Source organism: Fusibacter ferrireducens (assembly GCF_015352425.1).
In the GTDB taxonomy this organism is placed as follows: domain Bacteria; phylum Bacillota; class Clostridia; order Peptostreptococcales; family Acidaminobacteraceae; genus Fusibacter_A; species Fusibacter_A ferrireducens.
In genome coordinates, this window is sequence record NZ_JADKNH010000020.1 from 1 (window position 1) to 57671 (window position 57671).

At 37.6% G+C, this 57671-nt stretch carries 47 protein-coding genes (1 of these 47 running past the window's edge); 32 read left to right on the forward strand and 15 right to left on the reverse strand.

Annotated elements, in window-relative coordinates; all coding sequences use genetic code 11:
- Positions 1-114: 114 nt before the first annotated feature.
- From ISU02_RS21835 to pcp, 9 genes are all read left to right on the forward strand, one after another.
- A complete protein-coding gene (locus ISU02_RS21835) occupies positions 115-657 on the forward strand; it encodes an NADPH-dependent FMN reductase (protein ID WP_194703983.1) in 543 nt (180 codons plus the stop codon).
- A gap of 369 nt (positions 658-1026) precedes the next feature.
- Positions 1027-2361 (forward strand): TldD/PmbA family protein, encoded by a 1335-nt coding sequence (locus ISU02_RS21840; protein WP_194703984.1) that lies wholly within the window; start codon positions 1027-1029, stop codon positions 2359-2361.
- A gap of 53 nt (positions 2362-2414) precedes the next feature.
- Positions 2415-3638, forward strand: coding sequence for a metallopeptidase TldD-related protein (locus ISU02_RS21845; RefSeq protein ID WP_194703985.1), 1224 nt, complete (start codon positions 2415-2417; stop codon positions 3636-3638).
- 111 nt (positions 3639-3749) lie between these two features.
- Entirely contained in the window at positions 3750-4235 is a 486-nt protein-coding gene (locus ISU02_RS21850; RefSeq protein WP_194703986.1) for a glutathione peroxidase, read from the forward strand.
- A gap of 336 nt (positions 4236-4571) precedes the next feature.
- A complete protein-coding gene (locus ISU02_RS21855; protein ID WP_194703987.1) occupies positions 4572-5756 on the forward strand; it encodes a flavodoxin domain-containing protein in 1185 nt (394 codons plus the stop codon).
- A 530-nt stretch (positions 5757-6286) separates the two neighbouring features.
- A complete protein-coding gene (locus ISU02_RS21860; protein ID WP_194703988.1) occupies positions 6287-7156 on the forward strand; it encodes a class I SAM-dependent methyltransferase in 870 nt (289 codons plus the stop codon).
- Positions 7157-7311: 155 nt separating this feature from the next.
- Complete coding sequence (locus tag ISU02_RS21865; RefSeq protein ID WP_194703989.1) at positions 7312-8004, forward strand: DUF969 domain-containing protein; 693 nt, start codon at positions 7312-7314, stop codon at positions 8002-8004.
- A gap of 5 nt (positions 8005-8009) precedes the next feature.
- Positions 8010-8927, forward strand: coding sequence for a DUF979 domain-containing protein (locus ISU02_RS21870; protein ID WP_194703990.1), 918 nt, complete (start codon positions 8010-8012; stop codon positions 8925-8927).
- Positions 8928-8983: 56 nt separating this feature from the next.
- The gene (gene pcp, locus ISU02_RS21875) at positions 8984-9625 is read left to right on the forward strand and encodes a pyroglutamyl-peptidase I (protein WP_194703991.1); all 642 of its coding nucleotides are present in this window, start codon (positions 8984-8986) and stop codon (positions 9623-9625) included.
- Between the two features lie 154 nt (positions 9626-9779).
- Here the strand turns inward: pcp and ISU02_RS21880 are convergent, their stop codons facing one another.
- From ISU02_RS21880 to ISU02_RS21905, 6 genes are all read right to left on the reverse strand, one after another.
- Positions 9780-11351, reverse strand: coding sequence for a WG repeat-containing protein (locus ISU02_RS21880; protein WP_194703992.1), 1572 nt, complete (start codon positions 11349-11351; stop codon positions 9780-9782).
- Positions 11352-11456: 105 nt separating this feature from the next.
- On the reverse strand, positions 11457-12812 hold the full coding sequence (locus tag ISU02_RS21885) for a hypothetical protein (protein WP_194703993.1): 1356 nt from the start codon (positions 12810-12812) through the stop codon (positions 11457-11459).
- A 14-nt stretch (positions 12813-12826) separates the two neighbouring features.
- The gene (locus ISU02_RS21890; RefSeq protein ID WP_194703994.1) at positions 12827-13558 is read right to left on the reverse strand and encodes an ATP-binding cassette domain-containing protein; all 732 of its coding nucleotides are present in this window, start codon (positions 13556-13558) and stop codon (positions 12827-12829) included.
- A 10-nt stretch (positions 13559-13568) separates the two neighbouring features.
- The gene (locus ISU02_RS21895) at positions 13569-14066 is read right to left on the reverse strand and encodes a hypothetical protein (RefSeq protein WP_194703995.1); all 498 of its coding nucleotides are present in this window, start codon (positions 14064-14066) and stop codon (positions 13569-13571) included.
- Complete coding sequence (locus tag ISU02_RS21900) at positions 14056-14775, reverse strand: hypothetical protein (protein WP_194703996.1); 720 nt, start codon at positions 14773-14775, stop codon at positions 14056-14058. The genes ISU02_RS21895 and ISU02_RS21900 overlap by 11 nt, the downstream gene beginning before the upstream one ends.
- Before the next feature lie 16 nt (positions 14776-14791).
- Positions 14792-15163, reverse strand: coding sequence for a GntR family transcriptional regulator (locus ISU02_RS21905; RefSeq protein WP_194703997.1), 372 nt, complete (start codon positions 15161-15163; stop codon positions 14792-14794).
- 308 nt (positions 15164-15471) lie between these two features.
- Here ISU02_RS21905 and ISU02_RS21910 point away from each other — a divergent pair, with 308 nt between their 5' ends.
- A complete protein-coding gene (locus tag ISU02_RS21910; RefSeq protein ID WP_194703998.1) occupies positions 15472-16152 on the forward strand; it encodes a Crp/Fnr family transcriptional regulator in 681 nt (226 codons plus the stop codon).
- Between the two features lie 14 nt (positions 16153-16166).
- Here the strand turns inward: ISU02_RS21910 and ISU02_RS21915 are convergent, their stop codons facing one another.
- From ISU02_RS21915 to ISU02_RS21925, 3 genes are read right to left on the reverse strand one after another with little or no spacing between them, the layout of a single operon-like run.
- Positions 16167-16670: a hypothetical protein gene (locus tag ISU02_RS21915; RefSeq protein ID WP_194703999.1), complete on the reverse strand. Its 504-nt coding sequence runs from the start codon at positions 16668-16670 to the stop codon at positions 16167-16169.
- Between the two features lie 35 nt (positions 16671-16705).
- Complete coding sequence (locus ISU02_RS21920; RefSeq protein ID WP_194704000.1) at positions 16706-16921, reverse strand: helix-turn-helix domain-containing protein; 216 nt, start codon at positions 16919-16921, stop codon at positions 16706-16708.
- Between the two features lie 10 nt (positions 16922-16931).
- The gene (locus ISU02_RS21925) at positions 16932-17411 is read right to left on the reverse strand and encodes a DUF2975 domain-containing protein (protein WP_194704001.1); all 480 of its coding nucleotides are present in this window, start codon (positions 17409-17411) and stop codon (positions 16932-16934) included.
- Positions 17412-17800: 389 nt separating this feature from the next.
- Here ISU02_RS21925 and ISU02_RS21930 point away from each other — a divergent pair, with 389 nt between their 5' ends.
- The 5 genes from ISU02_RS21930 (at position 17801) to ISU02_RS21950 (ending at position 21530) form a co-directional block, all read left to right on the forward strand.
- Positions 17801-18175, forward strand: a complete 375-nt coding sequence (locus ISU02_RS21930) for a MerR family transcriptional regulator (RefSeq protein WP_194704002.1) — start codon at positions 17801-17803, stop codon at positions 18173-18175.
- Positions 18159-18953, forward strand: coding sequence for a carboxymuconolactone decarboxylase family protein (locus tag ISU02_RS21935; protein WP_194704003.1), 795 nt, complete (start codon positions 18159-18161; stop codon positions 18951-18953). Before ISU02_RS21930 ends, ISU02_RS21935 begins: the two co-directional genes overlap by 17 nt.
- 264 nt (positions 18954-19217) lie before the next feature.
- A complete protein-coding gene (locus tag ISU02_RS21940) occupies positions 19218-19973 on the forward strand; it encodes an ABC transporter ATP-binding protein (protein WP_228727918.1) in 756 nt (251 codons plus the stop codon).
- Positions 19948-20700 carry an ABC transporter permease gene (locus ISU02_RS21945; protein ID WP_194704004.1) on the forward strand — a complete coding sequence of 251 codons (753 nt, stop codon included), beginning with the start codon at positions 19948-19950 and terminating at the stop codon, positions 20698-20700. Before ISU02_RS21940 ends, ISU02_RS21945 begins: the two co-directional genes overlap by 26 nt.
- A 20-nt stretch (positions 20701-20720) precedes the next feature.
- Positions 20721-21530 (forward strand): MerR family transcriptional regulator, encoded by an 810-nt coding sequence (locus ISU02_RS21950; protein ID WP_194704005.1) that lies wholly within the window; start codon positions 20721-20723, stop codon positions 21528-21530.
- Positions 21531-21722: 192 nt separating this feature from the next.
- Here ISU02_RS21950 and ISU02_RS21955 read toward each other — a convergent pair whose 3' ends face one another.
- The 4 genes from ISU02_RS21955 to ISU02_RS21970 all read right to left on the reverse strand — a co-directional run bounded on the left by ISU02_RS21955 (position 21723) and on the right by ISU02_RS21970 (position 35183).
- Positions 21723-23930 (reverse strand): hypothetical protein, encoded by a 2208-nt coding sequence (locus tag ISU02_RS21955; RefSeq protein WP_194704006.1) that lies wholly within the window; start codon positions 23928-23930, stop codon positions 21723-21725.
- Positions 23931-24168: 238 nt separating this feature from the next.
- The gene (locus ISU02_RS21960) at positions 24169-26442 is read right to left on the reverse strand and encodes a hypothetical protein (protein WP_194704007.1); all 2274 of its coding nucleotides are present in this window, start codon (positions 26440-26442) and stop codon (positions 24169-24171) included.
- A 241-nt stretch (positions 26443-26683) separates the two neighbouring features.
- Positions 26684-33775 (reverse strand): S-layer homology domain-containing protein, encoded by a 7092-nt coding sequence (locus ISU02_RS21965; RefSeq protein WP_194704008.1) that lies wholly within the window; start codon positions 33773-33775, stop codon positions 26684-26686.
- A gap of 259 nt (positions 33776-34034) precedes the next feature.
- On the reverse strand, positions 34035-35183 hold the full coding sequence (locus ISU02_RS21970) for a YibE/F family protein (protein WP_228727920.1): 1149 nt from the start codon (positions 35181-35183) through the stop codon (positions 34035-34037).
- 356 nt (positions 35184-35539) lie between these two features.
- On the opposite strand from ISU02_RS21970, the gene ISU02_RS21975 reads away from it, so the two are divergent.
- Together ISU02_RS21975 and ISU02_RS24415 are read left to right on the forward strand one after the other, a co-directional pair.
- Positions 35540-36442, forward strand: coding sequence for an EFR1 family ferrodoxin (locus ISU02_RS21975; protein WP_194704009.1), 903 nt, complete (start codon positions 35540-35542; stop codon positions 36440-36442).
- 100 nt (positions 36443-36542) lie between these two features.
- Positions 36543-36740, forward strand: a complete 198-nt coding sequence (locus ISU02_RS24415) for a CDIF630_02480 family spore surface protein (protein ID WP_323985066.1) — start codon at positions 36543-36545, stop codon at positions 36738-36740.
- Positions 36741-36898: 158 nt separating this feature from the next.
- Here the strand turns inward: ISU02_RS24415 and ISU02_RS21985 are convergent, their stop codons facing one another.
- Positions 36899-38785, reverse strand: a complete 1887-nt coding sequence (locus tag ISU02_RS21985) for a hypothetical protein (RefSeq protein ID WP_194704010.1) — start codon at positions 38783-38785, stop codon at positions 36899-36901.
- A gap of 489 nt (positions 38786-39274) precedes the next feature.
- On the opposite strand from ISU02_RS21985, the gene ISU02_RS21990 reads away from it, so the two are divergent.
- From ISU02_RS21990 to ISU02_RS22040, 11 genes are all read left to right on the forward strand, one after another.
- The gene (locus tag ISU02_RS21990) at positions 39275-40207 is read left to right on the forward strand and encodes a phosphotriesterase family protein (protein WP_194704011.1); all 933 of its coding nucleotides are present in this window, start codon (positions 39275-39277) and stop codon (positions 40205-40207) included.
- A 16-nt stretch (positions 40208-40223) separates the two neighbouring features.
- The gene (locus tag ISU02_RS21995) at positions 40224-43109 is read left to right on the forward strand and encodes a sigma 54-interacting transcriptional regulator (protein ID WP_194704012.1); all 2886 of its coding nucleotides are present in this window, start codon (positions 40224-40226) and stop codon (positions 43107-43109) included.
- Between the two features lie 112 nt (positions 43110-43221).
- Positions 43222-43848, forward strand: coding sequence for a bifunctional 4-hydroxy-2-oxoglutarate aldolase/2-dehydro-3-deoxy-phosphogluconate aldolase (locus tag ISU02_RS22000; RefSeq protein WP_194704013.1), 627 nt, complete (start codon positions 43222-43224; stop codon positions 43846-43848).
- Positions 43849-43866: 18 nt separating this feature from the next.
- Entirely contained in the window at positions 43867-44334 is a 468-nt protein-coding gene (locus tag ISU02_RS22005; RefSeq protein ID WP_228727921.1) for a PTS sugar transporter subunit IIA, read from the forward strand.
- On the forward strand, positions 44331-44621 hold the full coding sequence (locus tag ISU02_RS22010; RefSeq protein ID WP_194704015.1) for a PTS sugar transporter subunit IIB: 291 nt from the start codon (positions 44331-44333) through the stop codon (positions 44619-44621). Before ISU02_RS22005 ends, ISU02_RS22010 begins: the two co-directional genes overlap by 4 nt.
- A 57-nt stretch (positions 44622-44678) precedes the next feature.
- Positions 44679-45947, forward strand: coding sequence for a PTS galactitol transporter subunit IIC (locus ISU02_RS22015; protein WP_194704016.1), 1269 nt, complete (start codon positions 44679-44681; stop codon positions 45945-45947).
- Between the two features lie 69 nt (positions 45948-46016).
- The gene (dgoD, locus tag ISU02_RS22020; RefSeq protein ID WP_194704017.1) at positions 46017-47162 is read left to right on the forward strand and encodes a galactonate dehydratase; all 1146 of its coding nucleotides are present in this window, start codon (positions 46017-46019) and stop codon (positions 47160-47162) included.
- A 206-nt stretch (positions 47163-47368) separates the two neighbouring features.
- Positions 47369-48712: a permease prefix domain 1-containing protein gene (locus tag ISU02_RS22025; protein WP_194704018.1), complete on the forward strand. Its 1344-nt coding sequence runs from the start codon at positions 47369-47371 to the stop codon at positions 48710-48712.
- A gap of 160 nt (positions 48713-48872) precedes the next feature.
- A complete protein-coding gene (locus ISU02_RS22030) occupies positions 48873-49220 on the forward strand; it encodes a PadR family transcriptional regulator (protein WP_194704019.1) in 348 nt (115 codons plus the stop codon).
- Positions 49207-49422, forward strand: a complete 216-nt coding sequence (locus ISU02_RS22035; protein ID WP_194704020.1) for a permease prefix domain 1-containing protein — start codon at positions 49207-49209, stop codon at positions 49420-49422. The genes ISU02_RS22030 and ISU02_RS22035 overlap by 14 nt, the downstream gene beginning before the upstream one ends.
- A gap of 35 nt (positions 49423-49457) precedes the next feature.
- A complete protein-coding gene (locus ISU02_RS22040) occupies positions 49458-49724 on the forward strand; it encodes a hypothetical protein (RefSeq protein WP_207736497.1) in 267 nt (88 codons plus the stop codon).
- A gap of 120 nt (positions 49725-49844) precedes the next feature.
- Here the strand turns inward: ISU02_RS22040 and serA are convergent, their stop codons facing one another.
- Positions 49845-51425, reverse strand: a complete 1581-nt coding sequence (gene serA / locus ISU02_RS22045) for a phosphoglycerate dehydrogenase (RefSeq protein WP_194704022.1) — start codon at positions 51423-51425, stop codon at positions 49845-49847.
- Between the two features lie 487 nt (positions 51426-51912).
- Between serA and ISU02_RS22050 the strand changes: the two genes are divergently transcribed.
- The 4 genes from ISU02_RS22050 to ISU02_RS22065 all read left to right on the forward strand — a co-directional run.
- Positions 51913-53187 carry a cation:proton antiporter gene (locus ISU02_RS22050; RefSeq protein WP_194704023.1) on the forward strand — a complete coding sequence of 425 codons (1275 nt, stop codon included), beginning with the start codon at positions 51913-51915 and terminating at the stop codon, positions 53185-53187.
- Positions 53188-53858: 671 nt separating this feature from the next.
- Entirely contained in the window at positions 53859-55268 is a 1410-nt protein-coding gene (locus tag ISU02_RS22055) for an aldehyde dehydrogenase family protein (RefSeq protein WP_194704024.1), read from the forward strand.
- 106 nt (positions 55269-55374) lie between these two features.
- Positions 55375-57177, forward strand: coding sequence for a thiamine pyrophosphate-binding protein (locus ISU02_RS22060; protein WP_194704025.1), 1803 nt, complete (start codon positions 55375-55377; stop codon positions 57175-57177).
- Positions 57178-57348: 171 nt separating this feature from the next.
- Positions 57349-57671: the 5' portion of a TRAP transporter small permease gene (locus ISU02_RS22065; protein WP_194704026.1), read on the forward strand. 181 nt of this gene lie beyond the right edge of the window; only the first 323 of its 504 coding nucleotides appear in the window; the start codon lies at positions 57349-57351; its stop codon lies off the right edge, out of view.

The window sequence follows — 57671 nt, forward strand, 5'->3', positions numbered from 1 at the left end:
TGCTTTGTAGTGTAATCTTCTCCTTAGTCTAATAATATCAGAATGGTGAAAACCGCACACCATTTTTTCATTACTATTTGTGCCGCCAGCGGTAGCGGCGGAATGGAGGTTATTATGAAAACAATTGGTATTGTAGTAGGTAGCTTAAGAAAAGGTGCATTTAGTCAATCTATCGCAGATTACATTGCTTCTAAACCAGTAGAGGGATTTGAATTCAAGTTTATTGAAATTGGAAATTTACCGCTCTACAATCAGGATTTCGACGAAAATTCACCAAAGGAATACGTTTCATTTAGAAATGAAGTAAAAGCATTGGATGCTGTATTGTTTATTACACCAGAGCACAACCGCTCATTCCCAGCTGCACTTAAAAATGCACTGGACATCGCTTCAAGACCATACGGTGAAAACGTTTGGAATGGCAAGCCAGCTGCTGTCTTGAGTGAGTCTCCTGGCTCTGTTGGAGGATTTGGCGCATACCATCATTTGAAACAAGTTTTGGGATTTTTGAATCTCTATATATTATCACAACCAGAAGCCTATATTGGCAACATTATGAACTCGCTAGATGAAAATGGAAAAGTCAATGCGGATAGTTTAAAAGGATTCCTAGACGATTTCAAATCTGCATTTATTGAGTGGATTAACAAATTTTAGTAAATAACTTGTATACTCTTAAAATCATAAAACAATAAAGCATATAGATATAATTATAGAGCCAACGGATGTGTTATAGAATAAACCGTTGGTTCTTTTTTTATTAAAACAACAAGATTTGAGCAGAAAGCTGTGAAGAGGGATGTTCAACCTCAAGCAGCGTCAGCGAAAATCGTTTTGAGACATAGGGAGATGGCTCAAATGTTGTTAAACGCTAGAGCACATCATTGCTCTCAATTCACATTGGCGGTTAAATTTTAAACATTTTAATAAGGCTACTCACTAAATTTTAACTATTATTTTGAAATTTGGTAAGATAAACTATAGAGAGGATGATATAAAAAAATAATCTATAAAGGAGCGTTTAAAATGTACATATTCCCAAAAGACTTATATGTGGACGTCAGAATTGAAGAAAGTTTTGATACAAAGATCAGTTTTAAGAAAAAATGCCTCATTGAACAAAAAATCAGAAAAAACACGGGGGCATTTATTAGGGTATTTGATGGTAAACGATGGTATTATAGTTCTATTTCCGAGGTTGATCTCGTCCAAGAGCAAATTGATAAGCTCGCTCAAATGGCAACACCAAATCCTCATATTTTAGAACATCCAGTGGTACAAAAATTTGAAGTAAATCAAACTTCAAAGCTCAATTATGCAAATGAGCCCATTACAAATTTATCTGTTCTTAGAAAACGGAATCTTTTAGAAAGTAGGCTTGAGTTACTCGATGATCCCATTATTGTCAATCACACTTCTTTTTATGTGGATAATAGAACGGTTAAGCAAATATACACCTCAAAGGGAACCGAAGTGATCTTTGATAAACAAACCTGTGGGATTAGGATGAGTTTTGATATAGCTTATGGCGAATCAAAAGATCAAGTGAGCGTATCGAAAGGCTTTGACACTTTTGAAGCTCTAGAAATGACTGAAGAGTATTTCCGTAACGAAATCCAAAAGACCATTGAATTCGTAAAAAATGCAGTCCCTGTTGTAGGAGGCGAATATACTGTCCTATTGAGTCCTATGGCCACAGGTGTCTTCACACATGAGAGTTTTGGACATAAAAGTGAGTCTGATTTTATGGTGGGTGACGAAACGATGCAAGCGGAATGGACCATCGGTAAATCGGTTGCAAATGAGATTGTCACAATTGTTGATGATGGCAATATTCTTGGAAATGGTTTTGTGCCATTTGATGATGAAGGCACAGAGGGCAAAAAAACGATGATCATCACAGATGGTATTCTTACAGGCAGACTTCACAGTACTCAGACGGCTGCCCTTCTTCAAGAAGATCTTACTGGAAATGCAAGAGCGATGAATTTTGAATTTGAACCTATTGTGAGAATGACGACCACCTATTTGGAAAAAGGAGATCGACCTCTCAAAGAGATCATAAGTGAAATAGATAAGGGCATTTTTGTGGATACGATTATACACGGCTCTGGCTTATCTACTTTTACATTGGCACCTTCAAGGGCTTATATGATTGAAAATGGCAAAATTTCGCAACCTGTGAGAATATCAGTTGTGACGGGCAACGTATTTGAGACATTATCTGAAGTCGATGCCGTAAGTTCTGAATTTGAGTTTCTCGGATTTGTAGGAGGCGGATGTGGCAAAATGGAGCAATGGCCGTTGCCAGTAGGTTTCGGTGGTCCTTATACGAAAGTGAGAAAACTCAATGTCCAATGATATAAAGGCATAGAACGGATTTGAATTCATATAAAATGAGGAGAGGTAGAGTAATGAAAAAAGAATTTGTTACGGTTAGACAAAATGAAACTGTCATAAAGGTTTTGAATACAAAGATAGATGCTGTGAGAGTGAAAGACCTCACTAAGAGAGGTGTACGCGTCTATGAGAATGGCTTAATTGGGATTTCAGGAGCCATAGGGAATCTTTCAGATGATGCTCTTGTGGCAATGGCAAAGGAAAATTTGAGCGTAGGCATAAAGTACCCTTATGAACTGACAAAGCAGGATGAGGATCATAGGGACTATCGCGTTAAAGCAATTGATTCTGAGCAACTCGTGTCGATTACGGAACAAATGCTTACTTTTTTTAGAATGGAATTTCCAGAATTTGATTTTAGTGAAAAGATTGGATTCAACGAGACTCAGATAGAGTTTAATAACTCTGAAGGACTTGAACTCAGTTATCAAGACGCCATTTTTGAAATCGAGTTGATTCTCAAAGAAAAGAGCAGTTCCAACTTGTTTGATGGCTTTATCAGCTATCAAGGCAGAACACTAGATATGGACAAATTTGTCAGTTTTAATAAGATGCTGTTAAGAGCGCAAGGAAATGCGGTTCTCTTGCCTAGAGGTGAAAAATTACCTATCTTTATGACGGACACAAGTAAGATGAAAATCTTTTTAAATAAAGCCCTAAACGGAGAAAATTATGCAAATAATAGTTCTATTTTTAGTCAGAAGATGGGACAGAAAATTTTTAACTCCAAACTCACAATAGAACAAAATTTTGATCCTACAGAAATGGCGAGACCTTTTTTTGACCATGAAGGGGTTAAACTAAATGGCGATAAATTGGCTTTGATTGAAAATGGTGTATTGAAAGATGTTTTTTCGGATAAGAAGACCGCTGCAATCTATGGTATAAGACATACGGGTGGTGCCACTGGTGAATACGATAGTATGCCAATGCTGTCGGCGACATCTTTAAGGTGCCGAAATGATTCTGAAAACATTAAAAAAGTGCTCAACGGCAAGCCTGCAATAATTGTCGCTATGGCAGAGGGGGGAGATTTTACAGCCGATGGACACTATGCATCTCCCGTTCAACTGGGCTATTTATTTGATGGAGAAAAAATTATCGGGAAATTGCCGGAATTTACAGTGACCTCAAAACTATCCGATATGCTCGGAGATGATTATATTGGGACTTTTGAAAATCCTTTTTATATGAGTGAAAGTGGGCAATTGCAAGGTTATTACTTGACCGTAAAATAATGCGCTGCAGGCGAAATAAAACTTATATTATTTTAAATAAATGCAATATGTGCTTGAAGCGCTCTTGAATGGATATATATTAAAGTAACATTAGCGAAAAGAGGTGACAGCATGAAGTTTTATGATTTTGAAGCAATGACGATTGATGGCGAAAAGGTGAGCATGGAGACTTATGAAGGAAAGGTTGTAGTGGTTGTCAACACGGCAAGTAAGTGCGGCTTTACACCTCAATATCAGGGCCTTGAAAAAATATATAAGCAGTATGGTCCAGAAAAATTTGTGATTTTGGGATTTCCATGTGATCAATTTGCACATCAAGAACCCGGCAATAATGAAGATATCAAAAATTTTTGTGAAATTAACTATGGGGTTACGTTTCCGTTGTTTGACAAGATTGATGTGAAAGGTGAGCATGCACATCCGCTGTTTAAGTATCTTTCAAAGGAAAAAGGTTCTCTTTTAGGTTCTGAAATTAAGTGGAATTTCACTAAATTTTTAATTGATGCAGAGGGTAATGTTGTTAAGCGATATGCGCCTTCAACACCTCCAGAAAAGATGATTTTAGCTATTGAAAAATTATTGCAGCCTAAGGTATAAATAGCAATCTGATTTATATATTCAAATTAAACTGGCCCTTATCTAATGGATAAGGGCCAGTTTAATTTAGCCTATATGCCTCTCAACATTTATTTTAGAGCCAATAGTCAAAAGAAAATGACTGGAATAGATGAGAAATATCATAGAAAAATCATATGAAAGGAACGCATTTTTGGGAAATGTGTAGCAACAAATGGTTTCCAAATTATGAAATGATTAAAGGTTGTCACATTGAGGTATCAATATACTGAGACCTTGAAACGACTAAACTATAGGTAGATAAATTGGTTAGTGGTAGAAACGAATACAATAAGGGAAGTTTAAAGGAGTGTAAGTATGTTTAAAATTAATAATAGGATAACTTGGGTAGGTAAAAGTGACCAGGAATATATAGAACATTGCGGCAGTGAACACTTAGCGTATAGTGGGACATCCCATAATTCATATTTAATTCAAGATGAAAAAGTGGCTCTGATCGACACCGTTTGGATGCCCTACTCAAAAGCGTATATCAGTTGTCTAGAATTCGAAATTGATCTCGATAAAATCGATTATATTATAATCAATAATGCTGAAGCCAATCATAATGGTGCTTTGCCGGAGCTCATGAAGCACATGCCTAATACACTGATTTATTGTACCAAGATGGGGATACAATTTTTAAAAGAACATTATCAACAAGATTGGAATTTTATTGAAGTTAAAACCGGTGACACACTGGAGCTAGGCTCTGGAAAAATTATTTTTATTGAATCGTTTATGTTGAACTGGCCCGGGAGTATGCTCTCATATTACACAGCAGATGCCATCCTATTTAGCAGTGGTGTTTTTAGTCAGCATTACACTTCTAAGTTTATGTATAATGACTTAGTAGATCAGGAGGTGCTCTACCGGGAGGCGTTAAAATATTATGCTAATATTTTAACGCCTTTTAACGCTCTTACGATTGAAAAAATGCATGAATATCTTGGGCTCAATATACCTTTGAATATGATTTGCACCTCTCATGGCATTATTTGGCGAGATAATCCGATGCAGATTGTAGAGCAGTATTTAAAATGGGCTGGACATTATCAGGAACATCAAGGCGTAATACTTTATGATACCATGTGGAATGACACAAAGGTTATGGCTGAATGCATAGCCACCGGTATTAAATCTGTCGATCCCACTCTAGAGGTTAAACTATTCAATGTGAGCAAGACAGATGAAAAAGATGTGATCGCAGAAGTCTTTAAATCGAAACTCGTTGTGGTAGGCTCACCTACCATTAACAGAGGTATATTATCGCCTATGGCTTCAATACTTGAGAGTATCAAATCGCATGAATTTAAAAATAAGAAGGCAGCGGGTTTTGGAAGTTATGGATGGAGTGGTGAATCGCTTAAAATCATCACAGAGGAACTTAGACAATGTGGTTTTGAAATATTAGAAGAGAGTCTTAGTGTATTGTGGAACCCTGATAAAAATGCGATTAAACGCTGTGAAGACTTTGGAAAAGTATTGGCTGAAAAATTATAATTGTTTTTTCTCTTGAGATTATAAAGTTGCTGAATTATGATGAAATTGTACATAAGGTTAAAATGTCAAAAATCAAATGTTGAGCAACGCTCTATTAGACGATGTCGTATACGTGAGGTATGCGATACAGCATGGTTAAAGGACCTGCGCGAAACGGATTTTCGACACTCTAATCCAATAGGAAAAACTGAAAGGTGGTATGCCATCCGGCTTTACTTGATGCTTGTTATCAAATAGTGTAAGAAAAGCATGGAGATGAACAAAAAATCTTTAACTCAATAAAAATGAAACAGCCTCAGTCTATAAAAAATAGACTGGGTTGGTTTGTGGTTTCATTTTTATTTGGAAAGATTTTGAGTTTAGATCTCCAGCTTTAAGCATAGAATAAGTTGCTAAGGCGTTATAGATCTAATCTATAGCGCTTTTTTTTATACGCAGCCAAAGTTTTTCCTTATGTACAAAAGAGATAAATGTCGTCTATAAATGATTAGATTAAACTACTATTAAAGAGGTTGAGAAAGGAATCTAAAATGTTAAAAGAGAAAAGAAATAAAAAGGCAGAGATCACATTTAAAACATTAGCTTCAAAACTTGTAAAACCAGCACTTTATGAAGATGGTGATCTTCACATTTGGAAAGACGAGCATATTTCTAAAGGCATGCTTGAGGCGCACTTATCGGAAGCCACAGAGGCAGCGAGCAGAAATGCTGAATTTATAGACTCTTCTGTGGAATGGATCAGTCAGATCGCACCTGTGGCGGCATTTCCTAAGTTACTTGATCTAGGTTGTGGTCCAGGTCTATATTCAGAACGATTTAGAAGAAAGGGCTATGAGGTAACTGGTGTGGATTTTTCAAATCGATCCATTGAGTATGCTCGTAAACATGCCTGTTTAACTGGACTTGCAATTGATTATATTTGCTCGGATTACTTGCAGGTGGCGTTAGAACAAACCTATGATGTAATCACACTTATTTATTGCGACTTTGGCGCTTTAAAAGTGGACGAACAGCTTAAATTGCTCATGAATGTCAATCGATGGCTTAAGCCAGGTGGCAAGTTTATCTTTGATGTCTTGACAAAACATCAGTTTGAAGATCAAGAGCATACTGCTGTTTGGAATCTAGAGGAGATCTCTGGTTACTGGAAACCCCATCCTTATATTTGTATGACACAGCAGTTTGATTATGACGACGATATTAAGCTCTTTCAGTATCTTATAATTGATGCGTGTGAAAATATGAGTTCTGCAAGAGTTTGGACGCATTATTTTTCGAAGGAGAGTATCGGAGAAAGATTATCAGTTTTTCCATATAGACAGCTGGATTATTACTCTGATATTTCAGGAAAGTCGTATGAAGAGCCTTCCAAAACGCTTTGCATGGTCATTGAAAAGTGATCTCAAATTTTGAGTATAAAAGTATTTCAGCTCTGTCATCTGGATGACATTTTTTTTGTAATCCAGATGACAAAAAAATGCCTAGATGATAACAGCTTTTTTAGAAAAATTACAATAAAGTAATAATAACCGCAGGAGAAAAGGAGGAAAGTCATATGTTAAAGCTCATAGGCATTTTAATTATTGTTATTGGTTTTATTAGGAAATACGATACTTTGGCTGTTGTGATTACAGCGGGTATTGCAACAGGTCTTGTTGGGGGGATGAATTTGATGCAAATCTTTGATGTGATTGGCACCTCATTTGTCAAAACGAGATATATGTCGCTTTTCTTATTGACATTACCTGTTATTGGTATACTTGAGCGCTATGGATTGAGGGAACAGGCAGCAAACCTAATTTCTTCGATGAAAAAGGTCACGGCAGGTCGTGTGCTTTCGATCTACACTTTGGTGCGCCTAGTGGCAAGTGCATTATCCGTAAGATTAGGGGGGCATGTACAATTTATTAGGCCACTTATTAATCCAATGGCATTTGGTGCTGCGAAAAATAGCAATCCAATGATAGGGGAAGTAGAAGAAGAAGTGATCAAAGGACATGCAGCTGCATCAGAAAATTATGGAAACTTCTTTGGACAAAATGTATTTGTTGCATCAGCTGGTGTGCTACTCATTGTAGGGACTCTAGAGGAACTTGGAACTGTGGTAAGTCCACTTGATGTCGCTAAAGCATCTGTTCCAGTGGCCATTATAACATTTATTTATTCGGGTGTATCCTATTGGAGATTGGATCAAAAATTATCCGCTGTTAAAGCTAAGTCAAAAACTGTTTCAGAGAAGGGAGCGTGATGACCATGAAAGACATGTTACTTGAAATCATGTATGTCCTCTGTGGACTTGTTGCAATTATAACTGCTGTTTATGCCATTAAGGATCACGAACATCCTTCTGCAAAAATTACAGCATTATTTTGGACACTTTTGGGGATTGTCTTTATCTTTGGCAAGTACATTCCAGGATCAGCTTCTGGTATAATATTAGTGGCTATGGCTCTACTTGCAGCGACCAAGAAGGTGACTTTTGGTTCGCTTAAGAACTCCGATGAGAAATTTAGACAAGAAAAAGCAAAAGCGATTCAAAATAGATTGTTTATTCCTGCACTTGCAATTGGCGTTGTAGCATTTTTAGTTGCACAATTTGTGCCATCGCTTGGTGCGCTTGTGGGTCTTGGATTTGCAGCTGTTATTGCCACTGTTTTGGGCGTTATATTTACAAAGGCAACTGCATCAGAGCTAGCTTATGATGGCAGCAGACTATTACAACAAGTAGGGCCATCAAGTATTTTACCACAGCTTCTAGCAGCGCTGGGTGCACTCTTCACAGCGGCAGGAGTTGGGGAAGTCATTTCTGGCGGTATCGGAAGTGTTATCACAGATAACAGTAAGTTGCTTGCGGTGATTGCTTATTGTGCAGGCATGACGATCTTTACAATGATCATGGGCAATGCTTTTGCAGCTTTTGCAGTCATTACAGCAGGTATTGGCGTACCTTTTGTCATGTCCCAAGGCGCAGATCCTGCAATTGCAGGGGCACTTGCGCTTACAGCGGGTTACTGTGGTACATTACTGACACCAATGGCGGCAAACTTTAATATCGTTCCAGCGGCAGTGCTTGAAACAAGAAATCCTTACAGAGTTATTATTGCGCAAGCACCTATAGCACTATCTCTTTGGGTGACACATGTGGCACTCATGTATTTTCTAGCATTTTAGAGGCTAGGGCGCCGTTTAGTGTAAGCGTTAAACATCATTTTAGAAAGGACTTAACAATGAAAGTATTGATCACAGGGTTTGACCCTTTTGGTGATGAAAGTAAAAATCCAGCTTATGAAGCTGTGAAAATGCTCCCGGATACATTTGAGGACATTGAGCTCGTTAAAGTTGAAATTCCAACAAAATTTTACAAGTCGATTGAGGTTTTAAAAAATCATATAGAAAAGGAAAAACCTGAAGTCGTGATTTGTGTTGGACAGGCAGGTGGTAGGTTCACAGTAAGTGTTGAACGTGTTGCGATCAATGTTGATGACGCAAGAATCCCAGACAATGGGGGGAATCAGCCTGTAGATCAAGCAATTGTTGAGGGTGGTCCTGCTGCATATTTTAGCACATTGCCAATCAAGGCAATCGCAAATGCCATCCGGGAAGGGGGCATACCTGCCTCTGTATCCAATTCAGCAGGCACTTATGTTTGCAATCACATTATGTATGGCCTCATGCACATGATCAATACTCAGTTTTCTGAGATAAGAGGTGGTTTTATACATGTGCCGTTCCTAGAGGAGCAGGTACTGGATAAACCGAATATGCCGTCCATGAATCTTGACAGTATTTCAAAAGCCCTTGGCATTGCAGTCAAAACAGCATGCGCAGTAGAGTTGGATTCAAAACAAACAGAAGGTACGATTTGTTAGTTGATGAGGAAAAATATAAGTAAAGCATCATAAGTAAAGAAAATTTAAAAAGAGGCTCCCATAAAACTTGTTTTGCTTGACAAGCGTTTATGGGAGCCATATTTCTCTATAAGTCCATTTTCACATTTTCAGCATTTGATTTAGATTTCGTCGCTTATTTTATAATCAGATGGCCTTCTGTGTCTATTGCATTGACATTATCATATTGATTATCCAATCTAACAGTTGCGTAGCCATTTATAAAATCTTCGACAGATCTATAGATGCATTCTATGACCAATTCACCAGAGTCCGTGTTGATAAAACCCCATTTGCCGTCACTTTTTACGGCCAGTCTATGGTTGCTTATATGAGGCGATACTTCATCGAATTGAGTGAATTCAAATTTTGTTTGGCCCTCCAAATCATAGTAATAATTTCTATGATCGCGGCTAAAGACGATTGTTTTTTCATCTTTTAAGATTTGTAAAGCATCTATTGCCTCAATTTCGTAAAGCACTTTGTTATCTTTTATACAGACGAGGTCTATCTTTTTATCGTCCTGAACGATAAAGAAGGCTCTATCGCTCAAAGTAAATGGTTCTCTAATGTCAACATCTGAATAAGTGATTTTTCGAATAAAACTTTTCTTTGAGAATAGGGCGTTACCGCCTGTATCAATGATAGAGCTTATCCCTTCGGTGTCTTGTATAACGGCCAAGCCCAGTTCAAAAGGTTCTATAGCAGCAGCGTATTGTGGTTCTATTAGCCATGCCCCTTCATTATCAATAAAACCCCATAGATGATTGGTTTTAGAAACCGCTGGATAACGATTTTCAGATTCAAATCCGATGTACTCAAAGGTATCTCCTATTTTTTGCCCGTCTCTATCAATTAAGAAAAAATCGTTATTGACAGATACAACGGCTCTATCCTCATTAAAGAATCGAGCTTCATTAAATTTTGATGGTATTTTTAAGATGCCCGCCTTGGTAACGTATCCAAAGAGATGATTTTGATCTAAAAAGGAAGATACGCCATTTACAAATTCAAACGGTGAATCAGAAAATGGGTCAGATATAATTTCACCATGATCTCCAAGAATGCCCCAAAGGGCGTCTTTTCTGTAGCTGTTAGATGCGATTTCATCATATTCTACGGGACATATTTCTTTGCCGTTCATATCCACTAGGCCATACTTCTCATTTACTTTTACGACGAATAAATTCTGTCCAAATGGAGATATACGATCGAATGCGGGCGCATTGATTTTTCCTGCGTTGATATCGACAATTTGATATTGCCCATTTTTAACAGCAGCATAGTAATTATCATTATTAAAAATTTCGCCTATAAAGGGTTTATCTAATATCTCGTTACCATATGTATCTATAATTTGAGTACCATCTTGTGTGTGAACAATGGCGTAGCCATTTGTGAAACCTGTAACTTTAGTGTATTGCGGCAGTATTTCAAGTGTGCCACCTGTGCCTATAAAGCCCCATAAGCCATCTTTTTCTACAGCAGCCATCCCGTCAGATGAAAAGGGTTCAATTCTTGAATAGGATGTTAAAGGGACCTCAGTTTCTTCAAGCTCAGGATTAGAAGTAGCCTCTTTAGAAATGGCCTCTTTTGAAATCGAGTTTTCTGAAACAGGCTCTTGGTGGGCAAAAACATAAAGAACCAGCAAGGCTAAACTGCAAAAAACGACGATAGCAAAAGAGATTCTTATTTTTCGATGATTCATATTGTAGTCCTCCATTAAGTTATTTACATAGATGTGATTTATCATGTACCATATACCATTAGGGTTTATATGGATAATGAAAGTAGTTACTTCATTATAACATTATTAAAATGAAGATTCAAATAGGATGCTCAGTGGGGATTGATCCATAGGTCTAACGTTTTGATGAATACTGCTCTTCACGGATCGGTCTGTACTTTGAGCATATTGGCCCACGTAGGCAAGTCCGGTTTGATCATAAACGATTAAACAGAGGCTGCTTTCATAATATTGCGGATAAAAAGTCATAACAAGCCGATTGCCGTTGTAGGCCATCTGCGTTCGATCAAAGAAAACATGGCCTATTTGCTCCAGATCAGGCAAGGCATCTGCCATCATGAGATCATATTGTCGTCCTGTTGTCTTAGAGAATAAGTAAAAACGCTGATCTGAAAAGGATATGACAAAAGCATTATCCAATTGCTTGATTTCCGAAAAGGATACATTAGAGTCCGTCTTTGTAATTTCTGTTTTTTGGATTAAAGTCATAGAGTGCCTATCGATGACAGAGAGCATTACAGCATTGTCTTCTCTTGTGATTAAGAGTAGCGTTTCATCGGTTTCATCATATGTGAGACTGAGTGCCTTGGTTGATTTATCTTCAAAGGGGTAGACACATTTCATCTTCGTTAGATTTGCCTCTGGAAACCCGTCTTTAATTTCAAAGGGTAGAAAATGGATGCCAGATACCTGGATTGGAATTTCCAAAGAGTTTTCAATAGGTGCATCCGAAAAACAGATAATGTAGTAACAACCGGATTTTAAGATGACTGCTTCAGATTGGAGGGACTTGTTGTCAGAGATGGTATTGCTTTCTACGTCGACGATCTCTCCTGAAGTATTTTTAGTCACAGAAACTTCAAGCTTATGCTGCTTTGATATTGGAATCTTAAAGTAATTTGTGACGACGTGTGGAGCATAGGAGATAAAGTTTGAGTCATAGGGCAATTCCACATCCATGGTCACAGGATAAAAGGGGTAGTAATCACTCAGTGAAACGATTTCAGTTCTCTTTTCACCATTTGGAGTTCGAGTGGCAACATCAATGGCCGGTTTTGTTGCAAGTTCATGCTCTTGTTCGAGATCTAGACCATTTCCCCCCATACTAAAATCAATGCTCGAAGATATCATTAACTGTGGGACTCTAACTCGAGGTTCTTCTTTTGCTGCTTGAGAAAAAATAAACGTCGTTTTAGGATCAAGGGGGTCTTCTACTATAAACTGTGTCTCCCAGAATAAATGACGAATACTGTTTGTACGACTTTTTACAGTAATGCCCTTTGCAGCAGACTTGTCACCCAATAAGGTTATTTCTTCAATTTCAATAGCATCTTTTAACGTGTTCAGCCAATGATTTGTGCCATAAATCGTTCCAATGGACACGATTAATAATAGTGATGTCAAAAATAAGCTTTTTCGCATAGTAAATCCTCTCTTTATCGCTCATCCGTTAAGTTGGAAAGTGCTTGAATCACGCGGTCTGATTTATAGTGATAGGTTTCTTTCACAAAGTCTATGAGTGTCTTTCCAGAATCGGCAAGTTTTTCAACGGTAGTGTCCCCTACAATTTCACCTTTCCGGATGAGGACAGCACGCCCAATAAATTTTTCAACTTCTTCTAAAAGATGTGTGGAGAGGAGAACGGTTTCTGTTGGCTCCAAAATGCCTAACAAAACCTTATAAAAATCTTCTCTGTTAAAGATATCATTGCCAGCAAAGGGTTCATCCATGAGTATGTAGTCTGCGCCTTGAGATAATGCCAAAATAACTTCAAATTGATTTTTTTGTCCCACTGAAAAGTGTTTGATAGATTTATGTGTGGGCAATTCGAAAAATGTCATTAAGCCATTGAAACGCTTCTCGCGAAAAGTGGGAAAGTGAAGTTCGTAAAAGGCTTTATGTGCAGATGCTGTTAAATTTGGAAAAAAAGAATGCTCACTCGTTGCAAAGGAAATATGTGCAATATTTTTGTGGGTTATGGGATGCCCATCCAGAGTGATTTGTCCTGTGTAATTTAAATAGCCGAGAATACATTTCATCAATGTCGTTTTACCGGCACCGTTTTCCCCGAATAGACCGATGATTTCACCCCTTGGAAGCGTTAAACTCGCTTCTTTAAGTGCTCGGTAGCCATTAAAGTTTTTACTTACATGATTGAGTTCCAACATAATTATACTCCTAGTAGAAATGCCATATTTTTTGCCACTGATCTGGTGCCAAACAAGTCTCAGGGGTAACCGACAAATAAATTCCGAAATAGACAAGCATTAAAAGCAGCGCTATAAGCATAGATGCAGCTGATGAAAAAAGGGGTAGAGCGACACATCGCTTTAGAAGCTCCCAACGCTTGGGTAGTCTTCGCATGAGATAAATACTCTTGCTATTCTGATAGTGATAGGTGTAATGGTGTACAAACAATGCAATCATACAGAGTACGACGATTAAAAATCCAATCCAATAGTGTCCGAACAGTTCTACGAAATCGGGCATAATAGCGTCTTTTCTGAGTACAGGATTAAAGGCGTTGCCTGTAAAGAGCGCACTGTATTCTCTTGAAAGCGAAAAAAGAAAACCAAAGCTGTAGAGTGTACTCATAATAAGGCCAATACAGATCCATTTAATTTCTTGCTCATAATCAATACCCACGGGCACATAGTTTTCTATCTTAACAATCATAATTTATACCTCGCCAAATCTTGTGAAAAGCATGACCTGCAAAAGATAAAGCAACAAGTGTAAGAAATATGTCAGAACTAAAGTTGCCGAGGTCTTGAGAGAAGCTCACAAAGACCAGAAAAGACATCACGACGATTGAAATACTTCTTTTACCGCGCCTTTGACTGAGAGAAAAAAAGGCAGAGGTAGTGCCGAGAGCAAGTATAAAGGCGCCATTTCGAATCCATCTACTGCTTTCTTCAAGAGGCAATAAACTATGTAAAAAGGGATTATGATAGAAAGCTAGGAAAACGGTTTGGTTATGCCAGTACATAGGGTCCATGATGACGGTATATTGATGACATAAAAATAAAACAACAAGTAATTGCATTGCCAAAAAAATAATGAAACATCCCATGTTGTAAATTGACCATAAAGTGGTAATGGTTTCTTCACGAACCGTGAGTCTTTTTATGCTATACCGAATCTTACTGCCGGAAGTTTCATAACCAACGATACTTAAAATGTAACAAAGCATTAAAAAAGCAACCCCGCTTATAATGGGGATGTGGCTTTTGGTAATGAGAGTGTCCAATGTATAGAGTTCATCGGTCTGCAATGTCAGATAGAAAAGAGCAATTTCAGCGCCAGCCATTAGAAACAAGAGTCCTACTATCTTATAAAGCGTACTTCTCGATGCAATCATCCATACAGATAGGTATTTTTTCATTGTGCTTCTCCTTATTCTAATCCCAAACTCTTGAAATCAATTGGATGGCTTCTTCTTTGGAAATGCCCATTTGTTTTAAAGCCAAAACAAATGACTTGGCATCGCCTTCAAGTTGTTGGGACTTGATTTGTTTTATTTGAACATCTGTAAGGGTCACATAACTTTTGGCCCCCGAATGTGATGTTATGATATTTTCTGCTTCCAGTAGGCGGTAGGCTTTTTGAATCGTGTTTGGGTTGACGCCAAGTAGGACAGATAACATACGTCTAGAGGGCATTTCATCTTGATCTTGAATGATCCCCGCTATGATTTCACGCTTGATATGTTTTATGATTTGAGCGTATATAGGACCTTCATCTTCAATTGTAAAATGGTCAAATGAAATCATAGAATAACCTTTCAAACTGTATTATGGTGTTAATACGGTATAACCGTATCATACAATTAATACAGTTGTGTGTCAAGTCATTAAAATTAAAGCATGAATTTGCATATACCCATAAAATCCTTAATTCAAAGTTCATGTAATAGCGTTAGAGTGTCAAAAGTCAGTTTTGCGTACCCCCTCTATCCCATGTTGTATCGCGTACTTTCGGTAAACGACATCATAGGGTAGAGGGGGGCTCAACTTTTAACTTTTGACACTCTAATCCAATATGATATGATGATTAAAATTGGACTAAATGAGGTGAAGCAATGTATAGAGAACTATTTGACCCCGTTAATCAGGACATGATGACCAATTATTTTGCAGAGATACTTGCACCAAGGGGCTTGATTAAAAGCTTTAAGAAGAATACATTGATCGATCCTCTGGATGCAGAACATGTTTACATTGTGCTTTCAGGGGAATGTCGTCAAGGACTTGTTAGTATGGATGGCTGTGAGAGAACGTTTTTTAGACTCACAAGAGGCACTATATTTGGAGAGATGGATTATTTTGATGGTGATCGGACTTGTGAGATCACATATGTTACTCAAAAATCAGAAATTAGTATTGTACCGAAGGCCGTTTTAGAAGCGGCACTTGAAGAAAATCCTAAAATTTATCGCTATTTCATACATTCTATCACGCGCAAATACAGATTGTTAATGCTTCAAATTGCAGACGCGAGATTTAATGATTCCATAGGGATCATTGCAAGTGCACTCTTGAGAATTGGTTCTATGCAAGAAGGGTACGATCTCTTAGGGAGAACGGTGATTGAACACCAGTATACGCATGAAGAGCTCGCCAATAATTTTGGTCTCAGTCGACCAACAGTGACCAGCAGCCTTTGCTATATGAGGGATAAAGGGCTTATCTCCATTGAAGATCGACATATTGTCATTGAAAAAGTTGAAGAAATACGTGTGCTTATGAATCCTTATTGGTAGAAGTGATATGACTATTATGTATCGAACTCATAATAGTATAAGACATTATTATCAGTGTCAAATAGAGCTAATGTAAAATTAAATGAGCCTCTATCAAAAAGGTTTTGAGAATCATGAATGATATTTATGTCATTAAATCGATCTATAAATAGCCAATAGCCATTTTCTATAGTTGGTATGCCAGCGCTTTCCGCTAATTTATAACTGTATGTTATCCCATTTCGCTCGCCGCCATACATGATTAGTTCTAAATCAGGTGCAAGAGGCAGTTTCTTCCAGGACTTGTTGCTTTTAATATCCTCCAGTAAGTTTTTCCTGCTCTCTTCATCGAATTTCACGGTAACCAATAATTCGCCATCGCCATGAAACCCACCATGTGTATCAACAAGATTATATTCAATATTATCAGGTAAGTTAATTCTTAAATCTTTAGAAACGTAATCTATATTTGATTTATGTGAGCAACTACACAAGGCACAAATACAACCTATGATGAATATTATTTTTAATCGTTTCAATATCAATTCTCCTTACTTTAAATACATTTATCTGATCATCCCTTTGCTCTATATTCCAAAAGGTCTCCAGGTTGACAGTCAAGTGCAGCACATAATTTTGCCAACGTAGAAATTTTGAGTGCTTTTGCCTTGCCATTTTTTAAAATAGAAATATTGGCAATGGTAATTCCTACGCGTTCAGCTAGTTCGGTAACGCTCATTTTGCGCTTAGCAAGCATAACATCAATGTTGAAAATAATCTCTTCGTTCATATCGGCCTCCTCATATGGTTAAATCACTTTGTTCTTGAAGATCTGCAGCTTTTTTTACAAGATGGGATAGCGTAGCTGAAACTGCAGATATGGCAATTCCAATGATTAATATGATCAGAGATATTAGCACAAATCCCGGGTGGTTCATGTTAAGGAACAAAAACACGATGTTCATCACAAAGAAGAATCCTGTGTCTGCAGCAGCGAGTACTGCGACCCATCTTAATAATTTTGCGTTTTCAGATGAAAAGGAACGGTCAAGCCTTATGTTTTTAGAGATTTTCCATCCAAAAGCTAAAACGATATAGCATGGAACAGCTGTGATCAGAATTAGGATTAACCAAGGCCAATAACTAAATGCAAATTCTGGATAGTTTGCCACCATACCCTGTCCAAGTGATGGTATGATCCAAGCGTAGACGAGTAAACCGCATAGGCCGACAATAATGATAATTAAATTAAGCCATTTTGATAGTGCTAATTGATTCATAAAATCCTCCTTTATAGAATATCGCATAGGGTAAAAGATTAATGCGATATTGACTTTTGACATTTTGACTTTAATATTCACTAATTATCTAGATTATATCGATTTGTATGAAAAACGTCAACAAAAATTTATTGAATTACGATAAAAATTTATTGTTTAATATCATTCGACTTTTATTTTTCAATTTAGGTTCAATTTAGGTTTTAATTTAGACTTCGACGTAAGAAGCTGAATCTAAGTCAATTGAAAACAAAGTTCTCGTTTGCAATAAAGCGTTTTTATTTTGTATGTGGTACAAAAATTCTATTTAAAGGCCATATTAGATCATAAAAGGCTTGACTTAAAGTGCACTTTAAGTGATATGATGCCTGTATAAAGGAGGACATGAAATGGAAATTGGTCAAGTATCTGAACGGTTTAAGATAAAATCGCATACTTTGAGATATTATGAAAGTATTGGATTGATTCAAAATATAGAGCGAGATGCATCTGGAAAAAGGACTTATTCAGAAAAGGATTTAGTCTGGCTTGATATGATCATGAGATTAAGAGCGACGGGTATGCCAATAGAAAAGATGAAGACCTATTCAAAGTTGAGATATATGGGTGACGCAACGGCCACAGAACGGAAAATTATTTTGAAAGAGCATCTTGAAAATATTGAATCTGAAATTCAGAAATTGACCGAGATGCAGACTTATGTCACTTATAAAATTAAAGTATATGAAGAGATGGAGACAAAAGTTCATGACAAAGGTAAGTAGATATGAAAGCGGTTTAAGATTGTTATCTGAAATAGATGGAAAAGCAGGCGAAGAGGTCAAAGAGAGTTTGATGGAAGTTGCACCAGATTTGGCGAAGTATATTGTGGAATATGCATTTGGTGATATTTATGCAAGACCAGTACTGGATTTAAAATCAAAAGAAATTGCAGTAGTGGCAGCTTTAACCGCAATCGGTACTGCTGAAGCTCAGTTAAAGGTACATATAAATGGCGCTTTAAATGTGGGCAGTAGCATCAATGAAGTTAAAGAAGTGATTCTTCAAATGTCTGGTTATTCAGGGTTTCCAAGCACAATCAATGCAATGAATGCTTTAAAGGAAGTTATAGCGGCTCGTAAAGCACAAGGCATTCAGGATATAGAGGGAAAACGCGCAAGCAAAACGTGCTCAGAGACGGATCGATATGAGCACGGCAGTAAAATGCTTGCCATTTTAGATGAAACACAACAGGTTACACTGGAAAGTACTTATAATGACTTTGCCCCCGATCTCGTCAAATGGGTGGTAAACAGTTATGCAGATGTGATATCAAGGGACAATTTGGACCTTAGATACAGACAGATCGCAACCATATCAGCACTTGTAGCCATGGGTAATGCGAAACCACAATTAAAATTTCACATAAAAGCAGGACTCAACATAGGTCTTACAAAAGAAGAAATCACAGAGATCATGTACTTGATGACTGTTTACACAGGATTTCCCTCTGCAATAAACGGTGTCAATGTACTCAAAGAAGTGTTAGCAGACAATGTTTAAAGGACTCATATTGAGATAGAATCGCATGAAGTGTATGAACTCAAACTAAAATACTTTCACACCAGTTGTGGGAGTGTTTTTTTATTAAAACAACAAGATTTGAGCCGAAAGTTGTGAAGAGGGATGTTCAACTTCAAACAGCGTCAGTGAGAATTGTTTTGAGGCATCGAGAGATGGCTCAAATGTTGTTATATAGAACTTGTCTAAAATTTGCTCTTGACCTTAACCTTAGGGGAACCCTTAGACTTAAGTTGAGAGGTGATGATGATGAGTAAAAAGGCACTTGAGGTAAAGGGACTTGTGAAGCAGTATAAAGATTTGACCGCTGTAGATCATTTGAGTTTGGAGGTAGAAAAGGGTAAAATTTATGGCCTTTTAGGCCCAAATGGTGCAGGGAAATCGACGACAATTGACTGTATTCTAGGGATGAAAAATTATGAAGAAGGTGAAATCACGGTTTTGGGATTATCGGCAAATAAAGATAGAAAGAAACTCTATCAACGAGTAGGGGTTCAATTTCAATCTAGTTTTTATCCAGAGCGCATAAAGGTCTATGAAATCTGTGAAATGATTTCAGCACTTTATAAGAAACCAGATGATTGGCGCGGATTACTCAGGGCATTTGATTTGGAAAAGTGTGCAAAGCATTATGTTGCTTCACTTTCAGGTGGGGAAAGGCAGAAATTATCGGTTTTGTTGGCATTAATTCAAAATCCTGAAATGGTATTTTTAGATGAACTCACCACAGGACTTGATCCCAAAGCCAGACGAGAAGTGTGGGCAATGTTAAAGCAATTAAATCAGAAGGGGTTGACAATCTTTTTGACGTCTCATTATATGGATGAAGTCACGGCGCTTTGCGATAAGGTGAACATTATCCATCACGGCATATCGGTAGCGTCAGGGACACCAGAAGAGATTATTTTAAGGTCGGGTATGCAAAATTTAGAAGAGGCATACCTCTATTTTATTGATGAGAAGGAGATGATTGATCGTGAAGTCGCTTTTAGTACTTTATAAAACAGAATTCAAACTGGCACTTAGAGAATTTTCAGGCGTACTTTTTGGGATTTTATTGCCTATAGGGATTATGCTTTTGCTCGGTATACTTTATGGGGATAAGCTCGCTTATGAAAACGCACCTTATACGCTTTTGCAACAGTCTGTGGCAGCGGTGCTCACTGTAGGTATCTGTGCAACGGGACTTATGGGCGTCCCAATAACGCTTTCTGGGTATAGAGAAAAGAAAATTTTAAAAAGATTTAAAGCATCCCCAGCATCGCCTCTGCTTTTGATCTTAGCGCAATTTCTCAATAATATGACTTATGCACTTATTTCAAGTGTAGCAGTGGTAGGCATTGCAGTTCTATGTTTTGGCTATAGGATGATTGGAAATCCTGTCCTGTTCATTTTGTCATATTTTTTATTAATGGCAGCAATTTACGCTATGGGTGCCATGATTGCCAGTGTGGCTAAGTCTGAGAAAATAGCGAATATGTTATGTACACTTTTCTATTTTCCCATGTTCTTTTTATCAGGAGCGACCATTCCCTATGAACTTATGCCCAAAGGGCTTAAACTTTTCGCAGATGTGATGCCCTTAACTCAAGGCATAAAGTTGCTGAAGGCGACTTCTTTGGGAGCTTGGCAAAATGATTCTATGAATGCGGTTTGGATTTTGATTTTTACGGCAATTTTGGGTATGATTATAGCAGTTAAAACTTTTAAATACGAATATGAATCTTAAGCGGACAAGGATGTGTTCACATGTTTCAAATTGGACTGTTTTCAAAGATGAATCGAGTTACCACAAAGACATTGAGGCATTATGACGAGATTGGACTTCTAAAACCTGCTTTCGTGGATCAGCAGACTGGTTATCGGTATTATGGCAGTACGGAACTCGTGCGTCTCAATAAAATTATTGCACTTAAACAATTAGGACTCAGCCTCCAAGAAATTCAAGAATTGATAGATCAGCAAAAGGGGATCGAGATATTTTTGACGCTTAAAGAAAAAGAAATTGAGCTCAGGATTAAAGAAGAAACTTCAAAACTCAGCCGACTTCAAAATTATTCGAGATATTTAAAAGGAGAACAGAATATGAATTACTCACCTGTAATAAAAGCATTGCCAGAAGTTATCGTGGCTTCTATGCGCTTAATTGCCCCTAATTATGAGTCTTATTTTGATTTTATTCCCAAAATGGGAGATGAGATGAGAGCGAAGGGCGCGGTATGTGCTGTTCCAGAATATTGTTTTAACATTTACCATGATGGAGAATACAGAGAAAGTGATATTGATTTAGAAGTGTGTGAAGCCGTTGTGGACTACTGCGAAGATTCTGAAAAGGTTAAGTATAAAAAGATAGATGCTGTGGAAAATGCACTGTGTGTGATGCATAAAGGGCCTTACACAACACTACCGGATGCCTATGCATTTGCATTTTCATGGATAGAAGCAAATGCCTATGTGATCGATGGCTTACCACGTGAGTCTTATATTGATGGCATTTGGAACAAAGAAGATGAAAACGAGTGGCTTACTGAACTTCAAATTCCAGTAAAAAAGATATAATAAAAGTGTACCAATTACTTAAAAGTCACAAATTGGATTGTAAAACCATTGTTTTTAAATGAAAATCCAGAACTTAAACTCAGGCTTGTTGAGACTCATACGACAAATGGGATGGTTGAACTGAGTTATGTTAGAAAATAGTATGCTGAAGATTAAAAAGGGATGACGCTTTAAATGGTCATCCCTTTAGCTTTATTCAGATATTGTAAAGTGCCATTTGTGATGGAGTTCTTTGCCATCTTCGGTTCTTACAATAGTGGCGTTAACAGTATAATTACCAGCGGATAGCGTGCCTAAAATAGAAGAAAACGAATCATAAAGTGGAGTATATGTTTCGGTAGAAATTATTTGGTTGTCCTTGGTAAGTGTATAACTAACTTTAGGCTTATTTCCAGCATTTTTGAATGTGATAACCAGAGTAGGGTTTTTATTGCTTGAGATACTGTCTGCAGTCGGTGATAAACCTAAAATTTCGATGTCAAGATTCTCATCATCCATTGAACTCGTTGTTGTTGTTGCTGATCTACTTAAACCGTTTACATCGGTTGCAGTAATTGTATAAGAAAAACTTAAACTACTTGCTAAAATATCGTCTGTTGGGATTGAATAATTGTAATAGCTGTCATTGCTTTCTTGATACATTAGTTTATCAGAGATGGTTTTATCTCCAAGAGTATAAGAAATGGTAACATCTTGAATGCCATCATTGTCGATGGCAAATGCTTTAATGAAATATCTTTGATGTGGTTTAGGTATTTCTGGGCTCGTCGGTATAATAAATAGAGTTGGTTTGCCATCTATTGTTTCATAGATGTTATAGTCATTCGCTTCGGGTGTCCCAGTGCGTAACTGTACAGTGGAACCTGTGCAAGTTACAATGGCATATAAATTAACTGTATCACCAGATTTTATGACTTCAGGATAAGTTGATTTATAGAGTGATATACTCCCAGTTTCATCTGTGATTTCTGTCAAACCTTCTGGATGATTTGTACCCAGTTTGACGTTTTTGACTTTAACGGTTTGTCCAAGCATATCTAAACCATGAGTTTTTAAATAGGCTATGGTAACCTCTTTTGGATCTGCAGGCTTATTAAAGCCAATCATTTCTTTAGAAGTAATATTTTTAAGCACGGGTAATCCATTTTCAATATAATAATCTCCAGTCAGTATGAATTGATGCCCTAATTTAATGTTATATCCTAGTGAACCCTCAACATAAAGTGAATAGATGTTGCCGCCAGTTGTAGTTTGAATAACAGGATGTTCAGAATCTGTTACAAAATAGGAAACTTGTCCTGCAACAGTGACATTTTTTTTATTTTTATTGAGGGACAAGATTTCTTTAACGGAAGAAACCCCTTTAGGTAAATGAAGTAAAGTATTGTATTTTGGAGCCTCCTTTTTATCCGAGTGTCCAAAAAGAGACATTTTATAATTGTTTGCTGTTTTGGTATATGACTCTGGATTAATGGCAACGGTTAATTCATCTGTCGTTGTTTTTAAACCATCTAAATTTGTTACAGTAACGGTATAAGTGATAGTTGAATCCTTATCTGAAATTTGGCTTTCGGGAATATAAAAGTCATATCTTCCGTTTCCATTACGAGATTTGTTCATTTTTAGACCATGAAAGCTTTTATCGCCAATGTGATAATCGATGGTGACTTCTCGAATGCCTTTATTGTCTTGAGCTGTGGCTGAAATAAGATAGAAATACTCGGACCGAGCGGGATCGCCATAAGTTGGTAAGGCAATAACAGGGTACTCTGTAGGATTGATAATATGAATATCCTCGCCGTAAATTTTATCTTCCGAAATCTCCGGATCAGAAAAGATATCAGAACCAGGTGTACGACCAAAAACGCGTTGGAATTCCACATCTTCTGGTAATGTTGTTAAATATTGTTGAGCTTCCGTATAGATCAGAGGTGTGTAGGCAGTTGCTTTTAAACCCACTGGGTCAGTTGCAATAAAAAAGAACTTTATAAAAGTCGTGTTTTTTGGAATTTGGTCCCCGGAAAGTGTGTATTCATATTTTCCAGTTAAGGTATTTAAAGTCATTTTCTGTTCAGGGAGTTTTTGGGTTCCGTAGGTACCTACATAGCCAAAAATGGAAACATCTTGAATGCCTTTATTGTCTTTAACAGTGATTGAAATGGTATAATCCTGTCCTGGTTTAACAGATGCATAGGAATCTGGCATAGTAATTATAGGGGCCTCGACATCGTTGATTTCATAGAGGTCGAATACTTTATCTACAGAGTTGGTAGCAGTTATACTATCGGCACTAACTGGCATACTTGTTGCGCCAATACTGATGATAAAACTTAACAATAGAATGCCCCATTTTTTCGTTATGTAATGCCTTGTCTTAAATCTCTTAAATGTACGGTTCATGTTGTCCTCCTTTAAAATATTATAAGAATATAAATTATCCTGATAGCGTCAATATATCAAAATAGAAAATAGTATACAATAGCAAATCCGATCTTTAATGAAATTTTAATTTAAGATGGTGATGCTATATGCAAAAGAAAATCACCCGAGGGAAGTTACTTATAAATTCGCATGAGGTGATCTTTTGTATGTTTATGACATTATATTTCAGAGTGTTTAGAGCTTTGTGTCTGTCGTTTTATTCAGATATTGTAAAGTGCCATTCGTGATGGAGTTCTTTGCCATCTTCTGTTCTTACAATAGTGGCGTTAACAGTATAATTGCCAGCAGAGACGGTGCCTAAACGATAGAAGGAAACGCCTGCCCCAGTTATGTTCTCTCCTTCGGTAAGAAGTATCTTGTTATCCTTCTCAACTATATAGGTAACTTTAGGTGTTGCGCCACCATTTGTAAATTGGATAATGATATCGAGGGATTTTCCACTTGATATCGTATTTTGAATCGGTAAAGCTTCCAAAATTTTTATTTCGTCATCGATGGATATTGTTGTTGTTTTTGATGTGGTTAATCCGTTTGTATCTGTTGCAGTAATTGTGAATGTAAAATTAGGAATATTTCCTAAAAATCTATTGCGTGGGATTGTATAATCATAATTTTGGTTATAGTTATTTTGAGTCATTTGTTGATTAGAGATAGTTTCATTTCCAATGGTATAAGAAATAGTAACCTTTTGAATGCCGTCAATGTCTTTAGCCGAGGCTTGAATGTGATAATCTTCATTCCTTTGTGGACTTAATGGATTACTGGGTACAATAGACAGAGTTGGTTTGCCATCTAGTTTGTCGTAGAGATTATAACCATTTGCTTTTATTGTCCCAGTGCGTAATTGCACAGTTGAATCTGTACAAGTTACAATGGCATATAAGTCAACTGTATCGCCGGCTTTTATTTGTTCTGGATAAGTTGATTTATAGAGTGATATACTACCTGTTTCATCTGTGATCTCTGTCAAACCATTTGGATGATTAGTACCAAGTTTGACATTTTTGATTTTGACGAATCGCCCTAGTCTGTTTGAACTATGTGTCTTTAGATACTCTATGTTGACTAATTCAGGTTTTTTCGGTGTAGCATAACCGATTATTTCGTTAGAAGCGATGTTTTTAAGCATGGGTAATCCATTTTCGATATGGTAATCACCAGTTAATATGACTTGATGTCCTAGCTTGATGTTGTCTCCCAGTGAGCCATTGATATAAAGTGAATGGAGGGAACCATCAATGATAGCTTGAATAATAGGATGCTCAGAGTCTGTCGCAAAATAATCTATTTGCCCTGCGACAGTCACATTTTGTGTATCTTCATCAAGTGATAAGACCTTTTTAATGGTAGAAACATCACTGGGTAAATGAAGTAAAGCGTTATAATTTTGAGAGGTATCTTTATCTGAGTGTCCGAAAAGAGACATTTTGAAATCGTTTACTGTCGCGAGAGGTTTTCCAAAGTTAATAGGGATTCCTGCTTCATCAACTTTAACGAGACGTTCTCCAGGGATAATAGGGATTGTTAATTCATCAGTAGCTGTTTTTAAACCGTCCAAATTCGTTGCAGTAATAGTGTAGTAGATGGTTGAATTCGTATCGGGAATTTGCTCTTTTGGAATATTAAACTCATAGCTCCCATCTGCACTCCAAGTATTGGACATTTTTAGGTTGTGGAAGTTTTTATCATCAATTCTATAATCTATGGTGACTTCTTGAATGCCCTTGTTATCTTCTGCAATGACGGAGAGAGGATAATCAGCAATGTAATTGGATCTAGCAGGGGAGGCATAAGTTGATAGAGCCACAACAGGGTAATCTGTGGGATTTATGATATGAATGTCTTCGCCTCGAAAGTCTTCTAAATTAGCATCATTAAAGCAAGTGAAGCAATTATTAGGTTTACGACCAAAAATATGGTCCATAGTATGCGGTGCATATGATGATTCTATTGTTGTTGTGATTGGCTTTGCATTTGGATCGCTACTCATATCAATATCTGGTGTATATCCAGTTGTTTTTAAGCCGACAAGATCTGTTGCAGTAAAAAAGAACATCATACTGACAGTATTTTTTGAAATTTGATCAGCAGGAAGGGTGTACTCATATTTTCCAGTTAAAGTATTTAGAGTCATTTTATGTTCTTGATGACTAGTACCGCCGTGAGTACGCGTGTAGCAAATAACAGTAACATCTTGAATGCCTTTGTTGTCTTTAATAGTGATTGAAATGGGATAGTCCTGTCCGAGTCGGATAACTGGATAGGATACTGGCAAGATTATTATAGGGTGCTCAATATCGTTGATATCATTGATGTCAAATGGTTTATCTACAGGGTTGGTAACAGCTAAACTATCGGCACTAACTGGCATACTTGTTGCGCCAATAGTGATGATAAAACTTAACAATAGAATGCCCCATTTTTTCGTTATGTATTGTCTCGTTTTAAATCTTTTAAATGTACGGTTCATGTTGTCCTCCCTTATAATGTTATATGGTTATAAATTATCCTGATAGCGTCAATATATCAAAATAAAAAATAGTATACAATAGCAAATCAAATCTCTAACGGAACTTTAATCTGTGCCAAGGATGATATAAGAATAAAGAATCACCCAAGACAAGATGATTATAAATCCTGCTTGGGTGATTTTCTTGTTTATAACATTAAACTTTGCATCGCGTAGAGCCAATTATACGTCAACAATTTGCCTACTGAATTTTGAGCAAGTTATAAAGCAATTCAGCCATTTCTGCTCTTGTCGCTAATGTTTTTGGCTCAATTAAGCCATTGCGTCCGGAAGCTAAGCCTCTTTCTACAAATGTCTTTGTAGGTACGAGTGCGTAGGAGGCAATTTGGGCAGTGTCACTAAATTGGTTCATATTGATTGTCGGTGTCACTTCTGGTAATTCGTTTAAGGTGCCCAGTGCATTGTAAAGCAATGTGAACATATCTTGTCTGCTTATAGAGGCGTCAGGCGCATATTTGTTGTTACCAATGCCACTTGCGATGCCTAAGCGCTTAGCAGTTGCCAGGTAATTTGTATAGTAAGTGTTACCTGCATCTGCAAAATTGTTTATGCTATTTTCGTCTGGTGAGATGCCGTAAGCATTCATCATTAAGACGATAAATTGACCTCTTGTGAGAGAAGCGCTTGGACTATAAGTGGTCTCAGATGTACCTGCAGTGATGCCACGTGCCGCAAGGCTTGAAATAGCATCATAATACTTACTGGAGATAGCGACATCTGTAAATGTTTTCTTGTTGTAGCCAATCATATAGGTAGAAAAATGTTTTGTCATAAAATCTACAGTGCCTGTGGCGGTGTTGTAATTGCCTCTTACAGTTTGAAGTGCACCAGAGTCATCTACGTAATATACGACGATGGCATTGTGATCTTCTCCGGGTTGAAGTGTATAAGGCAAACTGATTTCAGCATTACCATTACCAAATGAATCTACTTTTTTCTCACCGATATTGACTGAGAAATCATAGACGGGTCTATCGCCGACAGCATTGCGTATTTCGGTTGAAAGCGTTGTATGGTCAACCTTAGAAATATGAATGCTGACGTCGCCTTCGGCAGCAGAACTATTTATATGATTTACTGCATCTTCACTGAACTTAAGAATCCCTACACTTGTGTTTACTTTGACATCAGCCTTTGTTTCGGTTGCAATTTTGCTGAAAGCATCTTTTGGAATGACCACTTCCAGAGCACTTTCTTTTTGTTCAGGGTCAATTTTGATTTCAATGACTGTTCTTTTGCCTGTTGTTTCGGCATCTTTAGCTTTTTTTATGAGCGCATCAGCAATATCATCAGTCATAGAAGCTTTTAAATGATTTGGTGAATCACTTTGGCCCTGTACAGTAGCTGAAGTTGTTGTCGTTTCCTTGTCGGAAACATTTTCAGTTTTAGAGTCTGTTGGTGTGTTTGTAGGCGCATCTGTAGGGGGTTGGTTATCATTTTTATTGCCGCTGTCATCTTTATCATCTTTATCGTCCTCAGATGAACCGTTATAAACAACGACATCAGCTCGGTCTCGTATACGAATACGGGTCCCCTCGGTATCGATAGAGGATAATCCTGTTGCAGTGACGATTTTTCCAACAGCCAAATCCGCTATGGTTTTAGTACTTGTAATATAGCCATCGATGAAAATACGACATAGGACATTTGAACGATCTTTAATGTAAATGCTTTCGACGACATCATTAGGTGCTGTAATGGATTCAACGACGCCGCTTACAGTGACTAAGCTGCCCAAATGACTGCCGTTTGCAGCTTTTGAAGTTGTCAAATAGATCGGTGTTGGCAATGGCTTTATCGTTTCATCAATCACTTTAATTTTTTCAACGGCAATTTGTCGTTCACCGTTATATGAACTTGTCTTACCTGTAATTTCTACGGTTTGTCCCGCTCTAATATCACCAGAGACAGGAAAAGCATTGATGCCAGCAGAGCTGTCTTGGACATAGATACAATCGAAGAAAGCAGTATTTTTATCATATGCAGAAGCGTTAGAAGTGGCAATACCACGGATTGTGAAAGATTCATCTTCATTGGCTGATTGAACCTCTGCAATACTTGTGACGATTACTGGATTGACTGCCATTACGATATTTTCTAAAATAGTATAGTTACTGTATTGCGGTGTTGCATAACTGTCCATGTTAGCTTGAATCTCGAAATTACTCATGAATGCAGATCCGGCAACAATAACCGTTGACTTAGCATTACCATCGTGAGTAATGGTCTCTGAAGCTGCAACCATATATTTGCTATCGTATTTTGGTACTGAGATATCTTTAATGCCAGTGGTGCCATCTTTATCATCATCTGAAGAATAACTGGTTTCAAATGCAAAAACCATTGGACTCACACTGGAAGGTAATGTTTCGCTTGGCTTGCTGTCTGTCCCGATACTGTATATCGTGGAACCACCGTAATTTGAGTAAACTTGTTCCTGTGGTTTAACACCATTTAAAAAGGTGTTAGAGAGATTGTAGTTGGTAAGGTACAACCTCTGTGGTTGCCCGCCATTATTTGCATCATCTTTGATCTCATCGTCTGATACACGAAGCGTTGAACCCATCGCAGCCAATAATTTATTTTGTTGAGCAGACATATGCTCATCAGCTGGTAAGGTGTATGCGGTACCATCGGCGTATTTATCATAGCCCTCATAGTAATCGCCCCAACCAGTTACAATTACAGTTTTACCGGATTTTGAAAATGCTGAAATGGCAGCGATTTCATCATCAGAATAGCTTTTGTAGTCTTTCAAGAAGGCAGTGCCATTTCGACGAGTAGGTGGTGTCAAAACAAGCATTTTATATTTAGAATCTTTTGTAGCAGCAATTAACGCTTCACTTGTATGGAGTTCTACGACTCGAACACCATATTCAGCTGCTAAGTTAGCGAAGTTCCCCATGCTGTCTTTGTAATTGCCGTCTACATATTCGTTGTAATGACTTGCATCAACGCCAGCATAAACAAGTGTTTCACTTGCACGGATATTGAGATCTATGCTAGAAGTAAATGTTTGATCTTGTCCGTTGATTGAGAAAACTGCTGTTGCCACAAGGGTCATTTTACCAGCAAGGGTTGGTGTATAATTGAATTCGTGAGTTGCTGTACCCGTTGAAACGATTTCTTTGTTAAGCGTTTCTGTATGAATAATCGTATCGTCTAGAGTATACTCGACAGATTTAAGGGTTACATTTTTGCTTTCGTTGTTAAAGAATGTCGTCTTGAGTTTGAGTGCTTCTCCGGTAACTGGCATCTGAGTTTCCGTAGTTAAGGAATTGATGCCAACCAGTGGTGCTTGCCCTACCCAAATAGGCGCTGTTACAGCCATATTTTTATCCGCTTCTGTAACGCGAACATAGTAATAGCCCTGAACAGCTGGCATTTCAAAATTCCAATTGGCAATATTGCTTGTGAAAGTTTGGCTTTTCGCTACACGACCGCTATTGGTGATAATTTCTACTTTAGAAATCGTATCTGTTGGGTCTTTGTCATCAATGTGGATGGCAAATTTTAAAGGCGTATCGGGAATTACGTCGATAATGCTACCCATCATCAAATCATTAACGGTATAGTTGATATTGAGATTATTGTCTTCTGTAGCATAAACAGATCTGTTTTTAAGTCCCGTTAACAGACCTTCATCGTTGAAGTTGTCTGTGATGATAACGGTACGACAAGTATTGGCATTTCCCCAGTTGCCCTTATGGTTATCTTGATTATTCGTAGGAGCCACGTGCCAGCCTTTGTCGAGTGCTTTGGTGTATTCGCTGTAGCTTGGGAAATAGCCGCCAGAGTGGATAGACCCTTCACCATTACCCACTTCCACTGCCACCATTTTATTATCATATGCAGGTGACCAGTAGGCAAAATCAGAGAAAGTACCAAATGTCTTTCCAGGGTGATTAAATTGAGATAAATTTGCAAGTGGATCTGTATTTTGAATCAATGTTTCATAGTAAGCTTTCATGCCGGCATCGTCAGTCTTGCTGTTGAGCGAGGTATTGTTACGACTCACAAGTCCGTTTGAATTGAATGTATTGATGTGTCCAGGACCACCAGACCATGTCATTTCAAATCCAGAAAAAGCCAGTAATGAACCTGCATTTTCTTGATTAAAGGTATCCATTGTAGAAACGTAGTTTTCCCACTTGGAAAGACTTTCAGCAGTCATTTTGCTTTTATCGTTAAGCGCTTCAGCTGGATTTGGTGCATTTTTTGTGTCGAAGTAATTGGAGTGATCTGTAAATGAGACGAAATCAACATTATCGTCCTCTGTGATGTTTGATAAATAGTTTAAACCATCTTGAAGTGTACCTGAACCATCAGAGTACTCAGCCGTATGAGAGTGAAGTTGTCCAAAATAGGCTTTATATTTGGATTCACCCACTGTGAAAAACCATGAATCCACTTTAGTTTTGTCGTCTTCTGATCGTATGATTTTTACAGTTGCGGTGTAGCTGCCATCTACAAGTGTACTTGGTGTGTAACTATAAGTGTTAGTAGATGTACTAGAGATAGTCATAACTTGATTGGTTAAAATCGTTTCGTTATCCTTTTTTAAGGTTAAAGTAACTGCTGGAGATGTGCCTGCGTTTTCAAGTGTTACAGAGATAACGGGCGTTTTGTCATCACCAGTACTGCTATTGCGAACAGGTGTCACTGCGGTTACTTGAGGTTTATCATCGATTGTGACAGTTATTGGCGTTGAAACTGTCTTCAAACCGGTTACATCAACTGCAGTAATCGTAAAAGTAAAGTTCGGAATCGTTGCTAAAATCTGATCACTTGGAATGGTATACTCATATTTCCCATCAGCGGTATTTTTTTTCATCTTTTGATCGGATATATTTTTATCGCCTATTTTATAAGTAATAAAAACATCTTGGACATCTTTATTATCTTCTACCGTTGCGGAAATACTGTAATCTTGATTTGCTTTGGCATCTAAGAAGCGATCCTGCAAGGTAATTAGAGGGCCCTTTGTGTCATTGACCACATCGTAGACGTTGTAGCCGTTCGCATCCTTTGTGCCAACGTATAATTGTACTGTTGATTTGTAACATGCAACCATCGCGTATAGATCAACGACTTCGCCCTGCTCCACAAGTGCTGGATAGGCAGTGGCTTTGTAGATATTAATGGCTCCAGTTGCATCAGTAACTTGGGTTGAACCAGATGATGAGTAGGCTCCAAGGGTGACATTTTTTATGATAACAAATCTGCCAAGCATGTCCATGCCATTAGCGTTTAGATCTGCTATAGTAACTAATTCTGGTCCCATGGGCTTATCAGAACTCAATATTTTGGAATGTGTAATGCTTTTAAGTTCAGGCAAACCATTGTAAATACTATAAGTGCCTGTGTATTGAACTTGATCGCCTACTTTTGCCCCCTCAGGTGCGGCACCAAAGATGTAGAGCGAATAGGTTTTGCCATCAATAACAGATTGAATTACAGGATTGGAAAAGCCTGTTGCAAAATATGCAATTTGACCTGTAACATTAAATCCGGATGAATTATCGGGAAGGTCTAAAACCTCTTTAATCGTCAAAGTCGAATTCGGATCTTTGATCGTGTATTCTGCACTAAACTGGTCACTGTTTTCTTTACCCTTTGCAATGGCAATGGCTTTCAAGAGTACTTTATCACCAATTTGGCCTGTGATTGTGAGGGGCTCTTTATAAAGAGTGCTGCTTGAAGTTGCATCTGTCCCATCTAATGTATAATAGATTTCAGCAGAAGCATCATTACAATAGAGACTCACCTGAGTATTGCTGACAACAGACCCAGACTCCGGAGAAGCAGAGATAAACAGTTGATTTTCAGCGCCATGCCTGATCATGCTGATGATGTCGGCTTTTACAGTGCCATATGCATCATACACTCGAAGAGTTACGTCGACAGAATCACCTGTGGAAATGCCAGGAAATTTAGATACGTCAATAGATGGAGCAATTGGTAATTCTGAATTATTTTGTGTTAGAAGTGATGTATTTGTCAATGTTGCTTCACTTACTTGGATGACTTCACCCATATGATTGTATCCAGGTGTTTTATCAGTAGGTGTAGCAATGATATCTGCAATGGTTGTGGTCCCTCTGTCTGGAATCGCATTGTCATGAGATTTAACATAGATTGCAGGCTCAATAACTCCCGATAATTCAATCAAATTTTTGTAGAGGGCACGTTTACCAATGGCAATGACTTCATCGCCCACCTTTAATAATGAAGAATTTGAAGTCAAATATAAGCAAATTGCACCTGTGGTATCTTGGATATAGACATTTTTACCACTGATATAAGTGACAACGCCTTCTACTTTTAAATTTTCAGTGTCCACAGCAGTTGCTTTTGCCGCTTCAAGTGTTATAGGACTTGTGTCATTCACCTCATAAGAGAATGTAGCGACATCACTGTCATCTAGCCCGGATTTAGTGGCGCGGACATAATATGCGGCACTTGTTGTCACTTTAACGCTGCTGCCAGTGGTCCAATTTGGAGCGGGCGCATTAATAGAAGTGGTATTGTATTCAATAACGGCATCAGCTGTAGTTGTTTTAAATGTAATGGCTTGACCAGAAGTTACAGCGCATGAGGGTATACTTGCTGTCGGTGTTGCACATTTGGTTTCAGCAGGTGTACTCCCGTTATGTGGAGAGGGTGCTTTAACTTCAAAGTCAGCGGCATTGTCATTTGTGTCCACACCGATAATTTTTCGAACAGCAGCAGTGGTGTTGCTGAGACTTGGTGTTGGATGAGCGCCTTCGGATTCATTTGCAGAGCCATAACCGACGAAATCAACGACATTGGCATCCGTCATTTTTTCAATAGCCTGTGAATTGGATACCAATGCAATTTTGCCCTTAGAGCCACTCATTGCAATACTACCTGTCGCGTCTGGCGTCGGAAGTAGTGGTGCATCGTTGGCACCTTTTGCCTCTTGAATCAGATAGTATTCGCCAGCCCCAATAGAACCCGATAGAGTGGTGATATTACTGCCATAGGTGTACTTTGTAGAACTGCTGTACTGAACAGACCATCCATTGAGATCAATTGCTGAATTGGTAGGATTGTAGAGCTCAATAAAGTCATTTGAGTAAAGTGCACCTGAATTGCCACCACCGCCATAGATTTGGCTGATGATCACATGATTTGCAATGGATGCATTGTCTGCACTGACGGGAATACTTACAGTACCCATACTGAGTATAAAAGCCAGTACCAAACTCAGAATCCTTTTTGCATGCCATTTTTTAAATTGGGTGTTCATGTTTCCTCCTTTTTCAATTTAGTGTTTTATGTTTATGTCTGGGTGGTAAAGTGGAACATTGATGATTGTAGATCGTATTTATACGCAATATAAAGCTTTAACAAGACAGACATATTCAACTGAGAAAAAATCTTAAGCGAGGATGGTATAAAGTGATATTGTCATAGTAACGTCTTTTACAAGTTTAAAATCCGGAGTTTATTTATGTAAGTCGGGTGATTTGTAGTCAGCCCAACGCAGCATCTAAATGTAGATTCGCCTATTTATTTTTTTCAAAAGCCACTGAACTCAAGGCAGCCACAAAAGGCACTGTGAGTATAATGCCAATGGAACCGGCAAGCCCTTGTATGATTTCCACAGTAATCATGTCACTGTTAAAAATCTGCAAGTAAGGATAATCAAAAATTCTAAAGAGTATAAGCGTATTTAAAGAAGCACCAGCAAAAGCGAGAATTAGTGTATTCGCCATGGTGCCCATGGCATCACGGCCAATATTTAAACTGGCTTTAAAGAGCTCAGTTTGAGTTGCTTTTGGGTTCATATCGTGCAGTTCTGAAACGGCAGAAGTGATGGTTAAAGCAATATCCATAACTGCACCTAAAGAGGAGATTAAGATGCCACTGACAAGGAGGCCACTGATTTTAAGACCGCTGTCGGAAGCTCTGAGAATTAATTCTTCTGCTTCGGTCATGTTAAAACCGCTTATGGGCGTCATAATACCAGCAATGTAGGCGACAATACCTGCTATTGTTACGCCACCGATACAGCCTAGAGTTGCGCAAAGCGTTTTAAGCGAAAAACCATTGAGTAGGAATAATGAAACAATGGTTGTAAGGGCGACTATTAGAATAGAAGCTAGAATAGAAGGAACACCTCGCTGCACAAGTGGTATGAGTAAAAACCAGATGCTCAGAACTGTGAAAATCAGCCCAGTCAGTGCCGAAATGCCTTTTTTACCCCCTAAAAAGATGAGTAGCATCGCAAAAATTAATGCAAGTGCAATTAGAACAAAACTTCGATCATAATTGGCAATATAGACGACATAGGGATGCTTTTGAGTGTCAAGATCAAGGCGAACAATAATAGGTGTACCTTGCTGAAGGTCCACATTTGCATAAGCATTCATATAATTTGTGACGTGCAACTCTTCACCCTTATATTCGCCGCTATCTATGGTGACAATGACTTCTTGTGTGCCCAATCTAAGGCCTTCAGTCCAATAGTCTGGTGATGCATTTTCAGTTAAAAGTTCTGATACATGTGCTTTTTCAAAAACAAGTTGACTTGCCGCAGTGGGAACCGCACCTTTTTGAGGCATATTAAGTATGTAAATGGCGGCAATTAGGATAAAAGATATGACAAGCAAGAAAATGATTTTATATTGGTATTCGTATTTTAATTTTTTCAAATGGATAACCTACCTTTTGAGCTAAATGAATCGTTTTAGATTCATACTTTGATTTTTATGAGTCCATATTTAAAGCTTATAAAGACCTGTATCTGAAAGTATATAAAAAAGTTTATATGGTTACTCCCTTATGATATAAAAATAATATAGTATTTACAATATTCAGACAGCTATTTTGTTAAGATTTTACAAGGCTTGATCAAAACTTAACAGAAGTTTACCTAGATTTCAAATAACTTTGTCGGTAAAGGAAATAGATGATAAAATAAGATATAAATGGCTAGAGGGTTTGTGAAAAACTGAATTTTGTGACTCTAACGATAATTAAAGAAATCAATACAGATGAGGAGAATAATATGATTAGAGGTATTTATTTCAGCGCCACAGGGACTACAAAAACAGTTGTCGAAATGTTATGCAGTACCTTTTCAAGATATAGAGATAACGAAGAAACTCAAATTTATGATTTTACGTTACCAGAAGCACGATTGAAATTAACGTCTTTTTTTGAAAGCATAGGGCATACTGCTCAAGAATCAGACGTGCTATTCATAGGCGTTCCTGTCTATGCTGGCAGAGTGCCAAACGTCTTGCTAAAATCACTCAATGCACTTCAAGTGATTCCGGAATATAAGCGTGCTTATGCAGTCCCAGTTGTAGTATATGGCAATAGGCATTATGATTCTGCGCTCAATGAGCTTGGACTAATATTACAAGAAAAGGGTTTTTCGCTTCTTGGCGCTGCGGCTTTCGTTGGAGAACACGCCTTTTCAAATAAGCTCGCCAAGGGAAGACCGGATGAGCGGGACTTTAGAGTAATTGAACAATTCGCTGAGGCATTACAGAAAACGCAATACATTCAAATGGAGATAGAAGATGAAAAACAGGATCACGTATTTTTTAATCAGAAATTGTTAGATCAATTGGGAGGCGCTCACACTAGAGATGCCCTAAAACCTTATTATAGACCTCAAAATGCAAATGGAGATCTATTTGATTTTCGCCCCATTAAGCCTATGACCACTGATGCTTGCACGGATTGCGGTATATGTAGCGACGTTTGTCCAATGGGTTCCATAGACAAAGACAATCCTAAAGTAATTACAGGTATTTGTATTAAATGTTGTGCTTGTATCAAACGGTGTCCAGTGCATGCAAAAGCATTTACAGATATGCAATTCATATTTCATAAAACAGATTTGGAGAATACATGGGTTGTGCCAAAGGTGCCAAGTTTATTCTTTAACGAAGAACGTTAAAAAAATAAAAATAAATGAGAATTATTTTCATTTACTGTTTAATATCTTTTTGATGGGGTAACAATGATATATAAAAGATTAAAAAAGGGAAGTGAAAATAGTGAAACATGTGATTGAGTGTCAAAACAGAAGCATCGTTTATGATTCAAATGGTGTAAGATTATCTTCAATACTTGGTGGTGGTGCAACAGAAGCTTGGGCTGATATAGATCATTATGAAAAGGATTCTTGTATTTCCATCCCTTCAGAAGAAGCTGTTGAGCTTGCAAAAGCATGGGTTGAAGAAAATCAAAAATAATATAAACTGAAAAATAAGCATAAGCTTTAATTAAAAAGAACGTCTAAGTTTTAATAAATAAAATTTATTGAGACAAAGGCGTTCTTTTTATATGCTTGAAAGCGTCAAGGTGATTATCTGTAAACTGATATAGTGAGTTAAAGGTAAGTTTTTAAATATTACTCAGTGACTGTGAATTGCCATTCTTCAACAAGGGTATTGCCATCTTCTGTTCTCACTATCTTAATGATTGCAGTATAATGCCCTGCCGGGAGGGCATCAAAATTATCAATAGCAACTGAGCTCAGTGGAATAGTATGCACTTCTTTATCAGTAAAGAGTGTTTTAGTATCATTTTTGAGTGTATATGTGACTTTAGGTGATGATCCAGCATTCATGAAAGTTACAGCTATCAGAGGTGGATTAAAAGGAGCGCTAGAATTTGGCGCTGGTGAGACAGCTGTGATTTTAGGATTTTTATTGATCGTAACCGTTGTTGGCTTTGAAACTGTTTTTAAACCGACTATATCAGTTGCGGTAATTGTAAATGTAAAATTTGAAACAGTAGAAAAAGGAGTATTTGGAATGTAGTATTCATAATATCCGGTATAAGAATCTTTGATCATTTTCTGATTAGATATGGTGTTCTCACCAATGGTATAAGTGATGGCAACATCATGAATATCATTATTTTCATTAACAGTAACAGGCACATAGTAATTTTGACCCACTTCAGCATTTGGGTAATGATCTAGCAAGACAATTGAAGGTGGTTCTGTATTTGTAACGGTAACATCATGATTATCCTTACTCTCGTCTTCATAATTATATGACATGAAAGGTAAAGATGTATTTGTAATAGGATCATAGACATTATAGCCATTTGCTTCTTTTGTACCTGTTAATAACTGTACAGTGGAGCCATGACAGGTCACCATAGCATACAAGTCAACAACATCATTTTTTGAGACAAATGTTGGATAAGATGCGGCTTTGTATATGTTCATGCTGCCTGTTGCATCTTTAATTTCAGTTATGCCAGATGCCACATAAGTGCCGAGAGTGACACCTTTGATTTTAACGAATCGACCGATCATGTTTAAACCATTCTTTTTTAGATATGCAATGGTAACTATTTCTGGGGCCATAGGTTTAGCAGAACTTATTTTTGCTCTAGCAGTGACTGCTCTAAGCATTGGCACTCCTCTGTAATCAATAGAGTAGATTCCCTTTAATTTTACTTGATCTCCAATCTTGTAATCACTTGGTACTGAACCGTTGATATAAAGCCAATAAGTGGTGCCATCAATTACGGATTGAATGACGGGATTTGCACATTCCGTTGCAAAATAAGCAATATTTCCAATAACAACAACATCCTTTGTGTCGTTTTTAAAAGATAGGACATCCTTAATCGTATAAATGATACTATTTTCGCCAAAATCAGCATCGTTTGGACTTGGTGGTGGCGTAAGATGAGCATGGTCCACGCTGCCATTAAGGCTTATTTGACGAGCTTGTTCATCAAGAGTAGTGTATTGACCACCAAACATAGTAGATTCGTCAAAGTAATTGCGAGGCGGGTCAGTGGATTCGTTAGGATTGTCACTCGCATAGATTGGTGACAAATCAGTCGTGAAACCTATGATATCGCCAGCAACATAGATTGGTGCAAAGCTTACTTTTGTCACCAATCCTGCTAGATCTGTTGCGAAAATTGTACTTGAAAAACTTAAACCTGCTTCAGGAATATGAGCACTTGGTACGTTATATTCGTATCTGCCATTGATAGGGTTTTTAGTCATATAGGCTTCTATTTGACTACCTCCCACAGAATAGTTGATCTTAACATCTTTGATACCTATATTGTCTTCAGCCGTTATTGATATGACGTAATCCTGACCAGATTTCATATGTGAGATATAATTAGGTGTGGCAACGATAGGGGTTAAATTATCTGTAGTAGCGGCACTAACGGGTATAATTGTGGTGCCGATGCTGATAATAAAAGCCAGCAATAAACCCATGTACTTTTGGGTTTTGAATCTTTTGAATTTAATGTTCATATTATCCTCCCTTAAATTACGTTTTAAGTAGCTTGTTGCAAAACTCCACAAGTATTGAATTCACTTGCTTTAACCTGCGAAAATAGCATATTTCCCTTCATGAAAAAGATGATCTTTATACAATGAAAAAAAGTGTAAATATAAAAATATCTACTTACACCAATAACATATATGTATAAACCGTAACATTAGCATCAATATAACAAACGGTTCAAGGTATTACAATATTTGTATAGAATTTTAATTGAATTCTCATAAACTGTTCTTATAAAAGACACATTGTTTTATTTTTTTGAAATATTAAGTATTTTAGAATAAATTGATGCAGCTCTTGCAAGTAAAGATATTTTTAAAATTGGGAACCCCTTATCACATTTACTGCTTTGTGCTATACTTTTTTTAGCATGAATTTGCAATGACATTCCAAGAAGACATATGTTCACACAAGTATTTGACTGGGCATAAAATATAAAGTGGAGGTCGGTGATTATGACAAAATTATGGAAGGGTGCTGTAACTGTAAGAGGCATTGTGCCTGGAAAAGAACTTGGAGCAACTTATGTTCACGAACATCTCATTGTGAAGCCACAAATAGAAGAGCCAAAATATTTGGACTACACACTTGAAGATGTGAAAAAATCCACGCAAGAAACGCAAGCATTTTTTCAAGCGGGTGGGAGAACGCTCGTTGAGATGACGCCTATGAATTATGGTCGAGATGTGCAGGCTTATAAAACAATCTCTGAAGAGGCAAATGTACATGTCATTTGTTGTACAGGATTTCACAAGGAAGTCTTTTTACCGAGCTGGTTTTGGGAAAAAACAGAGGATGCATTATTTCAACTTTTAAAATCCGAAATACTAAACGGCATGGACGGAACTCATATTCGGCCCGGCGTGGTTAAATTGGGTACCAGTTATGAACAAATCACAGTTCAGGAAGAGCGGGCCATTAAAATAGTTGCAAAAGCACATTTAGAAACAGGTATTCCGATCAGCACTCACTGTGACAAAGGGACGATGGCCATGGAACAGCTTGACATGCTGGAAAAATTGGGTGTAAAACCAGAAAATGTTCTCTTGTGTCATATTGACAGTAAAATGGATATTGACTATGCAATACAATTATGCCAACGAGGTGCCCATATTTGTATAGATCATGTGGGTAGAGCATTAGAGAACCGTGATTGTTTTCGGGTTGAAATGATTGCTGAATTGGTGCGGCATGGATATGCCGATAAAGTGATGTTGTCTGGGGATATGGGAAAGGTTAATTATTTAAAAGCTTACGGTGGGGCTCCAGGATTTACCTATATTTTGACAGATTTGAAAGAGGCGCTTTTAGAAAAAATAACGAGAGAAGATTACAATCAAATAATGATTGTCAATCCACGCAGGTTTTTTTCGGGAGAAAAAGGTTGAAAAAGGGGGTCAAGTTTTGTTAGATCGCATTCAAGCAGTTTTAGTAAATGAGAATCCTCGCCAACCGTATACAGATGAAAAAATCGCTGAAGTTATGCACATACGTCGAGAGCGTGTGATTGAACTCCGAAAGACACTTGGGATACCAGATTCTCGTGAGCGCCTTAAATCGAAACTTATAACGGAATGTAAGGTTTTGATTAGTAAAGAGCCGAGCATTTCGGTTCGGGCATTGACGACTTTGCTCAATTCTATGGGATACGATATTTCTCGTCATCTTGTAAAATTAGTACGAGATGAGTTGATGCAACGGGCACCAGAAATATCTTTGAAAAGCAATATGTCGCAAAGGACAACTGGGCCTGATGGTGATGGTTTTGAAAATATGATTGGATGGAATGGTGGCCTTCTCACGCAAGTCAATCAAGCGAAAGCGGCTATAGCCTATCCTCCAAACGGATTGAGTACTCTAATTATTGGACCTTCTGGGACAGGCAAAACACTTTTAGCCGAAAACATGTATCGATTTGCTGTTAAAAAGAAATTTTTGAAAGAAGATGCCCCTTTCATAGCTTTTAATTGTGCGGATTATGCAGACAATCCTCAGTTGCTGATCAGTCAGTTGTTTGGACACGTAAAAGGGGCATACAGTGGGGCTGTGGAAGATAAAAAAGGACTTGTCGAAAGTGCGGATAACGGCATTCTTTTTCTCGATGAAGTCCATCGACTGCCTAGTGAGGGACAGGAACTTTTATTTTATTTGCTCGACAAAGGTGAATATAGACGTTTAGGAGATTCTAATAACACCAGAAGCGTTAATGTAAGGCTGATTGCGGCCACGACGAATTCTCCAGAATCTTCACTTCTGCTCACTTTTCGCCGTAGAATTCCCATGGTCATTATGATTCCAGCGATTACGGCACGTCCGCTCAGAGAACGCTATGCGATTATAAGACAGTTTTTTATTGAGGAAACGGAAAAACTTAATAGAAGAGTGGTAATTGAAGGCGATGCAATCAAGATTTTGTTACAATATCATTGTTTTGGCAATGTCGGACAGTTGAGAAGTGATATTCAAGTGTGCTGTGCTGAATCTTTCTTAAGATGTCTTGTAGAAAATTTGGATGAAATTAGGATTACAGCCGAATTGCTTGAAAAGCTTAAAATCGATATTGATTCATGGGCGATGAATGACATTGAATTGAATCATTTATCAAGAGAATTGATATTAGATCCCTTGTATGAAAACTCCAAATGGCATGATGAAGAATTGTCTGAATCTTCACAAGTTACAATTTATCAAGAGATACAATCTGCATTGGATGAAATGGTGAAAAATGGTGTCGATGATGAAGAAAGTTTGCACTTAGTGAGAATGAAAATTGATGCACAGCTTCGCACCCTGCGGTCAGGCATAAAAGATATGCGCACTGTGGCTAAAGAAAATATTTGGGATTCTATTGTAAACAAAAGTACAATGAAAGCAGTCGAACACGCTTTAGAGAGTGTTCAAGCTCAGTTTCCAGAAATGGAACCCAATTTAAAGGGTGTTTTGTCCATCCATATAGATGCCGTGATCAATGCACTTTCTGTTGGCAATTACATTCGGAACGCAGATCTTGGAAGTGTGCGTCAAAATTTTCCAGAGGAATATGCTGTGGCAGTATTGATGCTCAGACAAATTTCAAAGGCATTGAACCTTGATATCCCCAATGAAGAAGCGATTATCATCGCTATGTATCTCAAAGCGTATTCTTCTAAACAAAGTGGCGGGAGAATTCGAGTGGTTGTGCTGACACATGGACAAGTGGGAAAAGCAATGGCAGATGTGGCGAATAAGATGCTGGATGTCAATAATGCCGTGGGTATTTCAATGGATCTAAATGAAAGCAGTGATGTGGCGTTTGAAAGAGTATGTGATCTCATAAGTCATATTGACGAGGGTCAAGGGTGTATTCTTCTGGTTGACATGGGATCGCTCGTATCCTTTGGGCAGAAAATTACCGAGCGGACGGGGATTCAAGTGAGGTGTGTTGCAAGAGTAGATACGTTGATGGTGCTGGATGCGTTGCGGCGTGCAAATTTAGGAGAAGAATACACCGTGGATGCACTTGCACAAGCACTGGAGGCGGGAAGACTGTATGGCATATCGGCAACAGGTATTTCCAGAGGTAAACCGCCTGTGCTGATCACCATGTGCATCACAGGCGAAGGCAATGCTCGAAGCATACGCACGCTCTTGGAAACGTCATTTCCGGGTCTCAAAGGCAATATTGAAATTATAGAGATGGGACTTTTCAATAGAAATGAGCTCTTGGAAAAAGTCAATAAAATAAAGAGTACCAAAGAAATTTTGGCAATTATAGGTACAATTAATCCAGATTTGTCCAATGTGCCGTTTTTTTCTCTAAATTATGTGCTCACAGGACATGGTACATTGGCACTAACAAATCTTTTATCGCAGAACGCGATCATTAAGCACAGTCTTGCAGATTTAACTTCTCCTGCTCTCATTTTATGGCATCCGAAAGTTTCTTCTAAAAATGAGATTATTGATCAACTTACAGCTCAGCTGGTAAGCGAGGCATTTGTAAAAGACGCCTTTCTATTGAGTGTTTATAAACGTGAAAACCTTGGGGACACTTGTTTAAATATGGGAATTGCCATTCCGCATGGCGATGCAGCACAAGTGAATAGACCCGCAATTGCGGTGGCTAAATTAGAGCATTCAATTGATTGGGCGGCAGGAATAGCGGTAGATTTTGTGTTTTTATTCGCTTTTGATGAAAACTGTGCGAAATATGTTGAAATTTTTTATGAGAAAACAAGAAATGAAAATTGGCTAGAATGCCTTAAAAAGACAGAAACTAAAGAAGAAATTTTAAATTTATTAAGAATGTAAACAAATTCTGCCAAAAGAATGGCATCCATATTGCATTAAAGACATGTGTGAGATAATTGCACATGTCTTTTTTTATAAGTAAAAGATAATTTGAAACGAAGGGAGTAGATCAATGAAAACAACTGTAAAAGAATTCCCCAAAATAACAGCAATTTTGCGCGGATACAGCTTTGAAGAAACAGAACTATTACTCACTATTTTAAGTGGCAGTAAGATTAAAGCCGTTGAAATTGCTTTAAATACACCGAAAGCTAAAGAAATTTTAAGGGCGCTTATTCCAAAGTACTCGGATCAATTGATCATTGGAGCGGGTACGGTTACCAATATGAACGATTTAAGAGATGTGATTGATGCTGGTGTAGATTTTGTCCTTTCTCCGATCATGATGACAAAAGAGATGCTAGATTACTGTAAAGCACATCATGTGATCAGTGTACCCGGTGCATACTCTCCAACTGAAATTCATACATGTTTTTCTAAGGGTGCAGATCTTGTAAAAGTATTTCCCGCAGTTAACGCAGGCAGCTCCTATTTTAAAAACGTCATGAGTGCCTTGGGACATTTGCCTCTAATGGCTGTTGGTGGAGTAGATCAAGAAAATGTAAAAACATTTTTTGAAAGCGGTGCTTCTTTTGTAGGCATTAGTTCAGCATTATTTAAAAAAAATGATGTTGAAGCCAAAAGGACGGAGGCATTAAAAAAAAGCATTATACTGTTTGCAGATGAATGTGGTCTATAAAGAGAGGATAAAATATTGATGATGATTAGTGATTTGATTACAGAAAATTTAATTGTGACGGGGGTCGTATGCAGCAATAAAGAGGAAGTGCTCAAACAACTTTTTGAAATGTTGTATGCGGATGGTTGTGTAGAAGAAACTTTTTATGAAGAGATCCTAAAAAGAGAAAAAATCTATCCGACAGGACTTGAATTGCTAGGTTGTAATGTTGCAATTCCACATGTTTCACCCGATCAAGTAAAAAAATCTGCAATAGCGATTGCGGTATTAAAAACACCTGTGATTTTCAATCGCATGGATGATGTCAATTTGGAAGTGGAGGTCAAGGTGATTTTTAACATTGCACTGGCAAATGGCGGTAAGCAAGTTGAGGTTTTACAAAAACTTACAGCTCTAATTACAGATGAAGCGTTCATGGAAAAAGTTTTAGAGGCAAAAACACCAAAAGAAGTTCAAACTATTTTTAAAAATGGAGGCAAAAAATGAAGACGATTATGGTATGCTGCGGTTCGTCAATGGTAACATCAACCATTGCAATTAAAAAGTTAACAGAAGTGATGAAAAAAACAGGTATTGATGCAAAATTTGTTCAGTGCAAATTTTCTGAAGTCTCTGGGAAAATTGAGTCAAGTAGACCCGATGTCATTGTACCAACTGGATCTCTCGACGAAAAATTGACGGCGGGGATTCCTGTTGTTCGAGGAACCAGTTTTATAACCGGCATCAACGAAAAAGCAACCATTGATGAAATTATAAAAATTTTATCAAAATGATCCATGTAGAAATTGTAACTGGGATGGCTATAAAATAAGGGATTGGAGGAAACAAGTATGCAAAGTGTTATTAATGGACTAAATTGGATCGCAGGATTGGGGCCGATGGTCATGATGCCTATTATTATGTTTGTAATTGGGGTGGCATTGCGACAAAAAATAGGTTCATTATTTAGATCGTGTATTTTAACAGGAGTTGGTTTTGCAGGGGTTAATTTGACCATTAATTTTTTTATCGCTAAAGTCAGTCCTTCAGTTTTGGCGATGGTCCAAACATGGGGCTTAAAAACAGACATCATGGATGTGGGATGGCCTGCACGTGCGGCTGCAACATGGGCATTTCCAATGGCAGCGATAGTTGTCTTTGTCGTCTTAGGTGTAAATATTATCATGTTGGCTTTAAAACTTACAAATTGTGTGATGGTTGATTTTTGGAGTTATAATCACTTTATCTTTGGAGCTGCATTGAGCTGGTATACGAGTGGTAGTATTGTGGTAGCTCTGATTACAGGCGGATTGATTGCTGCAATAACCTTTAAGCTGGCAGATTGGACACAGCCGCTTTGTGAGGAGGCCTTTGGGATACCGGGTGTTTCTTTTCCAACGAGTAACAGTATTGGATGGGCCCCACTGGCATGGCTACTCAACAAACTTTATGATAAAATTCCAGGATTTAATAAAATTAAGGCAGATCCAACCTCTATTCAAAAACGTTTTGGCGTTTTGGGTGAACCTATGGTGGTGGGCTCTATCATGGGATTGGGTATTGGTATTTTAGGGGGAAACTCTGTTGGAGATACGCTGATAGTGGCAATGAGTACAGCAACAGCAATGGTACTTACACCTAAAATGATGCAAATTTTGATGGAAGGGCTTATTCCTTTTTCAGAGGGCATTAAAGATTTTCTGAACACAAAATTTGAAGGTAATCGTTTTCATATCGGAATTGATGCCGCTTTGACGATCGCCAATCCTTCTGTTATTGCTGTTGGTCTCTTGATGGTTCCAACCACAATTTTATTGGCCGCTATGGTGCCTGGTAATCGCCTATTGCCGCTTTCTGATATTGCATACATGGGAATGTGGCTAGCTGCATGGCCTGTTGCTTTTGGTAAGGGTAACGTGATTCGTGGTTATATCTCCTGTATCATTTTTACATGTATTATGCTTTTGATTTCTACTGGTATGGCGGAAATTCATACACAATTGGCTATTTCCGGAGGATTTAAACTGGCAGATGGCATGAAATTAATCTCTACGGAAGATGCTGGAACACATATTATCGAATATATTTTCAGTATCATCAATCGTTTCTTTGCGAAATAATTTTAGCTGTAAATTGGAAAATAAAATGAGAAAATATTTTTGAATGCACATTGTATAGAAGGAGTTTATATGAAGATTTCCAAAGTGACCGTTTACGAAGTTAAACCTCGATGGATATTTGTCAAACTATCAACAGATGAGGGTATTGAGGGCTGGGGCGAAATGATCTCTGGGACTAAAACAAGAGCCGTTGTGGCAGGTGCGGAAGAAATGGGCGCTTACTTAATAGGCAGGAATCCATTTGAAATTGAACGCTTATGGCAAGAAATGTACAAAACATTTTTTAGGGGAGGCCCCATCAATAGCACAATCGTGTCTGGACTCGAAATGGCCTTGTGGGATATTAAGGGAAAGGCTTACAATATGCCCGTGTATGAATTCTTAGGCGGCAAGGCAAGGGATCGTATTAAAATTTACTCTTGGATTGGTGGAGATCGCCCAGATGACGTGGCAAAACAGGCTTTAGAAAGAAAAAATCAGGGATTTAGTGCCATTAAAATGAATGCAACTGAAGAATTGCATTATGTGGATTCTTACGAAAAAATCGAAGCGGTTGTCAATCGTGTTGCATCCATTAGAGAAGCCTGTGGCTCTAGTTTTGGGATCGCTGTGGATTTTCATGGAAGAGTTCACAAACCCATGGCAAAAGTACTTGCACGGGCATTAGAACCCTATCAATTGATGTTCATGGAAGAGGTTGTCCTGCCTGAAAATGAAGAGGCTTTTCGCGAAGTAGCACGCCACGTTTCTACGCCACTTGCAACAGGTGAACGGTTGACGAGTAGATGGCAGTATAAAAATATATTCAGAGAAGGTATTATTGATATTATTCAACCCGATGTTGCCTTGGTCGGTGGCATATTGGAGACCAAAAAGATCATAGCAATGGCGGAAACTTTTGATATGGGTGTGGCACCACATGCACCTTACGGCCCGATTGCTCTTGCGGCGACACTGCAAATAGATACATGCTCACCAAATGTCTTTATTCAAGAGCAGAGTTTGGGAATTCATTATAATAAGGGCTTTGATCTCTTAGACTTTATAAAAAACAAAGAGATTTTTCAACACAAGGATGGGTTCCTTGATATTCCAATCAAATCTGGGCTTGGCATTGATATTGATGAAGACATTGTGCGTGAAGTATCTGCAGAAGGTCTGCATTGGACAAATCCAAAATGGAAAAACGATGATGGGACCATGGCAGAATGGTAAAAAAAAAGAGTGTCTGGAGATAAGACAGCACATAGAAAATCGGTATACTTTAATGTATGCCGATTTTTTTAAAATTAATACTGTTGACATATATAGATAGGCGATATATCATGTATATAGATAATCTATACATAGACAGTCTATAGTATATTATTAAAAGACTCTGTAAGTGTAATTGATTAAATGCTCAATGGAGGATGTAAGTTATGCAACCGTTTGAAAAAATTCGTGAATACTCAAGGCTCGTGTGTAGCCAAATAAGGTGGGAAGGGGCGCGAGAACCCATTTCAAAAGAAATCGAAAATCATATTATGGATCAAAGAGATGCTTATATAGCCGATGGTGTGGACGAAACTGAAGCAATTGAGCATGCGCTTTGTCAAATGGGAGACCCTGTTGTTATTGGAACGCAATTGGATAGAACCCATAGACCTAAAGCGCAGTGGGGTATGCTGTTGTTGACAATGACAATGGTGATGATGGGGGTTTTGATTAGAATATTTTTACTTTCGGATCCTTTAAGTACATCATTATCAAGAAAGGAATTGATTTCTATAATAATTGGGGCACTGTGCATGTTGACTGCCTATTTTTCCGATTTTACTTTGATTGGAAAATATCCAAAGTTTATTTTTGCAGGGATAGTAGGTTTATCTATAGTTGTACTGAACACGTCTCCTATGTTAAACGGCAGAATATATTACGCAGCTTCTTTGCCCTTGCTTTTCCAGATAGGCTTTGTTGGCATCCTTTACAATGCAAAAAACAAAGGTTATTTGGGACTTTTCCAGTGTGGATTAGCATTTGGTATCATGGGCTATATAACAATGAAGATACCGTCATTGTCGGGATTGTTGATTTTCACTTTTACGTGTATGGTTACACTTTTTATTGCAATTCATAGAGAGTGGTTCAAGGTTAAAAAGCAATTTGCCTATATGATTTCATTTGCTTTGGTGAGTTGGCCTTTTTTACTTATAGGCGTTATAAATTTTCGTTCAATCATACTGAGATTTCAAATGGCACTTGGGAATGGGTACATAGGCACAAATGTGAAACAGTTAATCATGAGTTCAAGATGGATTGGACATGGTTATTTGCCACCTGTAGAATCAACGGAGGTGTTTCGAATCCCAAATATAGATACAGATTTTATGTTTACTTATTTGATTTATAATTATGGGTGGCTTGTGTTTATAGGTATCGTCGGTTTAATCGGTTTCTTTATCATAAAAGGCTTTAAATGTGTTGTTAATCAGAAGAGTAGCTTGGGTCTATTGGTATCGTTATCCATTATGTTAACCTATACAACTCAAGTGTTTTGGTATATTTTGTGGAATTTAGGTTTTCAAGGCGGTTCACCTTTTACCCTGCCATTACTTGCAAAAGGAAACATTGCATTGATCGTCAATTTAGCGTTAATTGGGATTATGCTTTCTGTCTTTAGAACGGGAGATATTGTCAAAGATAATGTGCAAAAATTTTCTCCAATAGAACAGTTTATTTCTTTTGAAGAGGGCAAGCTGGTTATTGATTTTAAGAGAAAATAAGGGTTAGAATGTCAAAAGTCAAAAGTTGAGTAACCCTCTACCCTATGAGGGGAAGTATATGGTACAGCATAGGGTAGAGGGTTTATGCGAAACTGGCCTTTGACACTCTAATAATGGGATACTCTAATAAATAAAAAGATCTATAAATAGGAGGGCATATATGGCAACGGATAAAAGTGGGCTTACAGGCAATACGACATTGCTTATATTAAAATTACTTGAAGATCAAGATATGTATGGTTACCAGATGATTGAAACACTTTCAAGAAGATCAAATGAAATGTTTAATTTAAAGGCAGGGACGCTATACCCCATTTTACATGGGCTTGAAAATGAGGGCATGGTAGAGTCTTACGAGGATCGCATAGAAGGTGAGAGAATGAGAAAGTATTATCACATCACGGATAAGGGGCGGAAACGTCTTATTGATAAAAATGCTGAATGGAAAGAATATGTAAGTGCTGTCAATCAAGTACTCAATGGAGGCTTAAGTTATGCAAGCGTTTGACAGAATTCATGAATATTCAAAACTTGTATGTGATCAAATAAGATGGGAAAAAGCACATGAACCCGTTCTAAAAGAAATTGAAGCTCATATTACGGATCAAAGAGATGCTTATATAGAGGATGGGCTGGAAACCTATGAAGCAACAGAGTGCGCAATTCGTCAAATGGGGGACCCAATTATGGTGGGGACACAGCAGACCTAAAGCATAGACCTAAAGCGCAGTGGGGCCTATTATTATTGACAATGTCAATGGTGATGATGGGTGCTTTAATTAGATTTTTTTTACTTTCAGATACAGTGAAATCGTCATTGCTAGAACTTGAATTAATTTCAATTATAATTGGCTTACTCTTTATGTTGATTGCTTATTTTTCCGATTTTATTTTGATTGGGAAGTACCCAAAGTCAGTATTTGTTGTGATCGTGGGATTGACTATGATAATGATGCAGTTTTCATCTTTAGTAAATGCGAATAATCACTTCATAGCTTTTCAAGCAACATGAATATTGAAGTAAATAACGAGATGCCTTTACACTTAGATTTAGTGTAAAGGCATCTCGTTTTGTTAGATTTTAATGTGTAGCGATTGATCAAAACCTTAACGAAATTTCAGAAGCGAATCCCTACATTTTAAGTGTCCAAGCTTTTAAGATACCTTTTTGATTTTGTATTTGGCTTAAAACATCATCTGGTACAGGGCAATCTACTGTCAATAACATAAGCGCGGGCTTAAGTGTTTTAGAGAGACTGACATTCATAGTAGAGATATTGATATTATTTTGACCTAAAAGGAGACCAATGGTACCAATCATACCAGGACTATCGTTGTTTTCAATCATAAGCATATTGCCTTTAGGTGTCATATCCACAGGGTAACTGTTAATAGAAACAATTCGAGGTTCTTTTTTTCCAAAAAGAGCGCCTTCCATTTCGAAAGTCTGATTTTTAGAGTGAATTTCAATTTTTACAGAATTATTAAAATCTTCTGTTGTACTCACTCGGCTCTCGGCGATTGTAACACCTCTATTTTCAGCTATCAACTTGGCATTGACATAGGTTACAGGGGTATCTAATACAGTTTCATAAAGGCCTTTGATAAAAGCCAGTACAAAAGGATCAGTGTTGCGATGTGTGAAGTCTCCTTTATAAGTAAAAACAATGCGCTCCACGGCATCGTGATGAATTTGATGATATATTTTTCCCATTCTTTCTAGCAAAGTCAAATAAGGTTTCATATGTTCTAACTCTTGTTGAGAAAGCGTTGGTAAATTCACGGCATTGGCCACAAGTTTTCCCTTTAAGGCTTCAAAGACTTCAATGGCAACAGATTCACCAACATTTTTTTGGGCTTCAAAAGTGTCAGCACCTAGATGAGGTGTAATCACAGTGGATTCAAGATCAAGTAGAGGCGAAATTGGATGTGGTTCATCTTTAAGAACATCTATCGCAGCACCTGCAACAATGCCCTGGGTAAGTGCATCATATAAAGCGGCTTCATCTATAATGCCGCCACGTGCACAGTTGACAACGCGTACTCCTTTTTTAACGAGTTTAAAAGAGTCTGCATTGATGATTCCAATGGTTTCTTTTGTCTTAGGCGTATGAACTGAAATAAAATCTGATTTGCCCAGTAAGTCAGACAACTGTTCCATCTTTTCAACGCCTAATTTTTCAAATTTATCTGAGCGAATATAGGGATCATAAGCGATGACATCCATACCAAAGGACTGCATTCTTGTGGCAACCATTGTTCCAATTCTACCTAGACCTATGATACCAAGCGTTTTGCCTTTGAGTTCAACGCCCCTAAAGAGTGTGCGATCCCATTGTTTCGATTTTATATGTTGATTGGCTCTTGGAATGTTTCTCGACATAGAGAGCATAAGTGCAATGGTATGTTCAGCAGCAGATACTGTATTGGCATCTGGTGTGTTAACAACGATTATGCCGCGTTCTGTTGCGCCAGCGAGTTCAATATTGTCGACGCCATTACCCGCACGACCAACAACCTTGAGATTCGTAGCATGAGCATAAAGTTCCTCGTTGACTTTTGTGACGCTTCTGACGATCAAAGCATCATACTCAGAGATGGAGGACAACAACTCTTCTCGGGTAAGTGAGTAATTGACTGTGACGTCCATGTTTTGTGCTTTTAAAAACGCAATGCCTTCTTGGGCAATGTTTTCTGTTACTAAGATCTTCATAACATCATCCTTTCTACTGGTTTTTAAATGGTAGTATATCCATTCTACATTTTATAGTCAAGTCTAAAATAGCAAAAAGTGAGAATAGGTATTACAAAAAATGAAAATACTCGGGCATTCAAAAGAAGAACAGAAGATTTGTTCGTTATAAGCGCACAAAATTTTGAAAAAGCACGCATGAGGTAGAATCCTTTATTTCAACTTATTTAAACTTGAATTTTTAAGTTGAGGCAATTGGGGTATCATATAGTATCGCCTAAAGATTTTGAGGGGTTGTATATTAAATCCATATGTCTATGAGAGCAAGATTCTTATTGGAGCAATCCTCTTATTGAACTGATTTCCATGATCGTAAGAACAATTTTCAAAGCCTGATGGGAATGCTACAGAAGTTTAACATGAGCTTAACGTGTTCGAACATAAAAAAAAGTTGAATTTTTTTAGAATAGGCGTATACTGATGTATGTTCTATAATAAGATGATTTAAATGAAAGAAGGTTTTATAGTGGCAGAAACAGCAAATTCGCTTATGGTACCTGCATTAATTTTGTTTGTGGGTGTCTTAGCGTCCAAATTGAGTGAAATTATAAAAATACCAGATATTGTAATTTATCTGTTTGCAGGTGTTCTTATTGGTCCAGCAGTATTAAATTTAGTGAATGTAGATACTCATTCCGGTGCGAATCAATTTATTCTTACTTTTGGGGCAGCTTTTATCTTATATGATGGCGGCAGGGAAATTAAACTTAAAATACTGAATGATGTAAAGTGGACAGTGGGTCTATTAGCTTCTTTAGGGGTTTTTATAAGCGCGATCTCTATAGGCTTTGTGGCAATGAATGTTTTTCATATAGAGTTTATTTATGCCTTTTTAATCGGATCTGTGATAGCATCCACGGACCCTGCAGCACTTGTACCTGTTTTTTCAAAGATTAAGATCGTGGATAGAGTGAAACAGACGGTTATCAGTGAATCTGCTTTTAACGATGCTGTGGGTGCCATTTTAGTACTTACAATTATAACGATTATACAGTCTGGCAAGTTCTCAATTGAAGAAAATGCAATATCTCTTATAAAGATGATTGTATTTGGGGTAGTGAGTGGTACTCTAATGGGATTTATCTTTTCATTGAGTGTTTCAGATGGCAAGTTTGGCTTGTTTACTGAGTTTGCTCCAATTATATCCATCTTAGCAGTTATGATATCATATAGTTTAGCAGAATCATTTGGTGGCAGTGGATATATGTCTACTTTTATGACAGGACTAATCTGTGGCAATAAAAAAGTACTTCACCTCTGGGTGCCCACGGTGGATTTCGAAGTTCAAAAGAACGTACGAGATACGGTTACCGCAATCATGAAAATTGCTATTTTCATACTGTTGGGGATGCATGTGGACTTTAATTCGTTACTGTTGTATTGGAAAGAGTCTATGCTCATCGTTTTAGCACTTGTGTTTGTTGTGAGACCGCTATCTGTGTTAATCTGTACACTTCCTGATCGCAAAGTGAAGTGGCATAAGAATGAAATCCTATTTATGATGTGGGTTAGAGAAACGGGTGTTATTCCAGCGGCACTTTCAGGACTTGTGGTAAGTCTCAAAATTCCGAATGCAAATATGGTATCCTCGGTAGTGTTCATGACAATTCTTTTTACACTGCTCATTCAGGCCACGACAGCACGTTTGCTTGCAAGTAAATTGGGACTCATTCTACCTGATGCTCAAGAAAAGAGACCAATTCCGTTTTCAGAACTTAAATAGCAAATATCAAAGACATATAATTAATGAAAGTCAAATTTTCAAACAATGAAAGTTAAATATTAAAAAAGTAAGATGATCCGAATTTTAATTTGGATCATCTTTTTTAAAAAAAAAAACAACAAGATTTGAGCCGAAAGCTGTGAAGAGGAATGTTCAACCTCAAACAGCGTCAGCGAAAATCGCTTTGGAGCATCGACAGATGATCCAAATGTTGTTATATGCAAGATTTGAGCCGAAAGCTGTGAAGAGGAATGTTCAACCTCAAACAGCGTCAGCGAAAATCGCTTTGGAGCATCGGCAGATGATCCAAATGTTGTTATATGCCTATATTTCGAAAACTGTTTTTACTCAATGGAAATTTAGGTGGGACAAATTTCGAATCTTTTTTTAAAAATATACAATGGATATAATGTCAATATGAGTATTTGTAATCAATTAATCGCACGAATTTCTTATATGTTAAAACGTTCATATTTAAATACTTATTCATGTTTTTGAGAGCTCTAATTTCCGTTTTAAATTTGAAAATTCAGCCATAAAATGAGCTGTTTTGCAAGGCGAAATACGGAGAAAAATATATTGACTTTTAAACAATATAATGGTAACCTTTAATCAAATAAACCACAGAATGAAATTTAAATTCACTGTGTGAAATAATTTGGAGGATTGACATGGCAAAAGAATTAACCAGTATTCAAAGACAAGAATTAGATTCAGCTTTTGAAAAAGCAAGAAAGGCTTTGGCAATATTCGAAACATATGATCAAGCGAGAGTAGATAGATTATGCCAAGCAGTTGCCGCAGCAATATCAAATAAAAAAGTGTTTACAGAGTTAGCTATAATGGGTGTTGAAGAGAGTGGTCTCGGCGATGCAAATGGACGTCCGGGCAAAAGATTTAAAGTACATGGTATTTTAAGAGATGCTTTAAGACAAAAAAGTGTTGGTTTGATAGAAGAAGATACAGTTAAAGGTATTTCGAAGTATGCAAAACCAGTAGGTATTATTGCATCAGTTGTGCCAACGACAAATCCAGTGTTAACACCTGCAGGCACAGCAGTTTATGCAATTAAAGCAAGAGATGCAGTCATTTTCTCTCCACATCCAAGATCGAAAAATACAGCATTCAAAGCAGTTGAAATCATGAGAGAAGCTCTAGAAAGAGAAGGCGCTCCAGCAGATATTATTCAATGTGTTCAAAATGTAAATATGACAATGACACAAACTTTAATGGCTGAAGCAGATTTAGTTATTGCAACAGGTGGACAAGGTTTAGTAAGAGCAGCTTATAGTTCTGGAACACCAGCTTATGGCGTAGGTGCAGGAAACTCAACAATGATTATCGATGAAACTGCAGACTTAAAAGAAGCTGCTAGAAATACGATGATGAGTAAAACATCAGATTTTGGTTCTGGTTGCTCTGCAGACGGAAACTTAATCATTGAAGCAACAATTTATGATGATTTGTTAAAAGAACTACAAGCAGTAGGCGGTTACATGGCTAATGATGAAGAAAAAGCAATGCTCAAAAAAGTAATTTGGGATGAAGAAGGACATAGATTACCTGATACAGTGGCGGTAGCACCACAAAAATTAGCTAAAATTGCAGGATTTGAAATTCCAGAAGATCGCAAGTTTATCTTCGTTGAAGGTGATGGTATTGGAAGAGAACATTTCTATTCATTGGAAAAACTAACAACATTATTTGCGACTTATAAATACAGTGGATTCGAGAATGCACTTAAAATGATGCATGCAATCTACAATACTATGGGCAAAGGTCATTCATGTGGGATCTATTCTTTCAACGATGAACATATTCACCGTCTTGCTCTAGAGGCACCAGTTAGCCGAATTATGGTTAGACAACCTCAATCCAAAGCAAATGCAGGATCATTTACAAATGGTATGCCAATGACTTCAAGCTTAGGTTGTGGTACTTGGGGCGGCAATATCATTTCAGAGAATGTTAACTTGAAACATTATATGAATGTAACATGGGTTTCAAGACCGATTGCAGAAGATCGTCCACCTCTAGAAGAGTTATTTGGCGAATTTTATGATCCAGAACTTGAAAAGTAATTTGATGTTTGAGAATTGATGAGTAATGTAGTAATATATGTACAAGTGTTTGGTATGTTTTAAGTTAAAATAGTATGTTTTGTGTTGTAAATAGGAGGAGTTATTAATGGAGAAATTAGTTTCACATCAGCTCGTGGACTATTTAGTGAGAAGAGATGTAAAAAATGTCTTTGGACTATGTGGTCATACGGTAATCGCAATGCTGGATGCTTTAAAAGATTCTGAACTTAATTTTGTTTCAGTGAGACATGAACAATTGGCAGCTCATGCGGCGGACGGCTATGCAAGAGTTACCAATAAAGCCAGTGTTGTTCTTTGTCACCTTGGACCTGGTCTTACGAATGCTATGACCGGTGTTGCCAATGCATCGTTGGATTCTGTACCAATGGTTGTAATTGCTGGAGATGTACCAAGTTTTTATTATGGAAAACATCCTCATCAAGAAGTGAATATGCATTGTGATGGTTCTCAATACGATTTGTATAAGCCAATTGTCAAACGTGCATGGCGAATTGACAAACCAGAATTATTTCCAGAAATCTTGGACAAAGCATTTAGATTAGCAGAGTCTGGAAGACCGGGACCAGTTTTGATTTCAGTGCCAATGGACATGTTTTCAAGATCAATTGATACTGTACACTTTGAACGAACTTTCCATGATTCCTCATTCACAGCAAAACCAACATTATCTAAAGAAACTGCTACAGAAATTGCGAAGATGTTAATTGAGGCTGAAAGACCATTGATTCATGCAGGCGGACAATTAATCTACACGCATGCATCCAAAGCGTTGACAGAACTTGTTGAGTTTTTAGACATTCCTGTGACTAGAACTTTAATGGGACAGGGTGCAATTCCAGACAACCATCCTCTTCATGTTGGTATGACTGGTTTCTGGGGACTTGACTATGTCAATAAAACTTCTTCTGAAGCAGATGTGATTTTAGGTGTGGGCACTCGATTTGCTGAAGCGGATTCAAGCTCGTGGTACAAAGGTGTTACATTCAATATTCCTGGCAGCAAATTGATCCAAATTGATTTAGAACCAGAGGAAATTGGCAGAAACTATCCTGTAACTATTGGCGCTGTTGCAGATCCAAAATTAGCACTTGAAGCCATTCTAGAAGCAGCTAAAGAGATTAAGCCAGAAGGCATAGATCGCCCTGCGTTAAGAGCTGAAATTGCAAAAAATAAAGAAGCTTTTAGAGCTTCCAACGTTGAAATTTCAAATGATAATCGTTTTCCAATGACACCTCAGAGAATCCTTAAAGATGTCAGAGAAGTATTCCCAGAAGATGGTATTATTGCAACGGATGTCGGCTGGAATAAAAATGGTATGGGTCAACAATTTGAAATCACAATACCAGGTACAATTCTTCACCCGGGTGGTTTAGCTACTATGGGATTTGGGCCAGCTGCAATTTTGGGGGCAAAACTTGCGGCTCCAGATAAAAAGGTAATTACGCTTGTTGGTGATGGCGGATTTGGTACAAACCCATCTGTGATTGCTACCGCTGTTGAACAAAATATTCCAGTCGTTTGGGTCGTGATGAACAACGGTGCATTTGGCACTATTGCAGGCTTAACCGCTTCGCATTATGAGCATTCTTTTGGCACGATATTCAAACGCAAAGATGGTTCTTCTTATAATCCAGAGTGGTCTGTGGTTGCACAGGGATATGGTATTAAAAGCAAGAAGATCACTTCAGCAGATGAATTTAAAACAGTGCTCAAAGAGGCGCTAGATTCAAATGAACCTTATCTGATTGATGTACCAATGGAAAATATTCCTGTGCCTACGGATGGTATTTGGAACATTAATGATATCTATACACCAAAAGATAATGTCGTTGAAGGCAAATTGATGTATGGTGAAGCCTATAAATCGAAGCACGTCTCAACAAAGTAATCCCCCTTTTAATGACAAATGCAACCTGAGATAGGTTGCATTTGTCAGCAATGGGAAAATGTAATGAACTGTCATTAAAGTATATATAGTGAATAAATGTAATACAAATTGATATGTGGTAAAGTGAGTAGGAGTAAAAGGGAACAATAAAAAGTAGAAGGGGGAAAACGGATGAAGGTAATTAAATGGTTGGATGAGTACTTTGAAGAGTATCTTTTGGTGATCCTGCTAGCGATTATATCAACTGTAATGATGGGTCAGATCATTATGAGATATGTATTTCATGCATCTTTATCATGGCCAGAAGAGTTAACAAGGTATTGTTTTATTTGGTCGGTTTTTGTCGGAACAAGTTATTCAATTAAGAAAAGAAATATGCTAAGAATTGATGCGATAACGACTTTTTTTCCTGAAAAGGTAAAAGAATATTTAGAAATAATCATAGAATTAGTGGTCTTTATATTCTTTGGGTTCTTGTTGATCAATTCAGTGGA

Bases quoted from the DNA above. Each gene is read 5' to 3' on its own strand.
- ISU02_RS21920 (WP_194704000.1), bottom strand. From the start codon at position 16,921: ATGAACGAAGAGATTATTTTCAACATTGATGTTATGCTTGCTAAGCGC.
- ISU02_RS21940 (WP_228727918.1), top strand. From the start codon at position 19,218: ATGATGAGTAAAAAGGCACTTGAGGTAAAGGGACTTGTGAAGCAGTAT.
- ISU02_RS22010 (WP_194704015.1), top strand. From the start codon at position 44,331: ATGAAGACGATTATGGTATGCTGCGGTTCGTCAATGGTAACATCAACC.
- ISU02_RS21930 (WP_194704002.1), top strand. From the start codon at position 17,801: ATGGAAATTGGTCAAGTATCTGAACGGTTTAAGATAAAATCGCATACT.
- ISU02_RS21840 (WP_194703984.1), top strand. From the start codon at position 1,027: ATGTACATATTCCCAAAAGACTTATATGTGGACGTCAGAATTGAAGAA.
- ISU02_RS21990 (WP_194704011.1), top strand. From the start codon at position 39,275: ATGACAAAATTATGGAAGGGTGCTGTAACTGTAAGAGGCATTGTGCCT.
- ISU02_RS22055 (WP_194704024.1), top strand. From the start codon at position 53,859: ATGGCAAAAGAATTAACCAGTATTCAAAGACAAGAATTAGATTCAGCT.
- ISU02_RS21865 (WP_194703989.1), top strand. From the start codon at position 7,312: ATGTTAAAGCTCATAGGCATTTTAATTATTGTTATTGGTTTTATTAGG.
- ISU02_RS21895 (WP_194703995.1), bottom strand. From the start codon at position 14,066: ATGATTGTTAAGATAGAAAACTATGTGCCCGTGGGTATTGATTATGAG.
- ISU02_RS21925 (WP_194704001.1), bottom strand. From the start codon at position 17,411: ATGAATCAATTAGCACTATCAAAATGGCTTAATTTAATTATCATTATT.
- ISU02_RS21845 (WP_194703985.1), top strand. From the start codon at position 2,415: ATGAAAAAAGAATTTGTTACGGTTAGACAAAATGAAACTGTCATAAAG.
- ISU02_RS22025 (WP_194704018.1), top strand. From the start codon at position 47,369: ATGCAACCGTTTGAAAAAATTCGTGAATACTCAAGGCTCGTGTGTAGC.
- ISU02_RS21985 (WP_194704010.1), bottom strand. From the start codon at position 38,785: ATGAACATTAAATTCAAAAGATTCAAAACCCAAAAGTACATGGGTTTA.
- ISU02_RS21835 (WP_194703983.1), top strand. From the start codon at position 115: ATGAAAACAATTGGTATTGTAGTAGGTAGCTTAAGAAAAGGTGCATTT.
- ISU02_RS21860 (WP_194703988.1), top strand. From the start codon at position 6,287: ATGTTAAAAGAGAAAAGAAATAAAAAGGCAGAGATCACATTTAAAACA.
- pcp (WP_194703991.1), top strand. From the start codon at position 8,984: ATGAAAGTATTGATCACAGGGTTTGACCCTTTTGGTGATGAAAGTAAA.
- ISU02_RS22035 (WP_194704020.1), top strand. From the start codon at position 49,207: ATGCAAGCGTTTGACAGAATTCATGAATATTCAAAACTTGTATGTGAT.
- ISU02_RS21910 (WP_194703998.1), top strand. From the start codon at position 15,472: ATGTATAGAGAACTATTTGACCCCGTTAATCAGGACATGATGACCAAT.
- ISU02_RS21975 (WP_194704009.1), top strand. From the start codon at position 35,540: ATGATTAGAGGTATTTATTTCAGCGCCACAGGGACTACAAAAACAGTT.
- ISU02_RS22005 (WP_228727921.1), top strand. From the start codon at position 43,867: ATGATGATTAGTGATTTGATTACAGAAAATTTAATTGTGACGGGGGTC.
- dgoD (WP_194704017.1), top strand. From the start codon at position 46,017: ATGAAGATTTCCAAAGTGACCGTTTACGAAGTTAAACCTCGATGGATA.
- ISU02_RS21870 (WP_194703990.1), top strand. From the start codon at position 8,010: ATGAAAGACATGTTACTTGAAATCATGTATGTCCTCTGTGGACTTGTT.
- ISU02_RS22000 (WP_194704013.1), top strand. From the start codon at position 43,222: ATGAAAACAACTGTAAAAGAATTCCCCAAAATAACAGCAATTTTGCGC.
- ISU02_RS22015 (WP_194704016.1), top strand. From the start codon at position 44,679: ATGCAAAGTGTTATTAATGGACTAAATTGGATCGCAGGATTGGGGCCG.
- serA (WP_194704022.1), bottom strand. From the start codon at position 51,425: ATGAAGATCTTAGTAACAGAAAACATTGCCCAAGAAGGCATTGCGTTT.
- ISU02_RS21885 (WP_194703993.1), bottom strand. From the start codon at position 12,812: ATGCGAAAAAGCTTATTTTTGACATCACTATTATTAATCGTGTCCATT.
- ISU02_RS21935 (WP_194704003.1), top strand. From the start codon at position 18,159: ATGACAAAGGTAAGTAGATATGAAAGCGGTTTAAGATTGTTATCTGAA.
- ISU02_RS21890 (WP_194703994.1), bottom strand. From the start codon at position 13,558: ATGTTGGAACTCAATCATGTAAGTAAAAACTTTAATGGCTACCGAGCA.
- ISU02_RS21960 (WP_194704007.1), bottom strand. From the start codon at position 26,442: ATGAACCGTACATTTAAAAGATTTAAAACGAGACAATACATAACGAAA.
- ISU02_RS21955 (WP_194704006.1), bottom strand. From the start codon at position 23,930: ATGAACCGTACATTTAAGAGATTTAAGACAAGGCATTACATAACGAAA.
- ISU02_RS21900 (WP_194703996.1), bottom strand. From the start codon at position 14,775: ATGAAAAAATACCTATCTGTATGGATGATTGCATCGAGAAGTACGCTT.
- ISU02_RS22060 (WP_194704025.1), top strand. From the start codon at position 55,375: ATGGAGAAATTAGTTTCACATCAGCTCGTGGACTATTTAGTGAGAAGA.
- ISU02_RS22030 (WP_194704019.1), top strand. From the start codon at position 48,873: ATGGCAACGGATAAAAGTGGGCTTACAGGCAATACGACATTGCTTATA.
- ISU02_RS21880 (WP_194703992.1), bottom strand. From the start codon at position 11,351: ATGAATCATCGAAAAATAAGAATCTCTTTTGCTATCGTCGTTTTTTGC.
- ISU02_RS21965 (WP_194704008.1), bottom strand. From the start codon at position 33,775: ATGAACACCCAATTTAAAAAATGGCATGCAAAAAGGATTCTGAGTTTG.
- ISU02_RS21905 (WP_194703997.1), bottom strand. From the start codon at position 15,163: ATGATTTCATTTGACCATTTTACAATTGAAGATGAAGGTCCTATATAC.
- ISU02_RS21850 (WP_194703986.1), top strand. From the start codon at position 3,750: ATGAAGTTTTATGATTTTGAAGCAATGACGATTGATGGCGAAAAGGTG.
- ISU02_RS22050 (WP_194704023.1), top strand. From the start codon at position 51,913: ATGAAAGAAGGTTTTATAGTGGCAGAAACAGCAAATTCGCTTATGGTA.
- ISU02_RS21950 (WP_194704005.1), top strand. From the start codon at position 20,721: ATGTTTCAAATTGGACTGTTTTCAAAGATGAATCGAGTTACCACAAAG.
- ISU02_RS21855 (WP_194703987.1), top strand. From the start codon at position 4,572: ATGTTTAAAATTAATAATAGGATAACTTGGGTAGGTAAAAGTGACCAG.